This window comes from Arthrobacter sp. zg-Y238 (assembly GCF_024385525.1).
GTDB lineage: Bacteria > Actinomycetota > Actinomycetes > Actinomycetales > Micrococcaceae > Arthrobacter_B > Arthrobacter_B jinronghuae.
Map to the genome: position 1 here is coordinate 169,328 of NZ_JANFLU010000004.1, position 54,757 is coordinate 224,084.

Sequence of the window (54,757 nt, forward strand, 5' to 3'; positions counted from 1 at the left end):
TCCGGAATGCGCTCCCGGTTGAACTGCGCCAGCTTCTCGACCAGGTAACGGTCGTGAAGGGCAATGGCGCCGTCGGCGCCGGTGCTCAGCGAGTGTGCGTCGCTGGCAACCGGGGTGCCGGTCTGCGTGGTGGTGAAGTTGGACATACTGGTTCTTTCTCTGGTGCTGACAAAAGGGAGGAAAGGCTTTGGGTGCGTGCTACGAGGCTGCGGCGGCGCAGTCTGTGCAGATCCCGCGGTAGAGCACATCCGCAATCTGGATGGTCATACCGTGTGTGTTTCCGGGGGTGAGGCAGGGAGCGTGGCCGACGGCGCAGTCCACGTCCTCGATCCGCCCGCATCCGGTGCAGATCGCGTGATGGTGGTTGTCATTCACGCGGGTCTCGTACCGGGCCGGAGAATCGGGGGTTTCGATCTTCCGCAGCAGGCCGGTTTCGGTGAGGTCCGCCAGGACCACATAGACGGACTGCAGGGAAATGTCCGGAAGTTCCTGACGCACGCTGGCCGCGACGTCGTCCGCTACCGAGTGCGGTGCGGTGTCAACAGCACGCAGCACGGCAAGGCGCTGCTTGGTGACGCGGCGGCCGTGGGAGCGCAGCTCGTCGGACCACCTGGCGGTGGTTTCCTCTGCAGCTGCGTTTGTGGTCATGTCCAACATCCTAGCCTTATTTTGAATTATTCATAATAAGGATCGCCTAACCTGCTTCGGCGCCGGTACGCTGGCCTTAAAGCGTCCCGACAAGCGTCTCGACGAAACAGGAAGCAGAGGCACAGTGCCTGCAGCAGAAGCTCGAACGGGATTCCAGCGCGTCACGGTAGGGGACACGCACGTGGATATCCGCACCTACCGCCGCTTTGACGACGCCGGAACACCAGACTGGACCGAAACCCGCGCCGAGGTGGTCCTGGTGCACGGGATCGGCGCCTCGGAGCGGTACTACCGCCCGCTGATCTGGGAACTGGCCCGCACCTCCATCGTCCATACCCTCGAGCTGCCCGGTTTCGGCTCCACCCCGAAGCCGCGCCGGCAGCTGCAGATGGAAGAGTTCGGACGCATCGCCGCAGAGGCGCTCGATACCGCCGGCATCCGCGGCGCCCAGTGGGTGGGCCATTCCATGGGTTGCCAGGTAGTGGTGGAGATGGCGCTCGCCGCCCCGGACGCGGCCTCGTCAGTGGTCCTGCTGGGGCCGACCATCAACGACGCCGAGCGCTCCGCCCCGCTGCAGGCACTGCGGCTGATGCAGGACTGCATGGGCGAACCTCCGGCCGTCAATTACATCCTGGTCACCGACTACCTGCGTGCCGGACTCCGCTGGTACTTGTCCACGCTGCCCGTGATGATCCGCCACCGCCTCGAGGAGCGGATCGGCGAGGTAAAGCCTCCGGTCCTGCTGGTGCGCGGCGGGAAGGACCCCGTGGTGCGCGCCGACTGGCTGGCCCGGCTGGCCCTTGCCCGGCCGGGTGCGGTGACGGCGGAAATCCCCGGCCAGCCGCACGTGGTGATGTACACCCGCCCGAAGGAAACCGCCGAGCTGATGCGCACGGCGGCCGCCGTCCAGTGACGTCTCCACGCCCAGGTGTCCGTCCGCGCCGGCAGGGACGGATCTTCCGGTGGGCGCGGCAGGCGCGGGGCTGGGCCTCGGATTATCTATACGTGGCGTACTGGCAGGCGCACGGCTTCATCTTCCGCCGGGACCCGGCGGCGTATCTGCATCCGGAGGGTGCGGTGCGGGCTCCGGTGGTGCTGATCCCCGGCGTCTACGAGAACTGGCAGTTCCTGCGCCCGCTGGCCGACTACCTCTATGAGCGGGGCCATCCGGTGCACACCGTGGCGCCGCTGGGCTACAACCGCGGCTCCATCGAGGACATGGCGGTGCTGGTGGAACGCTACCTGGCGGAGGCGAACCTGCAGGGCGTCCTGGTGCTGGCACACAGCAAGGGCGGGCTGATCGGCAAGCACCTGATGACCCTCCCCGACGGCGGCGCGCGGGTGGACCGCATGATCGCCGTCAACACGCCCTTCTCCGGCTCGGTCTATGCCAACCTGTTTCCCCTCGCGGCGATCCGCGCCTTCTCGCCCCGGGACCCGTTCCTGCAGAAGCTCCTGCGCAACGAGGACGTAAACGCCCGGATCACTTCGGTGTACAGCAGCTTTGATCCGCATATTCCGGCCGGGAGCCACCTAACCGGGGCGCGGAACATCCAACTGGAAACCATGGGGCATTTCCGCCCCATCGGGGATTCCCGGCTGCTGGAGGTCCTGGCGCAGGACCTGGACGACGCCGCGTCCCGGAGCGGCGAACAGGGCTAGGACGCGCCGCGGGCCAGAGCCTGTTCCACGGCCGCCGCTGAGCCGTCCCGCCACGGCTCCCCGTGCCCGGTGAGCAGCAGGGGAGCATCGGCCTCCGCCAGCAGGGAGAGGGAGGCGAGTGCCTGGGCGCTGTCTGCGGTGGCGGCACCCGAAACGATCTGCGGCCCCTTGGCGCCGGTGTAGGGATCGAGGGTGACCAGCGAATCGCCGCTGATCAGGGCCCCGCGGTCCGGATAGTGCAGGGCCACGTGGCCGGCGGTGTGCCCGGGCGTGTACAGGATCCGTGGCCTGCCCGGCAGTGCGTCGCCGGATTTCGGGGTAAGGCTGTGCAGGTCGGTCACGCCGCGCACGTTCAGTGCCCCGGCGAGGGTCATCGCGCCCAGGACGGGAACCGACTTGGGATAGCGCAGCGGATACAGGAACCGGTTGGTCTCGTGCCGGTAGCGGTAGGGGTGCGCGGCAATGTACCGGTCGGCGTCGTGCACCAGGATGGGTGTGCGGTACTCCTGCCGCAGCCGTGCGGCAGTGCCCACGTGGTCGAAATGCGCGTGTGTCAGCACCAGCGCCCGGACATCGCCGGCGCCGTAGCCCAACTCGTCCAGCGCGCCGGTAAGGTGCGGCCACATTCCCGGCAGGCCGGCGTCGATCACCGCCACGCCGTCGTCGTCCTCGACCAGGTAGACATTCACATGGGCATGCTCAATGCGGTGGATTCCTTCGGCAACGTTGCGGGTAAACACAGCGGTTACTCCTTCGGCAGGGTGCGGGGAAATCGGTTTCGTCCCATCCTAAGCATGCTTTCTATTAGGGTGCGCGTGTGGTGCGCCGGAACCGGCCCGGCAGGCCCCTAGACTGCTCTGGTGCCAAGACTGCTCGCTGACCTCACGCCCCTGCGCGAAAGCCCCGAATTCCGCCGGCTCTGGACCGGAACCGCGCTCTCCGCCGTCGGGACCCAGCTCACCCTCGTGGCGGTCAGCCTGGAGGTCTACGAGCTGACGAAATCCAGCTTCAACGTCGGGCTGCTCGGGCTGGTGGGCCTGGTGCCCCTGGTCCTGGCCGGGCTGTACGGCGGATCGGTGGTGGACGCGTATGACCGGCGCAAGGTTGCCCTGTTCTCGTCGGGCCTGCTCTGGCTCAGCACCATCGGGATAGCAGCCCAGGCCTGGGCCGGGGTCGGCAACGTCTGGCTGCTGTACTTCCTCGTGGCCGTCAATGCAGGGGCGGGCGGGCTGAACCAGCCGGCGCGCAGCGCCATCATCCCCCGCCTGGTCCGTCCCGAACTGCTGCCCGCCGCCAATGCGCTGAGCATGATGACCTTCGGCCTGGCCATGACTGCCGGGCCCCTGCTGGCCGGAGTACTGGTGGCCCGGGTGGGTTACGGCTGGACCTACACCATCGACGTCGTCACCTTCACCGCCGCCATGTGGGCGCTGTACCGGCTGGCGCCCATGCTGCCGGTGGGCAAGGTGCAGAAGGCGGGGCTGGGCTCCGTGCTGGAGGGGTTCCGGTTCCTGGGCACCCGTCCCAACATCCGCATGACTTTCGTGGTGGACCTGTGCGCCATGGTGTTTGCCCAGCCCCGTGCGCTGCTCCCGGCGATCGGGGCGCTGATGCTCGGCGGCGGCGCCACCACCGTGGGGGTGCTGCTGGCGGCCACCGCCGTGGGCGCCTTCCTCGCCGGCTTGTTTTCCGGGCCGCTCGGGCTGGTGCGCCGGCAGGGCCTGGCCGTGCTCTGGTCCGTAGCGGCCTGGGGTCTGTCGGTGACGGCGTTCGGCGTCGTGGTGGTGCTGGCCGGCTCCAACGACGGCGCGGTCCCCTCCCGGTGGCTCATTCCCGCGGCGCTCGCGATGGCCTGTGCCGGGATAGCCGATTCCATCAGCGGTGTCTTCCGGTCCACGATCCTGCAGTCCGCCACCCCGGACGCCATGCGCGGCAGGCTGCAGGGTGTGTTCGTGGTGGTGGTGGCCGGCGGACCGCGGCTGGGCGACCTGGTGGCAGGCGTGGACGCCTCCCTGGTCGGGGAGGGCTGGGCGGCAGTGCTGGGCGGACTGATCTGTCTGGCCCTGGTGGCGGTGCTGGCGCGCAGCCAGCCCCGGTTTGCACGGTACGACGCACAGCATCCGGAGCCCTGAACCCTCGTCGGAGCAGGAACAGTCCGGCCCGGTTAAACGTTGAAGTATATGCATTTACCGGACGCTGCGGGCCTGAAAGGGCCTGCCTGAAAGGACTTTGTACCCGTGCACCGACATTTCAACGGCCTCAAGACGGCAGCCCTGTTCGGCGTGCTTTTCGCCGTGCTGCTGGGAATCGGGGCCCTGCTTTCAAGTGGAACCGGAAGCCCGGCGTTTATCTGGGTTTTCCTCGTCATCGGCCTGGCCACCACCGCGTACAGCTACTGGAACAGTGACAAGCTCGCCATCCGGGCAATGCGTGCCGTGCCCGTCACCGAGGCGCAGGCCCCGGAGATGTACCGGATTGTCCGTGAGCTTTCCCTGCAGGCCGGGGAGCCCATGCCCCGGCTCTACATTTCGCCCACCATGGCGCCCAACGCCTTCGCCACCGGCCGCAACCCACAGCACGCTGCGGTGTGCTGCACGCAGGGCATCCTGGCGCTGCTGAACGAGCGTGAGCTGCGCGGCGTGCTCGGCCACGAGCTGATGCATGTCTACAACCGGGACATCCTCACCTCCTCCGTGGCGGCTGCCATTGCCGGCGTCATCACCTCGCTGGGGCAGTTCCTGCTCTTCTTCGGGGGCGGGGACCGGCGCAATGCCAATCCGCTGGCCATGATTGCCATGGCCGTCCTGGCGCCGATGGCCGCGTCGCTGATCCAGATGGCTATCGGCAGGACCCGCGAGTACGACGCCGACGAAGACGGTGCGAAGCTCACCAACGATCCGCTGGCGCTCGCCTCGGCCCTGCGCAAGCTGGAGAGCGGAACCCAGCGCGCTCCGCTGCCGAGCAATGACCAGAAGCTGGCCAACACCTCGCACCTGATGATCGCCAACCCGTTCCGTGCGGGTGTGCGCGGCCTGCTGGCCACCCATCCGCCGATGGCGGACCGCATCCAGCGGCTGGAACGGATGGCCGGCCGCACCCTGGGCGCCTGACGCGGTGCTGATCCGTCATCCGCTGACGAAGTAGGCTTCGAGCATGCGACTGATACTTGTCCGTCACGGTCAGACCCCCTCCAACGTGGAGCATTACCTCGACACCGCAGTCCCCGGACCGGGGCTGACGGAGCTGGGGAGGGAGCAGGCGGCGGCGCTGCCCGAAGCGCTCGGGCACGAACCCATCGACGGGATCTTTGCCTCCAACCTGGTCCGCACCCAGCTCACCGCCGAGCCCCTGGCAGCCGCCCTGGGCCTGCCCGTCCAGATCCGCGACGGGCTGCGGGAGGTCTTCGCCGGAGACCTGGAAATGCGCAATGACCGGGACGCGATCATCACTTACCTGAAAACCGTTTACCGCTGGGTCTCCGGTGACACTGCAGTCCGGATGCCCGGCGGCCCGGACGGAGCCGAGACGCTGGGGCGCTTTGACTCCGTGGTGGAGGAACTGGCTGCCGCAGGGTTGAAATCCCCGGCAATCTTCAGCCACGGGGCGATCATCCGGGCCTGGGCCACCGCGCGGGCCGAGAATGTGGGGCCGGACTTTATTGTGGCGAACGCCCTGAGCAACACCGGCGTTGCCGTGCTCGAAGCGGAAGAGCTGCCCGGCGGCGGCTTCGGCCCGTGGCAGCTGCTCACCTGGATGGGCGAAGCCGTGGGCGGGGAAGCACTGGAGGACTACGGCGACGACGGCCCTGCTGCCGACGACGTCGCGCTCTAAGCCGACGTGCTGCTGTAAACACCGACGGCGCCGTCCCCGCTGCGGGGGAGGCGCCGTCGTAAGTGTTGTGCTGTGACTTAGCGGAAGTTGATGAACTGCAGGTCGACCTCGAGGTCCGCACCCTTGAGCAGGGCCATGGTGGCCTGCAGATCATCGCGGGACTTGGAGCTGACCCGCAGCTCGTCACCCTGGATCTGGGACTTGACGCCCTTGGGGCCTTCGTCGCGGATCAGCTTGTTGATCTTCTTGGCCTGGTCCTGGGCGATGCCCTCCTTCATGGAGGCCTCAATCCGGTATTCCTTGCCGGAAGCGTACGGCTCGCCGGCATCCAGGGACTTCAGGGAGATGCCGCGCTTGACCAGCTTGGACTGGAGCACGTCCAGTACGGCCTTCACCCGGTCTTCCGAGTTGGCCTTCATCAGGATCTTCTCGCCGCTGAAGTCCACCTCCGCGCCGACGCCCTTGAAATCGTAGCGCTGGACGATTTCCTTCTGCGCCTGGTTCAGCGCGTTGGCCACTTCCTGCTTATCGATCTTGCTAACGACGTCGAACGTGGACTCGCTGGCCATTTCGGGACTCCTCTAAGTTGGTGACTTTTCCTGCTACTTAGCGTAGTAGGTCCGCGCCCCGATGGCGCCCCGTTCCCAGCCGGTACACAGCAAACGCCCGGCGTCGTCCCATCGGGGCGGGGAAGGGTGAGGGGGTGGAAAACAATCCCAATGCCGCTTCCCGTCCTTCAGTCCGCCGCCCTGCAGCTGTCAGGATCCGCACCGCGGCCGCCGGGTCCTTCCTGGCGGCAGCGTCAGCAGCGGGGCTTGGAGTCGTCGGTGCGGCGCCGGCTCGGGCCGCGGTCTGCCCCGTGTCGTCTCCGGTATCGTCCGCCGTGGACAGCGCGGCAGAGGCCGCCGGCGTCGACCGCGGACGCGAGGAACGCCTGGCAGGGATCCGTACGGACCTGGGGAACGCCGTCGCCTGGGGATCGGTGACCCAGACCCAGGCCGACCGGTTCTATGCCCAGCTCGAAGATCGAATCACACGGGGGCTGTAGGGGCTCCGATAAGCGGCCCGGGGGCGGTTTACACCCCGCCGGCAACGGCCGGAAACGGACCGGCAGGACTCTGTTTCGGGCTCGATTCGTAACTTCGGAGAATCTTCGGTAAAGTTGTCTTGTCCGCAGCTGCTGCGGACAACGTCTTCGCTTGAAGACGCTCGGCAGATTACCCGAGCGGCCAAAGGGGGCTGACTGTAAATCAGCTGGCAACGCCTTCACTGGTTCGAATCCAGTATCTGCCACCGACAAACCCGTCCTCACTTCGGTGAGGGCGGGTTTTTCCGGTTTCCGGGCCCTTGCGCCCCAGCCCACTAGATATTAGGGTCCCTAAATATGAGTAGCGATTCCGCCCTGGACGAGCTCGCCGAGGAATTCCGCGAGTCCCTCCGGCTGGCACTGTACATTGCGCGCAACATGGACGCGGATACGGACTTCAGCGCCACGCAGGTCAGCATCATGAAGATGGCCGCCGGCGAGGGGATGCGAGTGAGCGAGATCGCTCGGAACCTCGGAGTGAAGGTCCCCAGCGCCACGGAGCAGATCATCCGCCTTGAGGGTGCGGGCCTGCTGAAGCGCAGCCCGGATCCCCATGATTCCCGCGGTGTCCGGGTGACTCTCACCTCGCAGGGAGGGGAATCGCTTCAGGAAGCCAACGGCAGCAGGACGGCACTGATGGCGGCCCTGCTGGAGCAGCTGAGCAGCGAGGAGCGGAGCGCCCTCTCAGCGGCACTGCCCGTCATCCGCCGGTTGACGAAGCTGCCGCGGGCCTAGGGGCGCTTCACCGGACAGCGAACAGCTAGAGACAATGCAGCCGGCCGCGGCTAGCGTTGGACCATGGCTACTATCGACATCACCGAAGCAACGTTCCCCGAGACCATCGAGGAAAATGACATCGTCTTCGTGGACTTCTGGGCGGACTGGTGCGGTCCCTGCAAGCAGTTCGCACCCGTGTACGATTCCGTTTCGCAGCAGCACGACGACATTACCTTTGCCAAGGTGGACACCGAGGCTGAACAGGGTCTGGCAGCTGCCGCCGGCATCACCTCCATCCCCACCCTCATGGCCTTCCGCGAGAAGGTGCTGGTGTTCTCGCAGCCCGGCGCCCTGAACGCCAGCCAGTTCAGCGAACTGGTGGAAGCAGTCAAGGGCCTGGACATGAAGGCCGTACACGAGCAGATTGCCGCGCAGGAGCGCGAGGCAGCAGCAGGCTCCAACGGACAGGCCAAGCAGGCTTAGCCCCACCCGCTCTTTCTTCAGGGAAGCATCCGCTCCAGGATGCTTCCCTGACTGCGTTAAGGGTGCCGACAGGCCTGCACGGATCCGATAACACCACGTCTACCGTCGCCGCAGCGGCCGTTGTACGCTCGCTTCCACAGGGCGCACCGCCTGGGGAGCGCATGGGGAGCGCACGGGGGAGCGAGCAGCGCGGACGTCAACGACGACGAGACGACAGCGAGGAAGACATGAGTTCCAACCGAGGAATTGCTTACCTGGAACCGGGCGTAGTGGAAGTCCAGGACATCGACTACCCCAGCTTCGAACTGAAGGACGGGCCGGGCGTGAACCCGGCCAACATCGGGCGCAAACTTCCGCACGGAGCGATCCTGAAGGTGGTCACCACCAACATCTGCGGATCGGACCAGCACATGGTCCGCGGGCGGACGACGGCGCCGCCCAACCTGATCCTGGGTCATGAAATTACCGGGGAAGTGGTGGAAACCGGATCGGACGTGGAGTTCATCAAGGTTGGGGACCTGGTCTCCGTGCCGTTCAATATTTCCTGCGGCCGCTGCCGCAACTGCAAGGAACGCAAAACCGGGATATGCCTGAACGTGAACCCCGAACGTCCCGGCAGCGCTTACGGATACGTGGACATGGGCGGCTGGGTGGGCGGCCAGGCCGAATACGCCATGGTGCCCTACGCAGACTGGAACCTGCTGCGGTTCCCGGACAAGGACCAGGCCATGGAGAAGATCCTGGATCTCACCATGCTTTCGGATATCTTCCCCACTGGCTATCACGGCGCTGTCACCTCCGGGGTGGGGGTCGGCTCCACCGTCTACATTGCCGGGGCAGGGCCCGTCGGCCTGGCGGCAGCAGTCTCGGCACAATTGCTGGGTGCCGCCGTTGTGATCGTCGGCGACCTGAACGAGGAGCGGCTGGCCCAGGCACGCAGCTTCGGCTGCGAAACCGTGGATGTATCGCTGGGTGCTCCGCAGGACCAGATCCAAATGATCCTTGGGGTGCCGGAAGTGGACTGCGCAGTCGACGCCGTCGGATTCGAGGCCCGCGGCCACGGTGCCGGGTCAAGCAGCGAGGCACCGGCGACTGTGCTGAACTCGCTGATGGACGTCACGGCTGCCGGTGGGGCACTGGGCATCCCAGGACTGTACGTCACCGGCGATCCGGGCGGCGTGGACGAGGCTGCACAGCAGGGTTCGCTGAGCCTGAATCTGGGTACCGGCTGGGCCAAGTCGCTGTCCTTCACCACCGGGCAGTGTCCGGTGATGAAGTACAACCGGGAGCTCATGATGGCGATCCTGCATGACAAGGTGCAGATCGCCAAGGCGGTCAGCGCCACTCCGATCAGCCTGGACCAGGCACCGGAGGCCTATCGCGAGTTCGATTCGGGCGTGGCGAAGAAGTACGTTATTGACCCCAACGGAATGCTGGGCTCACACTGACGCGTCCTCTCGCCGGGTAAGCGCGCCCGGAGAACAGGAGAGCCGGCGGGACCGAAACCAATTCGGCCCCGCCGGCTTCGCTCTGTGCCCGTTCCCTTCTGATGCCCTGCGGCCCGGCGGTAAGCTCGACGTGTCCGGGCGCCGGCACCGGGTTTCCGGGCCCCGCCACTCGAATGCCAACGGCCCCTCTAAAGGGGTTGGAAGCGGGGACCACATGTACGGCAGCAGCGGGACGATAAGCACCGAAAGAACCGGTACCGGTACAGCCATATCCATGCGGGGCCCGGCATGAACGGGGCGGACACGGCATGGGTGTTGGTCTGTGCGGGGCTCGTACTGTTTATGACACCGGGCCTGGCCCTCTTTTACGGCGGGATGGTGCCGGTACGCAACGTCCTGACCATGATGATGCAGAACATCATTCCGCTGGGGATCATTTCCCTGACCTGGGTGCTGGTGGGGTACACGCTGGCGTTCAGCAATAAGGGCAATTCCGTGGTCGGCGACTTCGACGCCTTTGCGCTGCTCGAGCTCGACACCCCGCAGTTCCATTCGGTGGCCGCGGGTGTGACCATACCGACGCTCGCCTTCGTGGCCTACCAGATGATGTTCGCCGTAATTACGCCTGCGCTGCTTACGGGAGCGACGGCGGGCCGGCTCCGGTTCGGCGGATGGGTGGTGTTCCTGGCCGCATTTTCCATTCTGGTGTACCCGCAGGTGGCGCGCTGGCTCTGGCATCCCAAAGGATGGCTGTTTCAACTTGGTGCCCAGGATTGGGCCGGCGGCATGGTGGTCCATGCCTCTGCAGGCGCAGCAACGGTGGCGGTGCTGCTGGTGGTTGGCCGGCGGCGCGGCTGGCCCAACCTCCGGACCTCACCGAACAACCTTCCGCTGATGCTGGTTGGCGGCGGCATCCTTTGGTTCGGGTGGTTTGGCTTTAACGCGGGAGACGGGCTTCAGGCCAACGGCATTGCCGCGCAGGCCCTGATCAATACCCACGTGGCAGGGGCGGCCGCGATGCTTACCTGGCTGCTCGTGGAACGGATAGGCAATGGGCGCTGCACCTTGGTGGGTGCCGTCTCCGGTGCCGTGGCCGGACTGGCGACGATTACCCCCTGCGCCGGGTACGTGGGCACCGGCGCAGCCCTCCTGATCGGACTGATCGCCGGCTGCCTCTGTGCGGTGGCTGTCCGGCTCAAGCATGTGCTGCGCTACGACGACGCACTGGACGTGATCGCCGTCCATTTTGTGGGCGGCGTGCTGGGTTCCTTCCTGCTGGGTTTCTTCGCCGACAGCTCGGTAAACCCCGTCAGCGACGACGGCATCTTCTCCGGCGGCGGCGGAGTGCTCCTGTGGCACCAGACGGTGGCCATAGTCTCCGTGGTGCTCTTTTCCTTCGTGCTGAGCTGGATTGTGGCCGTCATTATTTCCCGCACCATTGGGCTGAAAGAGGCCGGGCCCGACCAGGAGGACCAGGACCGGGTCCAGCAGGGTGCCTCCGCATACTCCCTGAGCGGCATTAGCGCCCGCCCCGCAACGGCGGGCCGGGCGGCCAGCGAGGGCGCCGAAGATGCCCGGCGGGGGCGTTCCAGCCGGCTGGTCAGCGCCGTGGTCAATACGGATCGGGTTGACGGCCTGCGGGACGCGTTGCTGATGGCCGGCGCGCGATCCCTGGAGATGTCCGACGCCGCGGCCTACACCGGAACCGTCCGTACCGAGGCTTTCCGCAGCGAAAAGCGGAGAATCGACTTTGAGGACCGGCTGCGGGTGCAGGCCGCGGTGGACGAAGAGCACGAGGAAGCAGTGGTGGCCGTCCTGAAGCGCTTCGGGGCGGAACCGGATTCGATTTACCGGCTCTCTGTCATTCCGTACTGAGCCATCCCGTACTGATGAACGGTTAGACCTGTTCCACCTTCAGCGGTTCGGCCAGCAGGGCGCTGAGGGATTCCTGCAGGTCCTGGAGGGCGGCACCGCGTGCGTGGCGCTCCAGGTCCTCGCGGGAGGCCCACTGTTCCGCCAGCACAATTGCCGACTCCGAGTCCTCAATGATTTCGTAGCGCAGGCAGCCCGGTTCCATCCGTACCTGCTCAATGGCGATGTCCAGGGCCAGCTTCACCCGCGTGTGTTCACCGGCGTTCGGGACCATAGTGGCGCGGAGATTGATGGGGGTATTGGTTTCTTCAGTCATTTCCCCACCATAGGACTTTCTCAAGACCGCCGTCGCGGGGCGCGCTCGGCAAGATCAGGCGCTCCCTTCGCAGGGAAGCAAAGTGTTGGTAGCGTTGCCGCCACCTGTCCCGCAGCCAAAGGAGCCTGCCTTGTCCTCATACGCCGCTTCCCCGTCGCAGATTCCCTTGTTGGCGGAAACCATCGGGGAAAATTTTGAGCGGACCGTCCGCCGCTTTCCCGATGCCACCGCGCTGATCGATGCCCCCACCGGCCGGTCCTGGACCTATGCCGAACTGGACCGGCAGGTCAACGACGTCGCGGCCGGCCTGATGGCCCGAGGGATCCAAGCAGGGGACCGGGTGGGCATCTGGTCACCCAACTGTGCGGAATGAACCATTGCCCAGTACGCCACTGCCAAGGCCGGTGCCATCCTGGTAAACGTCAACCCGGCCTATCGGCAGGCGGAACTGGACTTCGTGGTGAAACAGAGTGGAATGCGGATGCTGCTCACCGCCCCGAGCGACCAGCGCAACGACTACGAGGCCATGGCTCGGAGCGCCCTCGAAACCGGGGCCGGCTTGGAGACGCTGGTATTCCTATCCGGGGTCGGTGCCGACAGCTTCGAGGTGCTGGCTGCGGAGGGAAGGGATTCAGGTGAGCCGGGGGCAGCTGCCCTGGCGGAACGGATGGCTGGACTGCAGCCCGGGGACCCCATCAACATCCAGTACACCTCCGGAACCACCGGCTTCCCCAAGGGTGCAACGCTGACCCATTCGAACATCCTGAACAACGGCTACTTCATCGGCGAACTGCTGGGCTACACCGAAGCGGACCGCGTGGTGCTTCCGGTGCCGTTCTACCACTGCTTCGGGATGGTCATCGGTAACCTTGCAGCCCTTTCGCACGGCGCCGCCACCATCATTCCGTCCCGGACCTTCGACGCCGGCCGGGCGCTCGCCGCCGTCGAAACGTACAGGGGCACGTCCCTGTACGGGGTGCCGACCATGTTCATTGCCGAACTGGGGCTGCCGGAGTTCGGCCGGTACGACCTTTCCTCGCTCCGGACCGGCGTGATGGCCGGTTCGCCCTGCCCCGAGGAGATCATGAAACGGGTGATCGGCGAGATGAATATGGCCGAAGTGGCTATTTGCTACGGGATGACCGAAACCTCCCCGGTTTCCACCATGACCCGGCGCGGGGACTCGCTGGTGCGCCGCACCCGCACCGTGGGACGCACCATGCCCCATTTGGAAAGCCAAGTGGTGGATCCCGGAACAGGGGAGCAGGTGCCCTACGGAGAAATCGGTGAACTGTGCACCCGCGGCTACAGCGTGATGGCCGGGTACTGGAACCAGCCGGAGGCAACCGCCCAGGCCATCGACGCCGACGGCTGGATGCATACCGGGGACCTGGCCCGGATGGACGAAGAGGGCTACGTCAGCGTGGAGGGACGCATCAAGGACATGGTCATCCGCGGCGGGGAGAACATTTATCCGCGGGAGATCGAGGAGTTCCTCTACACGCACCCTTCGATCTCCGATGTCCAGGTGATCGGCGTTCCGGATGAGCGGTACGGAGAGGAGCTCATGGCCTGCATCATTCCGGTCCCCGGTGCACCTGAACCGGATGCGGCGGCCATTGCCGAGTTCTGCCGTGACCGGCTGGCCCACTACAAGATTCCCCGGTACGTGCAGATCCGCGGCAGCTTCCCCATGACGGTCTCAGGCAAAATCCGCAAGGTGGCCATGCGTGAGGAAGCGGTCAGCGGGCTGGCAGCCAGCGGGGAACCAGCAACCTCCTAGCGTGCATTCGCTGGAGAGGGGTCCGGATGAGGCGGCTTTAATATTTCCTGTGAGCTCTGCGAGCGGGGAATTTCGTTGCCGCCGACCCGGGCCCCGACCCGGCCAGGCACCCTGCCTCAGCGGCGGCGGTGGTCCATCGGGGCGAGCTTCGGTCCGTAGGTGGGCTTGCGGTAACCGCTGAGCATGATCATCCGCACCACCCGCTGCCGGTGTCCCTGCCAGGGTGCGAGCAGCTCCAGCATGCCGGCGTCGTCGGTCCGCTTCCCGGTGAGCGCCGCGCCCACGTAGGCGGCCAGATGATAGTCGCCAACGGAGACCGAATCCGGAGCACCGTGTGTCCGCTGGGTGATTTCCGCAGCGCTCCACACTCCGATTCCCGGAACCGAGCAGAGCTTGGCGGTCAGGTCCTCGCCAAGCGGATCCTCTGCCAGCCGCTCCAGCCCCGAGGCGAGCGCACAGGCCCGCATGATGGTGGTGGAACGGGAAAGGTCCACCCGTGCCTGGTGCCAGTCCCAGCTGGGGATCTTCCGCCAGGTTTCCGGGGCCGGGGCGGCTTTCATGCCCGACGGCGCCGGGCCGGGTGCCTCAACGCCGTAGCGGGTCACAAGGTAGCGCCATGCGTAGTAGGCCTCCAGCACGGTGACTTTCTGCTCCAGCACCACAGGGATCAGGCTGTCCATGATCCGGCCCGTGCTCGGCAGCCGCAGGGAGGGGTTTCGGCGCCGGGCTTCGGTGACCATCCGGGGCAGGGTGGCGAGGAACGCGTCGTCGTCAAAACCGGACCAGTCGTCGTGTTCGCCCAGCAGGGAGGGTACCGAGTCCAGCGCGCACCGGGCACCCGGTCCCCAGGCCTGTGCGCGGACCCGTGCGCCGGGGGCAGGGACGGGTTCCTCCCGAAGGTTCAGGGTGGCCGGGCCCTCCGGGGTGAGGAAAGCCAGCCAGGCAACGCCCGGACCGAGGCGGATGGTCGGATCCTGCTTACCGCGCACCAGGATGCGCAGCGAAGTCTGCAGGCAGTACGGGGCGGGGGACTCCCAGTAGCGCACCAGACCGGAGGGAGCCTGCTGCAGCGCTGGAACAGCGGCAGTGAAGGACATGCAACTATCGTTGCACGGACCACCCCCGCTTCTGCCCGCACTCATGGCCGCTCGAATGTGGCTTTTGCTACGCCGCGTTCCGTCCCCCATGCCACAGCGGAGACAAAGAAGTACCGTGGGTCACATGAAGTATGCCAATACCGTCCTGGACCTGATCGGCAACACTCCCTTGGTGAAGCTCCACCACGTGACCGAGGGCATCAGTGCCACCGTCCTGGTGAAGCTGGAGTACCTGAACCCGGGCGGATCCGTGAAGGACCGCATTGCCGTGAAGATGATCGACACGGCCGAGCGTGAGGGGAAGCTGCTGCCCGGCGGCACGGTGGTTGAGCCCACCAGCGGCAACACCGGCGTCGGGCTGGCGCTGGTGGCCCAGCAGAAGGGCTATAAGTGCATCTTCGTTACCCCGGACAAGGTGGGGGTGGAGAAGCGGGACGTGCTGCGTGCGTACGGTGCCGAAGTGGTGGTCACCCCGACGGCGGTCGCTCCGGACAGCCCCGACTCCTACTACGGAGTCTCCGACCGGTTGGTGCGTGAGATCGACGGCGCGTACAAGCCGGACCAGTTCTCCAACCCGTCGGCCCCGGCCAGCCACTACGAATCCACGGGACCTGAAATCTGGGCAGATACAGACGGCCGGGTGACCCACTTCGTGGCAGGCGCCGGTACGGGCGGCACCATCACCGGCACCGGACGCTACCTGAAGGAAGTCTCCGCGGACCGTGCCAGCGGGCCGGTGCGCGTGATTGCCGCGGACCCGGACGGTTCCGTGTATTCCGGCGGTGCCGGGCGCCCCTATTTCGTGGAAGGCGTGGGGGAGGACATGTGGCCGGACAACTATGACCCGTCCGTGCCCGATCAGGTGATTGCCGTGAAGGACGCAGAGTCCTTCGCGATGACCCGCCGGCTGGCCCGGGAGGAAGGCCTGCTGGTAGGCGGATCCTCGGGCATGGCTGTGACGGCGGCCCTTGAGGTAGCGCGCTCGCTGGGGCCCGACGACGTCGTCGTGGTCCTGCTGCCGGACAGCGGCCGCGGGTATATGGGCAAGATCTTCAACGACGACTGGATGCGCTCCTACGGTTTCCTGCAGGACGGCGGGGAGCAGGCCACCGTCCGCGACGTGCTGGCCACCAAGGACGGTTCGCTGCCTGAACTGGTCCACACCCATCCGAACGAAACCGTGCGGGACGTCATTGCCATCCTGAATGAATACGGGGTCTCCTACCTGCCTGTCCTCTCGCAGGAACCGCCGGTGGTCCTGGGCGAAGTCCTCGGCTCGGTGGATGAGCGCTCGCTGACGGAGAAGCTTTTCCGCGGCGAGGCCAAGCCTACGGATCGGATCAGCGAGCACATGGGGCCGCGTCCGGTCTTCGTCGGAACGGGGGACACCGTGGCCGCTGCCCGTTCGAAGCTGCAGGAGGACGACGCCGTCATGGTTACGTCCGATGGCACGGCCGTTGGCATGCTGACCCGGCACGACCTACTTTCGTACCTGAGCCTCTAACCCGGCACACCTTCGCAGGTGCGTTGTTTTGTACCAACCTGCCGGCTCCGGCCGGCGCAAGGAGAACACCATGACCAGCTTCAGCACCCGCGCCATCCATGCGGGGCAGGAACCGGATCCCACCACCGGCGCAGTCATTCCGCCCCTGTACCAGAGCACCACCTACGCCCAGGACGGCATCGGCGGCCTGCGCAACGGCTATGAGTACGGCCGCGGCACCAACCCCACCCGCGATTCGCTGCAGCAGCAGCTCGCTGCCCTGGAAGGCGGAAAGCATGCCTTCTCCTTCAGCTCCGGGCTTGCCGCCGAGGATGCCCTGATCCGCGGGCTGCTTGCCCCCGGAGACCACATCGTCCTGGGCAACGATGCCTACGGCGGAACCTACCGCCTCATCAACAAGGTGCTGGGCAAGTGGGGGATTACCAATACGGCGGTGGATATGTCCGACGCCGCAGCTGTCGCGGCTGCCGTTGCGGCCGGGAACACGAAGCTGGTGTGGCTGGAAACGCCGTCGAACCCGATGATGAAAATCAGCGATATTGCCGCAACGGCGCAGGCAGCGCACGACGCCGGTGCTCTCCTGGTGGTCGACAACACCTTTGCGTCGCCGTACCTGCAGCAGCCGCTGGCCCTGGGCGCCGACGTCGTTGTGCACTCGACCACCAAGTACATCGGCGGGCATTCCGACGCCGTGGGAGGTGCCGTAATCCTGAACGACGACGCCATGGCGGAGGAGGTCGGGTTCATTCAGTTTGCCGTCGGTGCGGTGTCGGCGCCGATGGAGGCCTGGCTGACCACCCGCGGGCTGAAGACCCTCGCGGTGCGGATGGACCGGCATTCGGCTACTGCCATGACCGTGGCGAAGTGGCTCAAGGAACAGCCCGCCGTGGAGCAGGTGTTGTATCCGGGGCTGGAAGAGCATCCGGGGCATGACCTGGCCAAGGCCCAGATGAAGGACTTCGGCGGCATGGTTTCGGTGTCCTTCAAGGGCGGCGAGGCTGCGGCCCGGAAGGTGGCGGAATCCACGCGGCTGTTCCTGCTGGCTGAGTCGCTGGGCGGGGTGGAGTCCCTGATGAACTACCCCTCGGAAATGACCCATGCCTCGGTCAAGGGCACCGAGCTGGCCGTACCGGAGAACCTCCTGCGGCTGTCGGTTGGCCTGGAGGACGTCGAGGACCTTATTGCGGACCTCGACCAGGCGCTGGGGCAGCTCTAGCCTCGGCGGCGGGCCTTGCGGCCCGGCGGGGGAGGGGCCGGTGGGAGGTTTGGCAGGAACTGCCCGCAGGATTTCCCACCCGGCGGTCGCCCAGGACCTCAGCAGCATCAACCGCCCCCACTGGTGGGGCTGTGGCCGCACAGGCAGGGAGCATCAGCACCTGACCGTCGGAATCCCTGCGGTTTGTCCGATTCCCCGCGGGATGTCCGGATCCCTGCGCCGCGCCCAGCAGGATTTGTCACAAACCGCAGGGATCTCCCCAAAGCGAGGGGACCTCGGGAGCACCAAGCAGCATTGGGTGGAAGTTGTGCCGGCAGCGGTGCAGGGAGGCAACCCGAAAACGCCTAACGGGGCCTGCGGCCCTTAGCGGCACGCTTCTTCGGGTCCCGGATCTGGAAATACCTGCTGCTCTGCGGTAGCCAGAGCAGCGCCGTGCAGGCCAGCAGCACCAGGCCTACGGCCACTAACGCCGGGCCGCGGAAAAGCAGGGGGAACCCGGCAATCACACCGATACTGCTGAGTGTTTCCCGGGCGCTGCGCTTACCGGCCCGCAGCCGCAGCACGCTGTAGGCGCTCAGTGCAGCGAGGACCAGGGCAAGGGCCCCCATCATCGTCAGTGCAGCGCTGTCCTGATGCTGCGTCCGGGCCGAGACGATAAACGAAATGCCCGCAACGGCGACCAGGACGGCCGCCACGAGCCAGGCGGCAGCCGCCGCCCGGATGATGCCGGGAGGGCGGGTGTGAGGCGGGGGAGTGCGCGGCGCGGGGGTGCCGGAACCGAGTCCCATCAGCGGGGCGCCACGATCTGTTCGCGGGCGTCAAGGTCGTAGCGGTAGACCTCCCGGCCGCCGATCCACACCTTCAGCGCACGCTGCATCACGTCCAGCGGATTCCCGCTCCACAGGACAAGATCGGCATCCTTGCCGGGTTCCAGGGAACCGAGTCGGTCCGCGAGGCCCAGCACCCGGGCGGGATTGATCGTCACGGCGCGCAGCGCCTCGTCGGGGTCCAGCCCCTCCTTCACCGCCAGTGCGGCTTGATAGATCAGGAAATTGATGGGGACCACCGGATGGTCGGTGATGATGGAGATCTCCACTCCGGCAGCGGCAAGCTTCCCCGGATTGGCCATGCTGCGGCCGCGCAGCTCCACCTTCGAGCGGGTGGTGAAGAGCGGTCCGATGAGCACCGGAACGCCGCGTTCGGCCAGGACATCGGCCAGCAGATGGGCCTCGGTGCCGTGGTCGAGCACCAGCTCGTAGCCGAACTCGTCCGCCAGCCGCAGGGCGGTGCCGATGTCGTCCGCCCGGTGGGCGTGCTGCCGCCAGGGGATTTCCTGCTTCAGCACCATGGCAAGGGCTTCAAGGTGCGGGTCGCGGGCGTTCGGGTCCGCCTTGCCCAGGTAGTTCTGCGCATCCATAAAGGCCTGCCGGATCACCATCGCCGTGCCCAGACGGGTGGAGGGGGTCTGCTTCTTGTCGCTGTAGATCCGCTTCGGGTTCTCTCCGAGCGCGGACTTCAGGCCGCTGGGTGCACGCAGCACCATTTCCTCCAGATAACGCCCGTGCGTGTGCAGCGCCACTGCCTGCCCGCCGATCGGGTTGCCGGAGCCGGGGTTGATGTTCGCCGTGGTCACTCCGCCGGCCAGGGCGTCGTCGAAGCCCGTATCGAAGGGGTTTACAGCGTCCAGGGCGCGGACGCCCGCCATCACCGGATCCGTCATCTCGTTGGAATCGTTGCCGGCCCAGCCTTCACCTTCTTCATGCACGCCAAGGTGGGTATGCGCATCCACCAGCCCGGGCAGCAGCCACTGCCCGCCGGCGTCCAGCACCTCCGCGCCGTCGGGCACAACGACGTCGGGCCCCAGTTCCCGGATCCGTCCGCCCTCGACGAGGACGGTGCCGTCGAAGGGCCTGCCGGTGACGGGAACCACATGGGCATTGGTGATGGCTTGAAGCGCGGGGGACATGGGGGACCTTTCGCTTACTTGATCTGGTCCGGCCAGCCTATCGCCTGCCTCCGGGCAGGGGAGGAGGAGCAGCCTGCCCGGTAGACTTGCGGGTGTCAAGATCGACACGAAAAACGCTATGTAGCGCCACGAGCGCGGCCGGCAGTCTTACAGGGAGAACAATGGGCCAGATCCACCGATCCGCTTTTGTGCGGACCGTTGCGACCCTGGGAGCGCTGGCATTAGCCGGGCTGCTCGTATGGACAGCTTTCGACTTATCGCCGCGTCACGGCCTCGACTTCAGTGTTTACCTGTCCGGCGGGCAGAGCGTCATTGACGCCGCCGGTGAACTGTATACGAAGGCCGTCCAGTACGACGCCGACAGCAGCCTGCTCTTCACCTACCCGCCTTTTGCCGCGCTGGTTTTTGCAGTGCTGGCTCCGTTCGGCCAGAGCGTGGGGCTGAACATCTTCACCGGCATTTCCATCGCCATTGCCGCAGCCACCGCCGTCTGGGCAGTCCGCTATGTCTTCCGCCGCGAGGGAGCCATGGACGTACTCCGCCACCCCTGGCTCCGTCCGCTGGCCATCGCCGGCACCGGCTTGATCGTGCTGCTAGGACCATGGCGCGAAACGCAGGCCTTCGGGCAGATCAACATCCTGCTCTTTGGGCTGATCATGGCCGACTTCGTGATCAAGAAGGAAGGCTGGCCCACCGGTCTGCTGACAGGTGTGGCTGCCGGACTGAAACTCACCCCGCTGGTCTTCGGCCTGTACTTCCTGGCGCGGGGCGACTGGCGCGGACTGCGCAACATGGCCTACGGCTTCCTCTCGACCTTCGCCCTTGGCTTCCTGATCCTCCCGCGGGAATCACGTACCTACTGGCTGGACCTGCTGCCGGACACCTCGAGGATCGGCGGCGCCGGCTACGTGGACAACCTCTCGATCAAGGGGGCCATCCTGCACTTCGGCGGCCCGGATTTCCCCGTCGACCTTCCGTGGCTTCTCCTTTCGCTGCTGGCTGTCGCGGCTACCGCCGTCGTCATCCGCCTGGCCGGCAACCGCGGAGAGACCTTCACCGCCCTGGCAGCCACCGCGCTGCTGATGCTCCTGATTTCCCCCGTCTCCTGGTCACACCACTGGGTCTGGGTGGCACTCTTCATCCCGGTCCTGGCCCGGAACCTGATGGACTTGGAGCCGCAGCGCCGGAAACTCCGGATCACCGGATTCCTCCTGCTGGCCTCCTCGCTGGTGATCTTCATTTACTCGCCCAAGACCATCGGCGAACTGTTCAATGCACCCAACCTGGATTCCCAGCTGCCCGAGCCGTGGCTGATGGCCTCCAGCGCCGGAGTCTTCTGGGGCATCGGGCTCCTGGCCTGGTGGTCCGTCAACTATTGGGGCAGCCGCCCGCGCCACTGGTGGCGCAACAATCCGCCCGGGTTGCAGCGGGCCACGGAGCCGCAGCCCTAGACTGCTGGCATGAGAACCGGTTCGCTGCTCGCTGTTTGCCTGTTGCACGGCCTTCTGCCCACCAAGGACGCCACCGGCGTCACTGCCATCGACAAACGCGCCGTGGCAGGACCGGTGAAGGTCCATCCCCTGGGATTGACCGGAGACCTGCAGGCCAGCCGCAAACATCACGGCGGGGAATCCAAGGCCATCTACGCCTATTCCCAGGCCGACGCCGACTACTGGGCCCGGGAACTGGGACGCGCGGTCCCGCCCGGCCTGTTCGGTGAAAACCTGCGGCTGGACGGTTTGGACGCCACTGCCGCCCTGATCGGTGAGCGGTGGCGGATCGGCGACGACGTCGAGGTGGAAGTGACCTGTCCCCGCACCCCCTGCCGCAACTTCCAGCGGCGGATGGAGGTGCCGAACTGGCAGCGCCGCTTTGCGGAGGCCGGACGCGTGGGCACCTATCTCCGGGTCCGCCGCCGCGGCAGCATCGCTGCGGGGGACCCCGTGGAGGTGTTGACCGAACCCAGCCACGGCGTGAGCGTCCGTGACGTCTTCCGCGGCCTTGACGCCGAACAGGCCGCGGCGCTGCAGGCATCCCGCAGCGCCGGTGAGATCACGTTGTCACCGGAAATACTCAAGGTCCTGCGCACGATGTCGGCCAAAACCGCGCGGTCCACGGCCGCAGTGCCGGCCCGGGGTTAGCCCTGCCCGGGGCCGCTGTGCGCAAGCTCACCGGCCCCGACCACGCACCGGACGCAGGGATGCCGTACACTGGAAAACATCCCCCACTCCGGTATTCCCTTATTTTCCTACGGTTCATCGAGATTTTCACTGAAAATCACCACCGAAACCCGTACGGTACGTTGTGTTGGGGCCCGCATTTCTAATGCGGGCAGATTCATCTTTTGGGGAGCGCCGGCAAAGAAATCGTCACACCGGTCGTAGACACAATCCAGTGAAATCGGCCCACAGCTGTGACGGAAAGTCCTGCCTGGGATTGCAACAGCGCCGGACTTACGTCCTGCAGCCTCTTGGTTGCCTGCTCCCCGATTGAATGAGGATCACCTCTTGTCTGAAGCCACGCTGGAAAACACCAACGTCGAAAACGCCGCTCCCGAAACCGAAGAGAACACTGTGCTGTTCAGCGACTTCGGATTGGACGAGCGCGTCCTGGCAGCCCTGAAGGATGTCGGCTACGTAACGCCGTCTCCAATCCAGGCAGCTACCATCCCCCTGCTGCTCGAAGGCCGCGACGTCGTCGGCCTGGCCCAGACGGGAACCGGCAAGACCGCGGCATTCGCCGTTCCTGCCCTGTCCCTGCTCGCCGGCCGCCCGGCCACCAAGGACACCCAGGTGCTGGTGCTTGCACCCACCCGTGAACTGGCCCTGCAGTCTGCAGAAGCCTTCACCTCCTACGCAGTCCACATGGATGGCATCACCGTGCTTCCCGTGTACGGCGGTTCCGCCTACGGCCCCCAGCTCAACGGCCTCCGCCGCGGCGCCCAGGTTGTTGTGGGCACCCCCGGCCGTGTGATTGACCACATCGCCAAGGGTTCCCTGGACCTGTCCAACCTCGAGTACCTGGTGCTCGATGAGGCTGACGAAATGCTGCGCATGGGCTTCGCCGAAGACGTGGAGCAGATCCTTTCCTCCACTCCGGCGAGCAAGCAGGTTGCCCTGTTCTCCGCCACCATGCCGCCGGCCATCCGCAAGATTGCCAAGAAGTACCTGAACAACGCTGCGGAAATCACGGTCAAGTCCAAGACCACCACCGGTGCGAACACCCGCCAGCGCTACGTGCAGGTCATGGGCCCGCACAAGCTGGATGCAATGACCCGCATCCTGGAAACCGAAGAGTTCGACGGCGTTATCGCGTTCGTCCGGACCAAGGCGGCCACCGAAGACCTGGCTGACAAGCTCAAGGACCGCGGCTACAACGCCGCCGCCATCAATGGCGACATCCCGCAGCAGCAGCGTGAGCGCACGGTCGAGGCCCTCCGCGACGGCAAGATCGACATCCTGGTTGCCACGGATGTTGCCGCCCGCGGCCTCGACGTCGAGCGCATCAGCCACGTCGTCAACTACGACATCCCGCATGACACCGAGTCCTACGTCCACCGCATCGGCCGCACCGGCCGTGCAGGACGCACCGGCGACGCCATCCTGTTCATGACCCCGCGTGAGAAGTACCTGCTGCGGGCCATTGAAAAGGCCACGCGCCAGCCGGTTGAGCACATGCAGCTGCCGAGCGTCGACGTCGTCAACGAGAAGCGCCTGGCCAAGTTCTCCGAGAAGATCACGGAAACCCTCGGTTCCGAGGACATCGCGGTGTTCCGGGACCTGGTGACCAAGTACCTGGCCGAGCACGAAGTTCCCGCCGAAGACGTTGCAGCAGCCCTGGCCGTCATGGCCCAGGGTGGCCGCGACCTGCTGCTGCGGGAAATCCCGCAGGCTCCTGCCCGCCAGCGCGAGCGTTCCGAAGGCCGCAACGACGGCGTCGGCTCCCGCGGCCCGACGCGTCCGCTGACCGAAGGCAATGCAACGTACCGCATCGCCGTCGGCCGCCGCCAGCGCGTGCTGCCCGGTTCGATTGTCGGCGCCATTGCCAACGAGGGCGGCCTGTCCTCCGCGCAGATCGGCGGCATCGACATCCGTGCAGACCACACCCTGGTGGAACTGCCTGCAGACCTGTCCAAGGACCAGCTGCGCGCCCTGTCCCGCACCCGGATCGGCGGCGAGCTGATTCACCTCGAGCTGGACAAGGGCCGCAAGCCGGCCCGCGAGCGTGAAGGCGGCGGCAGCTTCAACGACCGCGCCGACCGCGGCGGCTTCAAGAAGGATTTCAAGAAGCGCGACGGCGAGCGTTCCTTCGGCGACCGCGGCAGTGACCGCCCGTTCAAGAAGCGTGAAGGCGGCTTCCGCGACAGCGCAGCTGCCGGTGCCCGCAAGCCCCGCTTCCGCGACTAGGAAGCAGCGGCGCCCGTAACCTAGGGCGCCGCACCGCGGTTCCGTATAAACAAGAAGGACGCCTCCCGCAGCGGGAGGCGTCCTTTTTGTTATGCCCTGTGGTGCCGAGGCGCTGTCCTGCTACTGCACGGACCCGCCTGCGCGGCGGCTCTCAAGGCGCATTTCCAGGTCATTCATGACAATCGCAGCAAGGTCCGAGAGTGTTGCCTCGTCTTCGGGGGAGAAAGTCCGGGGCTTCCTGTCCAGGATGCAGAACGTGCCCAGATTGAACCCGTCGCTGGTCTGGAGCGGAACGCCGGCGTAGAACTGCAGGCCGAAGTCTCCGGCCACCAACGGGTTGGCCAGCGTCCTCGGGTCATGCCGGGCGTCGTCGACCACGTACACGCCGTCCTGCAGGATGGCGGAGGCACACAGGCCGGGGTCGCGGCCGATCTCGACGGCTTCGGTGCCGTGATGGGACTTGAACCAGATCCGGTCGGTGTCCACCACGCTGACGATTGCCACCGGGACGTCAAAGAGACGGGACGCGAGGGCCGTGACACGGTCGAAGGCACCGTCCGGGGGAGTATCCAGGAGGTCATAGCGGCGCACCGCGTCCATCCGCCGGGCTTCGTCCGCGGGCAGGATTTCCGGGTCGACCCGGTGCCGGCCGCGTGCGGCGACGATCATGTCGTAGAGGACCTGGGAGACGTCGTGGGCGCTGGGGCGCTCCGCAGCGTCCTGGGCGGTCATGGCGCGGAGCAGCTGCACCCAGTCCGCTCCCAGCTCCGCGGGGATCTCCGGGTCCCTCAGGAGCCGTGCGAGGGCACTTTCCAGGGCGGGACCGGGGAAGGCCGGCTTTCCCGTGAGGCACTGCAGCAGCACCAGGCCGAGGGAATACACATCGCTAGACACCCCGGCATTTTCCCCGCGTGCCTGCTCGGGACTCATGAACGCCGCGGTGCCTGAGAAGGTGCCGTGCTGGGACTGCGGGTCGCTGGCCACGAAGGCAACGCCGAAGTCAGTGAGTTTGGCTCGGATCCGGGCATCCGCGCTGCTGTAGTCGAACAGCATGATGTTTGCGGGCTTCACGTCCCGGTGCACTACGCCGTTGTCGTGGATGTACTCCAGGCCGATGGCGAGGTCGTAGCCGAGCAGTGCGGTCTGGCGGCGGGGCAGAGTGCCCTGCTTCAGCCGTTCGCGCAGATCGAGGCCCTCGACAAGTTCCATAACGAGGTAGATCAGCGGCGACGCCGGGTCGGACGTGTCCGATCCTGCATCCAGCAGGGTGACCAGGCTGTGGTGGTTCAGGCGCGCCAGGATCTTGGCCTCGGCGTCGCTGCGCCGGAGGTCCATCTCACTGGTGGCCGACGGGCGGATGATTTTCACCGCTACGTCCCGGTCCAGGAACTCATCCTTGGCCCGGTGGACGGTGCCCATGGCACCTGCCCCGATCTTATTCAGGAGTCGGTATCTTCCACCCAGGAAGAGGCCCTCCGAAACGTGGTTCGGCACTATGCTCACGTGCCCTCGCTTTCTCGTAGCATAAGCATACTGACAAAAAGGGCAGAAAGTTCACCATTTTGGAGCCTGGAACCGTGTCCCGGACCGGTTCAAAAGTGTCCCTCGTCACCTTTCGGGCAAATGGCCCATTTCGATTTCATGTTCCCGAAAAGTGCTGGTAGAGTTTTATGTCGTTGCCCCGATAGCTCAGTGGTAGAGCGCCATCTTGGTAAGATGGAGGTCCCGGGATCGATTCCCGGTCGGGGCTCTCAATGGGAGGGCCCGCGTTGCAAAGGCTGTATGTTCTGCAGAGGCCTGTGTAGGGCGGGCTTCACTCATTTTTGGCGGTGTAGCTCAGTTGGTTAGAGCGCACGACTCATAATCGTGAGGTCGGGAGATCGAGCCTCCCCACCGCTACAAACAGGGCAGGTCCTGAAGATTTCATTCTTCCGGTACCTGCCCTTTTTGTTTGCCTTGAACCGCATGCCGCAGCGGCTCGCAAGCTCCCTAAGGTTGCTTATCATTGCCGGTTCTCCATAGGGTGTGCATAGCGGGAACCGAAACGTATCCCGATCCAGCACCACCACCGTAGAAGCATCGCTGCGGCCCGCAGGTTTCCGGCCGCAGCTGAAACGAACGGAGTCACCATGGCAGAGCACGATATTTCCGGCAAGAAGGTAGCTTTCCTCCTCACCGACGGCGTGGAGCAGATTGAGCTGACCAGCCCCTGGGAAGCCGTCAAGAACGCCGGCGGCGAGCCGGTCCTCGTGTCCCCGAAGAAGGGCACCATTCAGGGCTTTGACGGCATGGACAAGGGTGAGACCTTCACCGTTGACCTCGACGTAGCCGACGCCGACGCAAGCGACTTCGACGCCCTGGTCCTGCCGGGCGGCGTCGTCAATGCAGACTTCCTCCGCGTGGACAAGAACGCCCAGCAGTTTGCCCGTGCCTTCTTCGAGGCGCACAAGCCCGTGGCTTCCATCTGCCATGGTCCGTGGCTGCTGATTGAGGCCGGCGTCGTCAAGGGCCGCGACCTGACGTCCTACCACACGCTGGCAACGGACCTGAAGAACGCCGGCGCGAACTGGACCGACGAGGAAGTGGTGGTGGACCAGGGGTTCGTGACCAGCCGCAACCCGGGCGATCTGCCGGCTTTCAACGACAAGCTCGTTGAGGAAATCGCCGAAGGGGAACACGCGGGCCAGCACGCCTGACACCTCCCAAAACAGCACCGAAGGGTGGGGTAGCGTGAAAACGTTACCCCACCCTTTTGGCGTTCACCGGGAGGTCCACCATGCCTGCAGCCGGAGGCACCGCAGCATCCGCCGACGCCGGCAGGTTCCTCTGCTCGGGGACCTCCTGGGACACCGCCGGCCCGAACCTGTCACTGCACCTTCCCAGCGGGCGGGCCGAAAAGCAGCCGCTCGTTCCGGGCACCGAACTTCGGTTCCGTGTCCTGGCGGACAACAACGGGAACGAGAAGTTCTGCCTTGGCTCCTGGCAGGTGAACGACGACGGCGTCCAGTCCCACACTCCCTGTCCAGGCCAGGCTCCTGCCGAGCGCGGTTATCAGTGCAGCAGTTGCTTCATCCGGGACGAGGTGCGGGGCATCCACAACAGCCACCGTGCGGACAGCATCCCGGATGCGCTCCGGCGCTACCTGGACCAGCCGCACTGGCTGTACGTGGCCACGTTCGCCGACGGTTCCACCAAGGTCGGCACGGCCGCGGACGGGCGCAAGCAGCTCCGCCTGATCGAACAGGGGGCCGTCCACGCCAGGTATGTTGCCCGTGCCGGCGACGGGTTGGTGGTGCGGATACTCGAAGACGCCGTGACGGCCGTGGTCGGCCTGCAGCAGGCTGTCCGGGCAGGAACCAAAACAGCGGCGCTGGCCCGGCCCCTGGCCGCCGCGGAACTGGACGCCCGCAATGCCGAGGCCGCAGAGTCGGTGCGTTCCATGCTGGCGGACCTGGCGATCGCCGGTTTCCGGACGGCCGACGAAGTCTGGGAACCTCCCGCCCAGTTCCGTACGGTGCTGGAGACGCCGTGCGAACTGTATCCGTGCGACCCCGGTTCGGGTGAGCACGGCATGGTCATCCAGGCGGTCTTGGGCGCAACGGCCCTGGTCCGGGTGGACGGCGAAGAAACCCTGTTCGCAGCGGACCTGTCCCGCCTGAAGGGACGCCGGCTGCAGTACGGTTCGTTCCGTACGGCCGTGCCTGCACTCCAGGCCGCACTGTTCTAGCGGGAGCTTCACTGTTCTAGCGGGAGCTTCGCGGACACCGTTTCGGGCCCTTCCCGCCCGCCCCTGTATTCTGAAGACATGCTAAATACCCCCTGGGAAACCGGCTCGCCCCTGTACCGGAAACTTGTCGTGAGCGCACTGGCGCTCAGTGGCCTCGGGGTGCTGCTGGTGCTTCTGGGAGCTGTCCTGGATAACCAGGTCCTGATGTACATCGCCCTTCCCCTGATCGTGGTGGGCCTGAGCACGCACCTGAGCGGGATGGTGGTCCGCGCCAGGGACACCCGACGCCGCATCAAAGGCACGGAGGGCAAAAAATGAGCATCAACCCCCAACTCCAGGGACGCACCTACCCGGCAGTGGCTGCGTACTCCGTGGGCCGTGAAAAGATCCGCGAATTCGCTGCAGCCGTCAAGGCCACCAATCCGGCCCACTTCGACGTCGCCAGGGCCCAGGAACTGGGCTATGCAGACCTCGTTGCCCCGCCTACCTTCGCCATCATCGTTGCCCAGCGTGCCGACGCGCTGCTGGTTGCCGATCCCGATGCCGGCATCGACTTTTCCCGGGTGGTCCATGCCGACCAGCGCTTCACCCATCACCGTCCCATCGTGGCCGGAGACGAACTCGTGGCCGAGCTGTACGTGGACTCGGTGCGGGCAATGGGCGACGGCGCCCTGATCACCACCCGCGCGGAAATTTCCACAACCGAGGGCGAGCAGGTAGCCACCACCCTTTCATCCATCCTCGTCCGCGGAGAGGGGCAGTAACCGCTATGTCCATTGCACTAAGTGAACTGTCCAAGGGCACCGAGATCGGTTCCGCCGCGCTGGAAATTTCCCGTGCCGACCTCGTCCGCTACGCCGGTGCCTCCGGCGATTTCAACCCCATCCACTGGAACGAACGCTTCGCCCGCGAGGTGGAGCTGCCCGGCGTTATTGCGCACGGCATGTTCACCATGGGCACCGCTGTCCAGCTGGTGAGTGACTGGATCGGCGATCCGGGAGCGGTGATTGACTACCAGACGCGTTTCACCCGGCCCGTCCTGGTGGAAGATATCGACGGCGCTCCAGGAGCGGTTGTGGAGGTCGCCGGTGTTATCGGCGCCATCGACGCGGACAACTCAACGGCACGCGTGGATCTCACCGTGACCTTCAACGGGCAGAAGGTGCTGGTCAAGGCACAGGCAGTGGTGCGGGTCTGGTGACTGCTTTGACCCGGATGCCGCTGGCATCCCTGACCACCGCACGCGTGGGTGGCCCGGCCCGCCGCTACCTTGAAGCAGAAACCGAAGACGAACTGATCATTGCCGTCCGTGCCGCGGATGAGGCGGGGGAGCCGCTGCTGATCATCGGCGGCGGTTCCAACCTGTTGATCTCGGACGAAGGTTTCGACGGCGCCGTCATCCACATTGCCAGCCGCGGGCTGGACATCCGGGAGGCCGGGGACGGAACCGCCGTCCTGCGCGCCGAGGCCGGGCACCCGTGGGACGAACTGGTGGCGTACACCCTGTCGGAGGGCTACTCCGGCCTGGAAGCGCTGTCCGGTATCCCGGGGCTGGCCGGTGCGACGCCGGTGCAGAACGTGGGTGCCTACGGCGCCGATGTCTCGCAGTCCATCACTTCGGTGCGCGCCTGGGACCGCTCCGAGCGCACGGTGGTGGAATTCGCGAACACGGATCTCGGGTTTGGCTACCGGGATTCGGTGCTCAAGCGCAGCACGAAGAACGGTTCTCCCCGCTACGTGGTGCTGACCGTGGAGTTTGCCTTGTCCAAGGGGTCCACCAGCGCCCCGGTCCGCTACGCCGAGCTCGCCCAGGCTCTGGGAGTGGACATCGGCGAGCAGGCCGACGCCGCGGACGTGCGCCGCGAGGTCCTTCGGCTGCGGGCGGGTAAGGGCATGGTCCTGGACGCCTCGGACCCGGACACCTACAGCACCGGTTCCTTCTTCACCAACCCCATCGTTGATGAGGCAACCGCAGCAGCGCTGCCGGCAGACGCTCCCCGCTATCCGGTGGCGGAGCCCGGAAGGGTGAAGCTGAGCGCCGCGTGGCTGATCAGCCACGCCGGTTTCCGCAAGGGCTTCGGGCTGGCACCAGAGGATGGCACGGGCGGGCGGGCCTCACTGTCCACCAAGCACACCCTGGCCGTCACCAACCGCGGCGACGCCACTGCCGAGGACCTGCTGGTGGTGGCCCGCGCGGTCGCTGCCGGCGTGGAGAAGGCTTTCGGCATCCGGCTCCACCCCGAGCCCCTGCTGGTCAACTGCACGCTGTAGCCGCCACCGGCACGGCAGGAATCAGCCGCCGGCACTGTCGCCGGGGTCGGGTCCCGGCCGCTCCGGTCCCTTCTCCGCCGGTCCCTTCTCCGGCGGCCCTTTCCGTGCAGGTCCTTTCCGCGCCTCGGCGGCTGCTGCCTGCGCACTCCGGATAGCCGGGCGGTCTCGGCGCGGGTCCAGCAGGCAGCTGTTGCACAGCCATTGGATCAGCCGGGGCGTCAGGGCCACCTGGGTACGCCGGTCCTGCAGGTCCGGCAGCAGCCACTCCGGCGCCAGGAAGCCGCTGAGGGCGTAGGCGAGCTCGTGGGCGCCGAACAGCCGGGCGAAGGCCGCCTCCGGCTCCAGCGTCCGCTCAAGCGCCAGCAGCGCTTTGTCCTGGGCACAGAGGATCCCTGCGCCCTCGGCCTCCAGATACCGGCGCAGTTGCAGGGCCACACGGAGATAACGGGCCCGGGTGGGGGTCTGCTTGCCGGCACAGCTGAAGGCGAAGAAGGTGCTAAGGATCGAATCCACGCTTTGCTGCTCCATGCGGACAACATGCCACCCGGCACTGACAGTTTTTGAGCGCCCCGGTTTTGGCCGCCATGTCTTAGGCGCTCCCGCCCGGCGGCCCCAGCTAGGCAGCCCCCGCCAGGGAAGCGTCCGCCAGGCGCCACCCCCGTTAACGCAGCACGGGTCCGCTCCACAGGGGAGCGGACCCGGAACGGGAACGGAAAATCAGAGGTTGCCGGTGGCGATGCGCAGCATCCGGCGCAGCGGTTCGGCGGCGCCCCAGAGCAACTGGTCCCCGATGGTGAAGGCGCTGATGTACTCCGGACCCATTTCCAGCTTGCGGATGCGGCCCACCGGGATGTCCAGCGTGCCGGTGACCGCCACCGGAGTCAGTTCGGCCATGGTGGCTTCCTTGGTGTTGGGCACCACCTTGGACCATTCATTGTCCGCATCGATGATCTTCTCGATCTCGGCCACGGAGAGGTCCTCGGTCAGCTTCAGCGTCAGGGCCTGGGAGTGGGAACGCATGGCACCGATCCGAACGCACAGCCCGTCAAACGGAATCCGCCCGTCGGCCCCGCGGCCGAGGATCTTGTTGGTCTCCGCGCCGCCCTTCCACTCTTCCTTGGACATGCCGTTGCCCAGGTCCGCATCGATCCAGGGGATCACTGAGCCGGCCAGCGGCACACCGAACTGGGAGGAGTCCATGGACGGGTTCTTCTGCTGGGCCAGGACGGCACGGTCAATCTCCAGGATGGCCGACGCGGGATCGGCGAGGTTCGGCGCCACCGCAGCGTTCAGCGCCCCGAACTGGTTGAGCAGTTCGCGCATGTGCCGGGCACCGCCGCCGGAGGCTGCCTGGTAGGTCATGGACGTGCCCCACTCGACCAGGCCGTTGCGGAACAGCCCGCCGAGGCCCATCAGCATGCAGGACACGGTGCAGTTGCCGCCCACGAAGTTTTTTACGCCGCGGGCCAGACCGGCGTCAATAACGTCCCGGTTGACCGGATCCAGCACGATGATCGCGTCATCGTCCATGCGCAGCGTGGAAGCGGCGTCAATCCAGATGCCGTCCCAGCCGGCGGCACGCAGCTTCGGGAAGATTTCCGCCGTGTAGTCGCCGCCCTGGGCGGTGACGATGATCGGCAGCTTGGCCAACGCGTCGACGTCGTACGCATCCTGCAGCGGTCCGGCTCCGGCAGCGAAGGACGGCGCGTTGCCCCCGGCGTTGGAGGTCGAGAAGAACACCGGGTTGACCAGGTCGAAGTCGCCCTCGTCCTGCATGCGCTGCATCAGGACGGAGCCGACCATGCCGCGCCAGCCGACGAAACCTGCAGTGGGGAAAGCGGGAATGGAGGAAGAAGTCATGGTTTCCACCTTAGGCCAGCGGTGCGGCTGCGTCTTGGTTGGCTGCGTCACGGTCGGCTGTCTCACGGTCCCGGGTCCAGAGGGCAATCCGGTACCGGGTGCCGTTGGAAGACGTGTACCAATCGGCGGCAGGACTGACGGCACTGAAGGTCCAGTCCTGGCCCAGCGCGGGGGCGAATGTGTCGCCTTCGGTCTCCATGTCGATGACCGTCACCACAGCGGTATTGGCCACCGGGACGGCTGCTTCATACAGCTGTGCACCCCCGATGATCCAGATTTCCCCGTTGCCGGGACTGGTTCGGGCCACGCTCAGGGCATCCTCGAGGGAGCCGACGACGACGGCGCCGGAGTCCGCGGCTTCGGCATGCAGCGCGGCACTGGAGGACACAATGATGTTCGTCCTTCCGGGCAGCGGCCGGTAGGCGGCCGGGAAGGACTCCCAGGTGCGGCGGCCCATGATGACCGGGTGCCCCGCCGTCGTCGCCTTGAAGTGCGCCATGTCCTCGGGCAGGTGCCACGGCATGCCGCCGTCACGCCCGATGACGCCGTCTAGGGTCTGCGCCCACACCATGCCGATGACGGGGCCGCCGTGGGGTACCGTGCCGCGCTCCCGGAGGACCTGACCCAGGTCCGCGCCCTCATGGGAGCCGCCGCCCACCGGGAAGTAGCGGGTGGGGCCGGCCGGGGCGGCAGCAGTTGTTACGGGAAGGGACTCGGTCATGGTTGTCCTCTCAAACGGCGATAGGCGCTTTGATACCGGGGTGGTGCCGGTAGTCGAGGACCTCGAAGTCCTCAAGGGTGTAGTCGAAGATGCTTTCCGGAGTGCGGCGGATCCGCAGCTTCGGGTAGGGGTAGGGCTCCCGGCTGAGCTGTTCACGGACCTGGTCCACATGGTTGTCGTAAATGTGGACGTCCCCGCCGCTCCAGACGAATTCGCCGGGCTCCAGCCCGGTCTGCTGGGCCACCATCAGGGTGAGGAGGGCGTAGGAGGCGATGTTGAACGGGACCCCCAGGAAGGTGTCCGCCGAACGCTGGTACAGCTGGCAGGACAGTTTCCCGTCCGCGACGTAGAACTGGAACAGGGCGTGGCACGGCGGCAGGGCCATGTTCTCGACCTCCGCCGGGTTCCAGGCCGTGACGATGTGGCGGCGGGAATCCGGGTTCTTCCGAATGCCTTCGACCAGCTTCGCGATCTGGTCGATGTGCCCGCCGTCGGGAGTGGGCCAGGAGCGCCACTGGACGCCGTAGACCGGGCCGAGTTCGCCGTCCTCATCCGCCCACTCGTCCCAGATACTCACTCCCTGTTCCTGCAGCCAGCGGACGTTGGAGTCGCCGCGCAGGAACCAGAGCAGCTCGAGGGCAACGGACTTGAAATGCACCCGCTTGGTGGTGATCAGCGGAAAGGATTCGCTCAGGTCAAAGCGCATCTGGCGGCCGAACACGCTGCGCGTGCCGGTGCCGGTGCGGTCCGACTTCTGCGTGCCGTTGGCCATGACGTCGCGCAGCAGGTCTTCATACGGGGTAGGAATGCTCACCCGGCCAGTCTAGTTCAGGTAGACGCGCAGGCAGGGGGAATGCGAGGCGTGCCACAACGGCACCGGGCGGCCGGAGCTAGTCGTCGAAGGCCCGGTATTTTTCCAGCGAAACGATCCGGCCCTCATCCGCGCTGCTCACCTGGCAGATCACGGACTCGCCGGGTGCCAGGTACGGGTCCTTGGCCGGCAGGCCTGCGGCCATGTCCACGGGCATGTGTCCCGCCAGCACGTCAAAGACCAGGGGCAGCACCGGCCGATGCGTGCACACCGCCACGGGTTTGGCCTTGTCGAACAAGCCCTCAACGGCGTTCCGGGCCTTGCCTGGCTTGCGCTTGGCACTGTGCTCGGTAAGCGCGTCAACCGTCTTGAACTTGGTGCCTTCCGCCTTCACGTACGGGCGGACGGTCTGCACGCAGCGCACCCAGGGACTGGAAACCACCCGTTTCGGCCGCCAGGCCACCAGCAGCCGCGAGACCGCCATGGCCTGCCGCAGGCCCGTGGCTACCAACGGACGTTCGCCCTCTGCCCGGGTCCACGCGGACCGGGGCTTGGCCTTGGCATGCCGGACAACGATCAGCGGCCAGGTCCTCAGCCGCTGCTCGTTCCAGGCCGCCACCAGTTCCATCAGCGGCAGTTTGTCCGTGGGGTTGGTAAGTGCTTCGGCGGCTTCCTCCGGAGTGCACCAGCGTGTGCCGTCCACTTCCTTGCCGTCCGGCCGTGCCTTGTCCGAGTCCACATGGGAGGCCCAGTAATGCACCATCTTCATGCCCGAAGCCACCGGGTAAAGCGTGGAGGGCAGCGGAATGCCCAGGCTGATCCTCAGGCCCACTTCCTCACGGACTTCCCGCACGGCGCATTCCGGGGTGGTTTCGCCGACGTCGAGCTTGCCCTTGGGCCAGGACCAGTCGTCATACCGGGGGCGGTGGATCATGAGGACCTGCAGTTTGCCCTCCCGCTCGCGCCAGCACAGGGCGCCCGCCGCCACTACTTTGACCGGGGTGTCCTGGACTGGAGCGGCGGCGGGGGACTGAATTGCTTCCATCAGCGCCGGGCCACGGAACGCTGGCGGGAACGGGAGGCCAGCAGCCAGGACTGCACGTCCTGCAGTGCGTTGCCTTCCTCGTCCTTGCTGTGGCGGATCCAGGTGCCTTCCGGGTCCAGATGCCAACTCGCCGTGCCGGGGTCCATGTACCGGTCCATCAGGGCGATCAGATCGGCGACGTCGTCGCGGGCCACCAGCTGGACCAGGGCCTCCACCCGGCGGTCCAGGTTGCGGTGCATCATGTCCGCGGATCCGATGAAGACCACCGGGTCTCCGCCGTTGGCGAAGGCGAACACCCGGGAGTGTTCCAGGAAGCGGCCCAGCACCGAGCGTACGGTGATGTTCTCGCTCAGGCCGGGTACGCCCGGACGGACCGAGCAGATACCGCGGACAATGACGTCCACCTGGACCCCCGCCTGGGAGGCACGGTAGAGGGAGTCGATGATCGCCTCGTCCACCATGGAGTTGACCTTGATGATCACCCTTGCGGCGAGGCCGGCCTTCTTGTTCGCAATCTCGCGCTCAATCCGGTCAATCAGTCCGGACCGGACCGAGCGCGGAGCCACGAGCAGCCGCTTGAAAGTGGACTTCGGCGCGTAGCCGGAGAGCTGGTTGAACAGCTTCGTCAGGTCCTCGCCCACCTGCTCATTGGCGGTGAGCAGGCCCAGATCCTCGTAGTAGCGGGCGGTGCGCGGATGGTAGTTGCCCGTGCCGATGTGGCAGTAGCGGCGCAGCCCGTCCACTTCCTGCCGGACCACCAGGGACAGCTTGCAGTGCGTCTTCAGGCCCACGATGCCGTACACCACGTGCACGCCGGCCTGCTCGAGCTTGCGTGCCCAGGAAATGTTGGCCTGTTCGTCGAACCGGGCCTTGATTTCCACCAGTGCCAGGACCTGCTTGCCGGCCTCGGCGGCGTCGATCAGGGCGTCAACGATGGGCGAATCGCCGGAGGTGCGGTACAGCGTCTGCTTGATCGCCTGCACCCGGGGATCGGCGGCGGCCTGCTCCAGGAACGCCTGCACGGATGTCGAGAAGGAATCGTACGGATGGTGCAGGAGGATGTCCCGACGGCGCATGGCCGCGAACACGTTTGCCGGCTTGGAAGTCTCGGACTCCTTCAGGTGGCGGTTGGTGTGCGGCACCTGCTTGGGGTAGTGCAGGTCCGGCCGGTCGATCCGGCTGATCGGGGAAAGGCCGCGGAGGTCCAGCGGCGCGGGAAGGACGTAGACCTCGTCCGATTCCACGCCCAGCTCGCGTTCGAGCAGTTCCCGGATATTCGGGTTCATCTCCGGGGTGACTTCCAGGCGCACGGGAGGACCGAAGCGGCGGCGCAGCAGCTCCTTTTCCAGGGCCTGCAGGAGGTTCTCGGCGTCGTCCTCTTCCACCTCGAGGTCTTCGTTGCGGGTGACGCGGAAGGTGTAGTGCTCAATAACGTCCATGCCCGGGAAGAGCTGGTCCAGGTGCTGGGCAATGATGTCTTCCAGCGCGATGAACCGGGCCGTGCGCCCCGCCACGTTGCCCGCGCGGGGGCCGTCCACGGAGATGAGGCGGGGGAGCTGGTCCGGAACCTTTACGCGTGCAAAGAATTCCTTGCCGCTGACCGGGTTGCGGACCACCACTGCCAGATTCAGGGAGAGGCCGGAAATGTAAGGGAAGGGGTGTGCCGGGTCCACGGCAAGGGGGGTCAGGATGGGGAAGACCTTCGCCGCGAACTGCTTGTGCAGGCTCGCCTTGGCGGCGTCGTCCAGCTCGTCCCAGCTGACCAGGTAGATATGCTCTTCCGCCAGGGCCGGCCGGATCTGGCTGGCAAAGACGTCCGCATGGCGCTGCTGCAGCCGGTAGCCCGCTGCCACGATTTCCTCGAGCTGTTCGATCGGGCTCTGGCCTGCAGCGGAGGGGACCGCCAAACCGGTGGCAATGCGGCGCTTGAGGCCGGCAACCCGGACCATGAAGAACTCGTCGAGGTTGGAGGCGAAGATGGACAGGAAGTTCACCCGTTCCAACAGGTACAGCTCAGGGTCTTCGGCGAGTTCCAGGACCCTGGCGTTGAAATGCAGCCAGCTGATCTCCCGGTCCAGGAACCGTTCCGGCGTGATATCTCCGCTCGGAACAAGGGCAGGGCCGAAGTCCGGGATGTCGATGCGGTCCTGGGTGGCCCGCGGTGCCGACATCGCCTCTGCGGACCCGAAGGTCGAGCGGGGCTCTGCGTCGGTATCGAAACTCATAGTGTCTCCCTGAGGTGCTGGCGGCGGATCAGGGCAGGCGTTACGGGCGGACCGCCTGGCCCTGCAAACAACATTACAAGCTGCGCAGCCCTATGCGGGTGCGTACATCACGTCCTGGTCCCAGCGGACGAAGCCGAGCCGGCGGTACAGGGCGACGGCGGCGGTGTTGTCGGCGTCGACGTACAGCATGACGGCATCCAGTCCCGCGGCGTGGAGATGCTGGATTCCGGCTACCGTCAGGGCTTTGCCCAGTCCCCGGCCCTGCGCCTCGGGGCTGACGCCGACCACATACACCTCGCCGATGGGCGGGTGCCCGCCGGTGCCGGGGTGGACCTTGGTCCAGTGGAAACCGAGGATCGTGCCTTCGTCGTCCACGGCCAGGAGGAAACCGGCCGGGTCAAACCAGTCCTCGTCCATGCGGGCCTGCAGATCGGCAAGGCTCATGGACCCCTGCTCCGGGTGGTGGGCAAAGGCGGCGGCGTTGACGTCCAGCCAGGCCTGCTCATCCTGGCCGGGTTCAAAGGGACGCACCGATACCCCGGCAGGGAACCGGGTTTCGGGCAGCGAGGCATTGGACCGGCTCAGGCGCATCTTCCACAGGTCACGGACGGGACGGTAGCCGAAGCGGGCGGCAAGCTCCACTGCCGCCTCATGGTTTCCATGCGACCAGGCAGCGGGCCGGGGATCGCCGTCGCCCTCGGAGGAGTTGGCCCGCACTGCATCCTGCACTGCCGCGGCAAGGGCCGTGCCGACGCCCTGGTTTCGGTAGTTCGGGTGTACCACCAGTTCCAGCACTCCCGGATCCTGCGGGGTTTCGGATACCAGGACGGCGACGCCGGCCAGCCATTGCCCGCTGCCGGTGTCGGAACCGGAGTCATTGGCGTAGGTGGTGAAGACGGAGAGAGTGTCCGGATCGGCGTCGGGGGAGCGCAGGTCCACGAGTGTCTGCTCGGACAGCGGCGGATTGCCGTCCGAGTCCTGCGCGGCGGACGCCAGCTGCAGGATATCGGCGAGGGCGGCGGGCTCGGGCGTGCCACGGGTCTCGACTACGGGCCAGGCTGTCTGCGGTTCTTCACTCATGCCGAAAGCCTAGCGCGGCTGGTGCCCCTGCGCAGGGCGCGGCGCCGCGGGAAGTACGCCGGTCAGGCGTCCTGGCTGGCGGCTGCCGTGGTTTCCGCCCGCGAGCGGGTGAACCGGTAACCGACATTCCGCACCGTACCGATCAGCGTCTCGTGGTCCGGCCCCAGCTTGGCCCGCAGCCGCCGTACATGGACATCCACGGTCCGGGTGCCGCCGTAGTAGTCGTAGCCCCACACCTCGTGGAGCAGCTGGTCGCGGGTGAAGACGCGGCCGGGATGCTGCGCCAGGTATTTAAGGAGTTCGAACTCCTTATAAGTGAGGTTCAGGGCCGTGCCGTTCACGCGGGCCGTGTAGCTGGCCTCGTCAATAACGACGCCGGAGGCGCGGATCTCGGTTGAAGGAGCCTCGACTGCGCCGGCGCCGCGGGCCGACGCCAGGCGGAGCCGCGCTTCGAGCTCGGCCGGGCCGGCGGAATCGAGGATGACATCGTCAGCGAGCCAGTTGGGGGAGACGGCAGCCATCCCGCCTTCCGTGAGGATAAGGATAAGCGGGGTGCCCAGGCCCGTGGCCTTCAGCAGCTGGGTCAGGGACCGCGCGCCGACGAGATCCCTGCGGGCATCCACCAGGATGACGTCACTGGGATCGGTGTCCAGAAGGGCCGTAGGTTCCGCCGGCACAACGTGGACCTTGTGGTTCAGGAGTTCCAGGGCGGGCAGGACGTTGACCGAGGAACCCGAGCTGTTGGTAAGAAGCAAAATGTGCGACATAGGTCCTCCGAATGTTGGGCGCACACCATCGGGCATTTTCCTTCGCCGATCCGCTTGGCTTGAAGTGATCGAAAGTATACCCATCGAGCTGACGGGCCTGTCGTTTTTCTTCTGGACGCCGTAATAAGGCAGGATAACTAGGGTGAAACTTTGGAGCTTAGCGGTGCCGGCGGCGCTTGCCATTATCGGTATCGTGAGCGCTTCCTACCTGTCCGTGCCCGCGGTGGCCGTGATCAGCGGTCTGGCCGCCGTCCTCACCGGCGTCTGCTGGCCGCACCTGATAGGGGTGCCTGCCCGCAAAACGCAGGGCGCAACCCTGGGCCTGGTAGGCGCAGGCGCAGTGGCGGCAGCGTACTTCGCGCCCGCCGCGGCCATGCTGACCTGGTTGCCGGCCGCCGTCGCCGTAGGCGTCGGAGCGGTCTTCCTGATCCAGCTGCTCCGCGGCACCGGACAGGCGCACCGGCTCGAATCCATCGTCGGCATTATCTCCGGCGTGCTGGTTACTGCCATGGGCTCCGGCTGGGTGGCCGCTGACCGTTTGGCCGGTACCGACGGGAATCCCGGACTCTTAAGCGTGACAGGCAGTGCCGCATTGGCGGCCGCTGCCGTGTCGCTTATTCCGCTCCCGGACCGGATGGCCGCACCGCTGGGCCTGCTGGCCGGCGGCCTGACCTCAGCCCTGGTGGCCCTGGTCGTGGCGGGCGTTTCCTGGCAGGCGGCAGCGTTCAGCGGCGTGGTGATAGCCGCCGTCGTGATGGCCTTCCGCCGGCTGGCGCTTTCCCGCAACGATGCTTCCAATGCTGCGGGACGCCTGGCGCTCGGGCTGGCTCCGGTGGTTACCCTCGGATCCGTGGTCTACTTCCTCGGCCGGCTGCTGATTTCCTAACAGCTGCAAACCGGGGCGTAGGGCGGAGCGTTTGATGTCCTGCCGGGGTTTGGCCCGCAGGTCCCTGTCATGATCGAATGGCGGGAAGGAAACTGTTCCTCCCGCGCGTTAGGATGTAGCCATGGTTGCTCTCGAAATTTTCTTTATTGCCCTGCTGGGCATCACCGGCCTCGCGATGGCCGGATTCGCTGCACTGGTTATCTCCCGCCTGTACAAAGGCCAGAAGTAAACACCGGCCAGAAGTAAACACCCGGAAGAACACCGGCTCCGCCCGCCGGCACCAGCCACCCGTTACACCGAAGGACAGGTTCCACCATGCCAATGGAGATCCCCACCGATCTGACTCCGGAACTGGTACCGCTGTCCTGGCTCCTCGGCACTTGGGAAGGCTCCGGACGGCTGGGTGAGGGTGAAGCTGATTCGGAGCACTTCGCACAGAAGGTCACGTTCACCCAGAACGGCCTGCCGTACCTGCAGTACACCGCGGAAAGCTGGCTCACCGACGAGCAGGGCACCCGCCTGCGGCCGCTGGCCGTCGAGACGGGGTTCTGGGCCCTGGACCGCCCACTGAACGACGCCGACGGCGGCCCCGGCCTGGTTCCGGCGGATATCGTGCCGGCGCTCCGCAGCGCTGACGAGGTCGAAGATCTGCGCAATGACGCCGGTGGTTTCGATATCACCGCCACCATCGTGCACCCCGGAGGCATCGCCGAGCTGTATTACGGGCAGATCAAGGGGCCGCAGATCCAGCTGAGCACCGATGTGGTGATGCGCGGCGTGAACTCCAAGGAGTACTCAGCAGCCACCCGGATCTACGGCCTGGTCAACGGCGACCTTTACTGGCGCTGGGATGTTGCCTCCGAGGGTGAAGCCTTGAAGGCCCATGCCTCGGCAATCCTGAACAAGACCTCCTAAACATCCTCCGGTAAAGCCGGCCGGAGGAATAGGCCCGAGCCGCTAGGACGTTGCACCTGTTATGACGTATTCCAGCCCCCTGCTTTCCCGCCACGGCGCCGTTGAAGCCGGCGGCCTCGACGCCGGTACGGCCTCGCACTACGGCGATCCGCTCCGTGAACAGCGCGATCTTGCACGCGGCAGCGCCGTCGTCGACCTGTCCTTCCGCGGCGTGGTTACCGTTTCGGGCCCCGACCGCCTCAGCTGGCTGAACACGCTGTCCTCCCAGCAGGTGGCGGATCTTCAGCCCGGCGTGAGCTCGGAGCTGCTGCTGCTCAGCGTGCAGGGCCGCATTGACTATGACGCGCGGATCATCGACGACGGCGCCACTTCCTGGCTGCTGGTCGAATCCGCCGAAGCACCGGGCCTGACCGAGTGGCTGCAGCGCATGAAATTTATGCTCCGGGTCGAAATCGCAGACGTCACGGACCAGTGGGCCGTGGCCGGTGCGACGGTCGAGGTGCCGCAGTGGGAGCAGTACCTGCGGTGGACCGATCCCTGGCCGCACATTGGTGCCGGCGGGTTTGCCTACACTGCCGTGCCGGAAGATGCCCACCCCGGGCTTGAGCGGCCCTGGTACGAATACCTGATTCCGCGGGCCGGGTTCGAGGCTGCAATGGACGCCTCCGGGCGCACCCTGGCCGGCTCCATGGCTTCCGAGGCGCTGCGCATTGCCGCCTGGCGGCCGCGGCTGGGAGCGGAGACCGACGAGAAGACCATCCCGCACGAGCTGGACCTGATCCGCACCGCCGTCCATCTGGCCAAGGGCTGCTACAAGGGCCAGGAAACCGTTGCACGGGTCCACAACCTGGGGCACCCGCCCCGCCGGCTGGTGTTCCTGCAGCTGGACGGTTCGCAGCACACCCTCCCGGCCGCCGGCAGCCCGGTAATGCTGGGGGAGCGGCAGGTCGGAACCCTGACCTCCGTCGGTGCCCACTATGAAATGGGCCCCGTGGGCCTGGCAGTGGTGAAGCGGTCCGTGGATCCGTCCGTGCAGCTGGTAGTGAACGACGACGGGGAGCTCTACGCCGCCGCGCAGGAACCCATCGTGGCGCCGGATGCGGGAGCCGTGGTGGGACGTGCCTCGGGCTTCCTGAAGGCACCGCGGCGCTGACCGCAAGCTTCTTTTCCCGATTGACAGCCAGAAGAATCAATACCTCCAGGAGCGCCATGAGCACCCCCGAATCCCGCCCCCAGATCGATGATGACGTTATTGAACTCGCAGGCATGGTTTTTGATGCTGCGCGTGCAGGCGACACCGAAGGGATCCGCCGCTACCTCGACGCCGGCGTGCCCGTGAACCTGACGAACAGCTCGGGAGACAACCTGCTGATGCTGGCCTCGTACCACGGCCACGCGGAGCTGACCGCGCTGCTGGTGGAACGCGGTGCGGACGTCAATACGCAGAATGACCGCGGCCAGACCCCGCTTGCCGGTGCCGCGTTCAAGGGGTACGTAGAGATTTTCCGGATTCTGGCGGAAGCGGGTGCGGATCCCGACGCCGGATCCCCCACCGGGCGGGATACCGCCGGCTTCTTCAAGCGGCAGGAAATGCTGGACCTGCTCGGCTAGGGCGGGTGCGTCGCGCCTAGGCGTTCAGGGCGACGGAGGTGCGGCTTCCGGCGGGGATGAAACCGGACCCGACTGCGGTCCTGGCGGCGCCCACGTTGTCCAGCCGGGCCCGCCACTGGGGGATTAAGCCGCCTGCCATGGCGTCCTCGAGGGCCACCGAACTGATGTAGCTGCCCAGGCCGCGCAGCCGGTGGCCCGGGGCGGTCAGCACGCTCATGTCCGCCAGGATTCCGTCGGTGATGCTGTATCCCGCACCTGCCACAGGGCGCGGTTCGTCCTGGGAATCGTCCACCAGGACAAAGACTTCTTCCTTCTCCGCCAGGCCGGCCTCCGCGACGTCATCCGGAGGACACAGGCGCTCCAGGGCGACCGCGAGAGCGGGTTCGTTGCTGACGGCAAGCTCGTCGAGTGGAATGACGCTCGGGAAAGCGTCAGCGAAAAACAGCTGCTCGGCGCCCAGGACCCGTCCGCCGTGTTCCATGGACATCTGGATAAGCCCTGAATGACGGGTGAGCTGCGCGGCGCTTTGGGTCCTGGCGCGGTCGGCAGCCCATTCGGGGCCGCTGAACACCTCGGCACCGAAAAGGCGCAGGAAGCATGCTGTGTCAGCCTGTTCCTGAACGCTGTAGATGCGTTCGCCGGTGTCCGTTTCCGCCAGGGCATTATCCGCCAGGCCCAGATGGCGGGACCAGGCCAGCTGGATGATCGCGATGGTTCCCGAGTCCAGATTCATGGTTTTCAACCTACACCGCGGCATGCACACGCATGCAAACGCCCTGCCGAAGCATACGGAATCCTCAGCAAATACACAGCATGCCTGACGGAATCGGTACGCCGACGGCAGGGCGCGGCAGACGGCGGGCGGGCAGAACCCGGCCCCGCCTAGCCGAAGAGGATGGCGGCCTCGTCGTAGCGGTGCTCGGGAACGGTCTTCAGATTGCCGAGGGCCTTTTCGAAGCCCACATGGACAATGTCCGTACCGTGCAGCGACACCATGGTTCCCCACAGGCTGTCCACCACCGAATCCACCGCGGCCATGCCCAGGCGGGTGGCAAGGACCCGGTCGTAGGCCGTTGGTACACCGCCGCGCTGGATATGGCCAAGAACCGTGGCACGGGTTTCAATGCCGGTCCGCGCCTCGATCTCGGGGGCCAGCAGTTCGCCGATGCCGCCCAGCCGCGGGCGGCCGAAACTGTCCAGGCCACGCTCCGAGTGCGGCATCTCCATATCCGTGGTGACGAAACCTTCGGCCACAACCACCAGCGGGGCACGGCCGCGGTCGCGGGCATCGCTGACCCACTGGGAAATCTGTTCGATGCTGACCGGGTGCTCGGGAATCAGGATGGCGTGGGCACCGGCTGCCATGCCGGAATGCAGGGCAATCCAGCCCACATGCCGGCCCATGACTTCGGCCACCATGCAGCGGTGGTGGGATTCACCGGTGGTCCGCAGGCGGTCACAGGCCTCCGTGGCAATCTCCACTGCGGTATCGAACCCGAAGGTGTAATCAGTGGCATCAAGATCGTTGTCCACGGTCTTGGGCACGCCGACGATTTTCAGGCCGGCGTCCGTAAGCCGCTGGGCGGCTGCGAGGGTGCCTTCACCGCCAATGGCGATAACGGCGTCGATCCCGAGGCGGTCCAGCGTGGCCTTGATCTTCTCCGGCCCGCCGTTCGGACCTTCAAACGGGTTGGTGCGGGACGTCCCGAGGATCGTCCCGCCCTGCTTGGAAATGCCGCGGACACGGGAGCGGGGCAGGTCCATGATGTCGCCGTCCACCACGCCGCGCCAGCCGTCACGGAAACCGACGAACTCGATGTCCTCGTATTCCTTGATGCCTTTGAGGACGGCACCGCGGATCACTGCGTTCAGCCCGGGGCAGTCCCCTCCGCTGGTGAGGATACCGATCTTCATGTCATTACCCCTGGATCTGCTGGCGGTTGTTAGGTCCTGGCTTTGATTCTAGCCAGCAGATCCGTGGAGGACTAAGCGCGGGGGCTCACCAGGCGCTGCAGGATGATGGTTCCGTCCGTCTTCGGCAGCAGCAGCCATGCCACGACGTATGTGCCCAGGCCTACAAACGGCAGCAGGAAACTGAGGAGGACGCCGATCCGGACCAGGGAAACATCCCACCCGTAGGTTGCGGCAAGGCCGGCGCAGACTCCGCCGACCCAGCCCCTCTGCCTTTTAACCGGGGAGGAGCGCACGATGCTGAAGAACTTTTCCATGTACTAAGCCTTATCTGATGGTGGTGAAATAGGGAAATACCAGTGCCGGTCCGCGGATACGGTGACCGGGTCCGCGTCAGCGGGAGCGGCTGCGCTGAAGGCCGGAAAGGAACCCGCCCAGCAGGAGCGCCAGCCCCGCACCAAGGGTGAGGCAGAGGACCAGCAGGACGGGATCCACCGAAAGGTTGACGGTGTTCACCAGGAGCAGGAGGACGGCCAGGACAGTCAGGACCAGGCCCCACACCACCGTGCCTACCTGCAGTGCGCTGGGCGGAACGGCGTCGGGGGAGTCATGGGTATCCGCCTCCGGTGCAGCGGCGCCGCGGGGAGTCACCGGTCCTGTTTCGGTATTGGCCGGACCCGGGTCTGCGGCTGATGCCGGCGGCACCCCCCGGTCCGGGGCTTCGTAACTTTCAGGCCCGTACTGGCGGCCCAGATAGTCCCTCTCGTTGTCCTGTTCCATGGCTAGAGATCGCTTTCTTCAGTCGTGACGAGTACGTTGCCCGCGAGTCCGCGGACGTCAATGGTGATCCGGTCTCCGTCGGCGCCGTCGTTAAGGGTGCGCTCGTCGGACGGCTGCCACAGTCCGCTGTATTCCCGCCGGTCCGACCCGTCGTTCACCTCGACATTTCCCGCAGCCATGCCGAACCGGATGGTTACCGGCGCATCGTCGGGAACGAGGATGGCGAGGTTCCCGGCGGCGACGCTGGCCGGGACCTCGAAGTTCCCCGAAGTCTCGGTTTCGCGGAGGTCAACTGTCCCGTTGGCGGCGACCACGGTGTAGCCGCCGCCTGCCTGGGCAGCGTCGCGGGGCACCCAGTCCGCATTGCTGGCCACCAACAGGTTGTCGTTGACCATGCTGCCCTGGGTTAGGAGGGAGGCGACGAGTGCTACCACGGCCGCCGTGCCGATCCCGCTGGAGTGCCTGCCGACCACGCCCAGGATCACGATGCCGAGGCCCAGGACGGCCGCGGACGCCGCCAAGGCAACGGAAAGCGGTGCGGCCAGGGCAAGGACGTTGACGTAATCCAGGGCGAGGACCGTTCCACCTGCGAGCAGGGCGGCACCGAACAGGGCCGCGGCGAAGGACCCGGGGGCTCCCGGGACACGCTTTGCCTTAGCGGCGCATTCCGCGTTCTGCTTCGAATCGGGTGCCGGCGACGGAGCCGGTCCGGCGGGGACGGCAAATTCGTGGGGTACAGCAGTGAAGGGGACCGTGCTGCCGGCAGATGGGGAACCGGCCGGGGCGGTGCCGGTGGCGGCATTGCCCGGTTTGGCAAGCGATACGGGCTTCCCGGGGGCTCCGGAAGCGTTGGTAGCCGCGGGAGGAGCGGAGGCGGTGGTTCCCGGGTCGCCGGACGCATCCGCGCCGGTTGCCTGGCCGGAAAGATGGAACCGGCCCTTGCCTGTGGAGAACCAGTACACAGAGGCCACGCCCGCGCCGATCCAGAACAGTGTCCAAACGACGGCGCCGAACCAGCCGTCCGCGCCGAGGAAGGAGGCACCGGGACCGCCCATTCCGAGGATGGCGAAAATGAGTGCTCCGGTCATGCCGGATGTCCAGTCGCCGCGGATCGCTTCTTCGAGATGGATCCGGCCGTCCGGTTCCGGGAGCAGCGCCCAGGCGACTCCGTAAACCAGTAACCCGATACCAAAAGCGCCGAGGACTATGAACAGTCCGCGGACAAGCACGGGGTCCAGCCCGGTGCGTGCCGCGATCCCGGTCGCGACGCCGCCGAACCATCGGTCCCCGCCGCGCGGGATGCCAAGGGATCGGACCCAATGAAAGAAACCGCTGTGGAATCCGCCGGATGACGGTGCGCCGGTTCCTCCCGCGGCTGAACCGGTGTTCGTGGAGCCGCTGCCTGCCGCATGGCTGCCCGCGGGGGCCGGACCATGTTCAGCGGAAGGTTGCGCTGCGGGGTCTGGGGCCCCGGAATCAGGGGATGGGGAAGGGTTCATGCCTCCAGTCTTCTCCGGCCGCAGCCATCCTGCATCAGGGACTACCCTGACCCGCCCCTGAACGGCCCCTGAAGATCGGGAATTATTGCCGTCAGGGCCGGTGTACGGCGGCTTCCCCGTGTTTGGATAGGTCCATGAGAGAACCCTTGGTGCGTCCCCGCGAACGGATCATTGCCGGCGTCTGCGCCGGGCTGGCCGCGCACTTGGGCTGGCCCGTGAAGCTGACCCGGATCGTTATGGCCGTGCTGGTGCTTGGCGCTGGAAGCGGCTTCATCCTCTACGGGTGGCTGTGGATCATGGTTCCCACTCAGGAGGAGCAGGAGAAGAAGGAACAGGTATCCGCCAACCCGCGCAGTATCGCCGAAAACTACGCGAGGCAGCTTCGGGAAGGCGCAGTCCCCACCCCGCAGCCGGGTAAGACCGGGCACCGGGAGGTTGCGGCGGGCCTTGCCCTGCTGCTGGTGGCAGCGGCCTTTATTGCCCAGCGGTTGGGTGCCAACCTGAACTGGGGGCTGTTTGTCCCCGTCGCCGCCATCGCCGGCGGGGCGGTGCTGGCATGGATGCAGCTGGACGAGAGCCGGCGGGCCGGGCTGATGAACAGTGCCGGAGCTGACCGGGCCTCAGGGCTGATCCGCCTGGCGGCGGGCCTCCTGCTGGTGGTCGCCGGTGTGCTGGTAGTGGTCTCGGGCGCGGTGAGCTGGGATGTCCTGATGTCGGGGCTGCTGGCCTCCGCCGCGGTGCTGGCCGGCGTGGCACTGGTGTTCACTCCGTGGGCGATAAAGCACTGGCGGGACCTGGAAGCCGAGCGGTCCGGACGGATTCGGCAGACGGAGCGGGCCGAAATCGCGGCCCACCTGCACGATTCTGTCCTGCAGACTCTGGCCCTGATCCAGAAGCGCGCCGGCTCCGAGCAGGACGTCATCCGCCTTGCCCGCGCCCAGGAAAGGGAGCTGAGGCAGTGGTTGTATTCCGACCGTGCCCGGGCCGAAGACCACCTCGTGGAATGCATGCGCCGGATTGCAGCAGAAATCGAGGACGCCTACGGCCACCCGATTGAGCTGGTGGCAGTCTCGGACGCCGCGCTGGATGAGCGGACTGAAGCTCTGGCCTCCGCTACGCGGGCTGCCATGCTGAATGCCGCCCAGCATGCCGGCGGCACGGTTTCGGTCTATGTTGAATGCAGGCCGGAGCAGCTTGAAGTCTTTGTGCGGGACCGCGGCTCCGGATTCGACCTGGATGCCGTGCCTGCTGACCGGATCGGCGTGCGGGGATCCATCATCGGACGGATGCAGCGTGCAGGGGGCAGTGCGGCTATCCGCAGCACTGCCGACGGCACGGAGGTCCGGCTGGTGCTGCCGCTGCCGAAAGGCACGGAAAACGGTTCCCGTGACGACGTACCCGGGGCAGCAAACAGCACGGGCAACGGCAGCACTGGCAACGGCAGCCCAGGGAACGGCAGTACGGCAGACGCCGGCGCAGCACAGAAGATCCCCTCGACGGATAACCGCGTATCAAGCAACGGAGCACAACCTCAATGACGATCCACCCCTCGCCGCCGATCGACGTCGTCGTGGTTGATGACCATGCCATCTTCCGCTCCGGGCTCCGTGCGGACCTCGACGCCCGCATCAACGTGGTGGCGGAAGCGGACAGCGTCGAAACCGCGGTTGCAGCGATCACGGCCCGGCGTCCCGCCGTCGTTCTCCTCGATGTCCACCTGCCCGGCGGCAACGGCGGCGGCGGAGCGGAAGTGCTGGCGGGGTGCGCCGGGCTGCTGGGAGTGACCCGGTTCCTGGCGCTGAGCGTCTCCGATGCCGCCGAAGACGTGGTCACGGTCATCCGGGCCGGTGCCCGTGGCTACGTCACCAAGACCATTTCGGGTCCGGAGATTTCCGACGCCGTCCTGCGGGTGGCCGGCGGTGACGCGGTGTTCTCGCCGCGCCTGGCGGGATTCGTGCTGGACGCCTTCGGCACGGCGAGCGTGGCTGCAGTGGATGACGAGCTGGACCGCCTCTCGGCCCGTGAGCTCGAGGTCATGCGGCTGATCGCCCGCGGCTACAGCTACAAAGAGGTGGCCCGCGAGCTGTTCATTTCCGTGAAGACGGTGGAAACCCACGTTTCCTCGGTGCTGCGCAAGCTCCAACTCTCCTCACGCCACGAGCTCACCCGCTGGGCCGCGGACCGCCGGCTGCTCTAGCAGTCCTTACCGGCCCTTGCCGAGGAAGTCCTGCAGCCGCTCCATCCCGGTGGCGAGGTCTTCGTCGCCCAGGGCGTAGGAGAGGCGCAGGTAGCCCGAAGGGCCGAAGGCTTCACCCGGAACCACTGCAACCTCAACGGTGTCGAGGATCAGTGCCGCCAGCTCGGCCGAAGTCTGCGGCCGGACGGGGCCTTCCTTGCCCGGGAACTCGCGCCCAAGCAGGCCGCGGACATCCGCATAGGCGTAGAACGCGCCTTCGGGCATGGGGCATTCGACGCCGTCGATCGAGTTCAGGGCCGCCACCATGGCGCGCCGGCGCCGGTCAAAGGCCTGCTTCATTTCGTCCACGGCCGTCAGCGGTCCCGACACAGCGGCCAGTGCGGCCATCTGCGACACGTTGGACACGTTGGAGGACAGGTGGGACTGCAGGTTGGTGGCGGCCTTGATGACGTCAGCCGCAGCAATCATCCAGCCGACCCGCCAGCCGGTCATGGCGTAGGTCTTGGCCACGCCGTTCAGCACCACAACCTTGTCGCCCAGCTCCGGTGCCGCAGTGGCGATCGAGGTGAAGGGCACGCCGTCGTACGTCAGGTGCTCATAGATTTCATCGGTGATGACCCACAGCCCGTTCTCCGCCGCCCAGCGGCCGATTTCGGCCACCTGTTCCGCGGGGTACACGGCACCTGTGGGGTTGGAGGGGGAAACGAAGAGCAGGACCTTGGTGGCTGTGGTGCGGGCGGCCTCAAGCTGCTCGACGCTCACCAGGTAACCCTGATCCGGGCCGGCGAAAACCTCTACCGGAACGCCGCCGGCCAGCCGGATGGCCTCCGGGTACGTGGTCCAGTAGGGGGTGGGAACCAGGACTTCGTCGCCCGGGTTCAGCAGCGTGGCGAAGGATTCGTAGACGGCCTGCTTGCCGCCGTTGGTCACCAGGACCTGGGTCGGGTCGACGGCGTAGCCGGAGTCCCGCAGGGTCTTGGCGGCAATGGCCTTCTTGAGCTCAGGGAGCCCGCCGGCGGGGGAGTAGCGGTGGAAACGCGGCTGGCGCGCGGCGTCGACGGCGGCGTCGACGATGTAGTCCGGGGTGGGGAAATCCGGTTCACCCGCGCCGAAACCGATCACCGGGCGCCCGGCGGCCTTTAATGCCTTGGCCTTGGCATCCACTGCGAGGGTTGCGGACTCGGCAATGGATGAGATGCGCTCTGAAATACGGCCGGTGGAAGACATGGGATTCCCGTCTGGTGTGTGGCGGCGGCTTACGTTGGCCGCGTCGGTCCTGCCGGACGACGGCGGCGTCCCCCCAGTTTAGGCGCTCGGAATCCCCGCCGCAGGTCAGCGCGGCACTCCGTGGACAGGGCCGGTTCGACGGGACGGCAAAGTTTGCGTAGACTGGTTCTTCGGTGGTTGAGCACACCACGCTGCTTTGTGCCTTTCGGTCGGGGAAATAGTCTCCGGTTCGTTGCGGCTACAATGGTGGCGGTAGGGTGAGTTTTCCTCCATAGGGTAGTGGCGCAATTGGTAGCGCAGCGGTCTCCAAAACCGCAGGTTGCAGGTTCGAGTCCTGTCTGCCCTGCGCAGAACTGTCATTTCCGGCAGCTCAGCAGTCCTTCATGGAATGAGCAGTCCCAGCACTTGCTGCGATTGTGAACCGACACAGATGAGTGAGGCGAAGGTGACCGAGACAGCTGCCAGCAGCTCCAAGGGACACCCCTCCAGCGGGCCCAAGAAGCGCGGGTTCTTCGCCGGTATAGCTCTCTTCCTGCGCCAGGTGATTGCCGAGCTGAAAAAGGTGGTCACCCCCACCCGCAAGGAACTGCTGAGGTACACCCTCGTTGTCCTCGCGTTCGTGATGGTGATGATGCTTATCGTTACGGCTCTCGACTTTGCCTTTGGCAAGGGCGCACTGTGGATCTTCGGCTCGGGCGGCGGCGAAAGCTAGCCAGAGACCTAAGGTTCCGTCCGCTGGACGTTGAACCGGAGACCATGAGCTAGTGACAAACCCGATAGTGCTCTGAAGAAGAAAGCAGGAATCTACGTGTCCGAGCAAGAACTCGAATCACAGATCAATGACAACGCTGATCTGGATACCGAGGATCAGATGGCCGCAGCCGACGTCGACGAGGCGCCCGCTGCTGTTGATGCTTCGGCAGACGAAGAAATCGCATCCGAAGAGGCTGCCGATTCCGCAGAAGACGCTGAGCCCGAGGAAGATCCGGCTGTTGCCTTCAAGGCAAAGCTGCGCCGCCAGGAGGGTGACTGGTACGTCATCCACTCCTACGCCGGCTACGAAAACCGCGTGAAGTCCAACCTTGAGACCCGCATCCAGACCCTGGACATGGAAGAGGATATCTTCGAAATCCAGGTCCCGATGGAAGAAGTCGTCGAGATCAAGAACACCACGCGGAAGATCGTCAACCGCGTCCGCATTCCCGGCTACGTCCTGGTGCGCATGAACCTCACCGACGAGTCCTGGGGCGTTGTCCGGCACACTCCCGGCGTCACCGGCTTCGTGGGCAACGCCCACAACCCGACTCCGCTGAGCCTTTCCGAGGTGTACTCGATGCTCGAGCACACCATCGTTTCCCCGAAGACCGAGGCCGGCAAGCCCGCACAGCAGCAGTCCTCCAACATTGCCGTTGACTTCGAGATCGGCGAGCCCGTAACGGTCAACGAAGGCCCGTTCGAAACGCTCCAGGCCACGATCTCCGAGATCAAGCCCGAATCCCAGCAGCTGGTGGTCCTCGTGACCATCTTCGAGCGTGAAACGCCGGTAACCCTCGGCTTCGGCCAGGTCACCAAGCTCCAGTAGCTTATAGATTTCGCTGTCCGCAGGTCCGCTTTAACCTGCAGGCAGCGTCCGGCCGCCAAGCCATGGCGGCCACCACCCCGGACGGACGCTCCTGTCCTTCGGGAACATAATTTAGAGAAGGACCCTTTCATGGCCCCCAAGAAAAAGGTCACCGGCCTCATCAAGCTGCAGATCAACGCAGGTGCCGCCAACCCGGCTCCTCCGATTGGTCCGGCACTTGGCCAGCACGGTGTCAACATCATGGAATTCTGCAAGCAGTACAACGCTGCAACGGAATCCCAGCGCGGCAACGTTATCCCGGTGGAAATCACCGTCTACGAAGACCGTTCCTTCACCTTCATCACGAAGACTCCTCCGGCTGCACAGCTGATCAAGAAGGCTGCCGGTGTTGCCAAGGGTTCCGCGACCCCGCACACCTCCAAGGTTGCCAACCTGACCCAGGCTCAGGTCGAAGAGATCGCCACCATGAAGATGGAAGACCTCAACGCCAACGATGTTCAGGCAGCTGCCAAGATCATCGCCGGCACCGCCCGTTCGATGGGCATCACGGTACAGGGCTAAGTCCCCGTACTCGTTTCACAATTCACATAACTGCCGCCGCCCCTGACGGGCGACGGCGCGTGGCAGGGCCCGGCGCGGTCCGACAGACCACAACTGCACAAGGAGAAAAAGCAGATGGCAAAGCGCAGCAAAGCATATGAAGCAGCTGCAGCCAAGATCGATGCGGACAAGCTGTACGCACCGGTCGAGGCTGTAGAGCTGGCGAAGGACACCAATCCTTCCAAGTTCGACGCAACCGTTGAGGTGGCTTTCCGCCTGGGCGTTGACCCCCGTAAGGCTGACCAGATGGTCCGCGGCACGGTCAACCTGCCCCACGGCACCGGCAAGACGGCCCGCGTCCTCGTTTTCGCAACCGGCGAGAAGGCTGAAGCAGCAATCGCTGCCGGCGCCGACTTCGTTGGTTCCGATGACATGATCGAAAAGGTTGCAGCAGGCTGGACCGACTTCGACGCCGCAGTGGCTACCCCGGACATGATGGGCAAGGTCGGCCGCCTGGGCCGCGTGCTCGGCCCGCGTAACCTCATGCCGAACCCGAAGACCGGTACGGTTACCCCGAACGTGGCGAAGGCTGTCACGGACATCAAGGGTGGCAAGATCGACTTCCGCGTCGACAAGCACTCCAACCTGCACTTCATCATCGGCAAGGTGTCCTTCGACGCCCAGAAGCTGGCTGAGAACTACGCAGCAGCACTGGAAGAGGTCCTTCGCCTCAAGCCGTCGGCAGCCAAGGGCCGCTACATCTCCAAGGCGACCGTGTCCACCACGTTCGGCCCGAGCATCAGCGTTGACCCGAACGTCACCAAGGTTCTCGCCGACGCATAGTCAGCAGTAGTACCTGGGGATTCTTCCCCAAAGAGCGGTCGCAGCCTTAGGCTGGGGCCGCTCTTTTTGTTTCCGGGCGTCAGCTTTTGGTCCCGGGGAGTCCGTACGGCAGGATGTGGTCCATGACACAAACTCCGGTCTCCACTGACCAGATTGCCGTTCCGGACAGCCTGGACGCACCGGGGGCGGAGGATTTTCTCACCGTTGCCGAGCTGCTGAATGCCCAGCTGCGCGAGTTCTGGGGCAATGACGACTTCTACGGCCCGCCGCAGGCCCAGCTGGCGGGCCGGCGCAGCACGGAAACCCGTCGGCGCGAGATCCTGGCTGCCCGTACCGGGAGGGGGCCCGGGGGACCGATCGTGGGTGTGGCCCTGGTCAACCTGCCGCTTACGGACAACCTCCATACCGGGACCGTCAACGTGGTCGTGGCTCCTTCGGCCCGCCGCCAAGGGGTCGGGACACAGCTCTATGCCGCAGCCGAAAAGCTGGCAGCGGCGGATAACCGCCGGATGCTGATGGCGGAGACGGACCATCTCCTATCCAGTGACACGGCTGGACCGGTCACCGGCGCGGTGCCAACGATCCCGCAGGACGCCGCAGCCGCATTTGCCACAGGGCTCGGATTCCGGCTGGAGTTGGTGGACCGGATCAGCCGGCTCGAGCTGGGAAGCACTGCCGCCGGTGCAGCTGTGCTGCAGCAGGCCGGGGCGGCCGCGGGTGCAGGGTACGAACTCGAGTTCTGGAGCGGCGCCTGTCCGGAGGACCTCGTGGAGGCCTACGCGCGGCTGCGGCAGAAGATGAGCACCGATGCACCAATGGGCGGGCTGGACCTTGCGGAAGAAGCCTGGGATGAAGCCCGGGTGCGGGAAGCCGAGGGCCTGGCCCGCGACATGGACGCCGAGGTGCTGGTCAGCGCCGTCCGGCATGTTGCCACCGGTGAACTTGCCGGCCACACCGTCCTGGAGGTTTTCCGCAACAACCCCGCCGTGGTTTACCAGGACGACACCCTGGTTCTGGAAAGCCACCGGGGGAACCGGCTGGGCATGCTGCTCAAGGCAGCGAACCTGGTCCGCCTCCGGGAAGTGGTTCCCGAAGCCCTCCGGGTCTACACCTGGAACGCCGAGGAAAACCGCCACATGCTCTCCATTAACGAGCAGCTGGGGTTCCGGGCCATCGGGTACTCCGGGGAGTGGCAAAAGGAGCTGTCCGCCCGCTGACATCCGGGTGCGGCTGCAGACCGTCCAGACCCCGGCAGGGGATTTGTTCCCTGCCGGATTCTCCCGTACTCTGGAACTACCAAAGACCGTCGGTCGATGTGCATTCAATCCCACCGTAAGGCTGAACCTTCAGCCCTCCACGTGTGGAACCCGGTTGGAGAAACATCCGAAAGTCCCTTGATAGGGCGGCCTGCGCAGGTGAACGAACTGAACTCCGGAACCCAGTGTGTCCGTAGAGTGAAGCCCCGTGCATCTGCCCGGGGCGTTTTTTATGTTCGGGACCCGATCCACCGGCACTATTTCCCCGGAAGGAGGGTTATGGCAACGCCAACAAAGGTGTCAGCAGTCGAGGAAATCACCACCGATTTCAAGGAATCGACCGCTGCTGTCCTAACCGAATACCGCGGGCTCACCGTTGCACAGCTCAAGGAGCTGCGTCGTTCGCTCGGCCAGGACACCAAGTACTCGGTCGTAAAGAACACCCTGACTGGCATTGCAGCCAAGGAAGCCGGCATCGACGCGTTCGAAGGCCAGCTTGCCGGACCTACTGCAATTGCCTTCATCAAGGGTGACGCAGTTGCAGCTGCAAAGAGCCTGACGGATTTTGCAAAGACCAACCCGCAGCTCATCATCAAGACCGGTGTCTTCGAGGGCAATGCCCTGGATGCCTCCGGCGTAGCCGCACTGGCTGCCCTTGAGTCCCGTGAGTTCCAGCTTGCACGCGTCGCCGGTGTCCTCAAGGCACCGATGTCCATGCTCGCCCGCACGGCTGATGCACTGCGCATGAAGCTTGAAGAGGAAAGCGGCGCCCCCGCTGCCTCCGCTGCAGAAGAGGCTCCGGCCGCTGCAGAAGAAGCTCCGGCAGCAGAAGCAGCCACCGAAGAGTAAATCCTCTTCTCCATCAATCTCCGGTGCCTGCGTGCACCAACTATAGGAAGGACGCCACACCATGGCGAAGCTCACCAACGAAGAGCTCATTGAAGCTTTCAAGGAACTGTCCATCATC

At 65.9% G+C, this 54,757-nt stretch carries 57 protein-coding genes, 4 tRNA genes and 1 pseudogene (2 of these 62 cut by a window edge); 39 read left to right on the top strand and 23 right to left on the bottom strand.

The annotated features are described in order from the left end of the window. Both NNX38_RS04460 and NNX38_RS04465 read right to left on the bottom strand, forming a co-directional pair. Positions 1-146 carry the 5' portion of a catalase gene (locus NNX38_RS04460; RefSeq protein ID WP_255796936.1) on the bottom strand. 1,345 nt of this gene lie to the left of the window's left edge, so the window shows 146 of its 1,491 coding nt (coding positions 1-146); its start codon is at positions 144-146; the stop codon falls past the left edge of the window. Between the two features lie 52 nt (positions 147-198). After that, positions 199-648, bottom strand: coding sequence for a Fur family transcriptional regulator (locus NNX38_RS04465; RefSeq protein WP_229950122.1), 450 nt, complete (start codon positions 646-648; stop codon positions 199-201). Between the two features lie 124 nt (positions 649-772). On the opposite strand from NNX38_RS04465, the gene NNX38_RS04470 reads away from it, so the two are divergent. Together NNX38_RS04470 and NNX38_RS04475 are read left to right on the top strand one after the other, a co-directional pair. Then, positions 773-1,561 carry an alpha/beta fold hydrolase gene (locus tag NNX38_RS04470; protein ID WP_255796937.1) on the top strand — a complete coding sequence of 263 codons (789 nt, stop codon included), beginning with the start codon at positions 773-775 and terminating at the stop codon, positions 1,559-1,561. Continuing rightward, entirely contained in the window at positions 1,558-2,310 is a 753-nt protein-coding gene (locus NNX38_RS04475) for a triacylglycerol lipase (protein ID WP_255796938.1), read from the top strand. Before NNX38_RS04470 ends, NNX38_RS04475 begins: the two co-directional genes overlap by 4 nt. On the opposite strand, the gene NNX38_RS04480 is transcribed toward NNX38_RS04475, so the two are convergent. Further along, a complete protein-coding gene (locus tag NNX38_RS04480) occupies positions 2,307-3,050 on the bottom strand; it encodes an MBL fold metallo-hydrolase (RefSeq protein WP_255796939.1) in 744 nt (247 codons plus the stop codon). The two genes, NNX38_RS04475 and NNX38_RS04480, sit on opposite strands and share 4 nt — an antisense overlap. Positions 3,051-3,170: 120 nt before the next feature. Here NNX38_RS04480 and NNX38_RS04485 point away from each other — a divergent pair, with 120 nt between their 5' ends. The 3 genes from NNX38_RS04485 (at position 3,171) to NNX38_RS04495 (ending at position 6,141) form a co-directional block, all read left to right on the top strand. Next, positions 3,171-4,442 (top strand): MFS transporter, encoded by a 1,272-nt coding sequence (locus NNX38_RS04485; protein ID WP_255796940.1) that lies wholly within the window; start codon positions 3,171-3,173, stop codon positions 4,440-4,442. Positions 4,443-4,547: 105 nt separating this feature from the next. After that, positions 4,548-5,420: a zinc metalloprotease HtpX gene (gene htpX / locus NNX38_RS04490; protein WP_255796941.1), complete on the top strand. Its 873-nt coding sequence runs from the start codon at positions 4,548-4,550 to the stop codon at positions 5,418-5,420. Positions 5,421-5,463: 43 nt separating this feature from the next. After that, entirely contained in the window at positions 5,464-6,141 is a 678-nt protein-coding gene (locus NNX38_RS04495) for a histidine phosphatase family protein (RefSeq protein WP_255796942.1), read from the top strand. A 77-nt stretch (positions 6,142-6,218) separates the two neighbouring features. On the opposite strand, the gene NNX38_RS04500 is transcribed toward NNX38_RS04495, so the two are convergent. After that, complete coding sequence (locus NNX38_RS04500) at positions 6,219-6,710, bottom strand: YajQ family cyclic di-GMP-binding protein (protein WP_227933012.1); 492 nt, start codon at positions 6,708-6,710, stop codon at positions 6,219-6,221. Positions 6,711-6,844: 134 nt separating this feature from the next. Between NNX38_RS04500 and NNX38_RS04505 the strand changes: the two genes are divergently transcribed. From NNX38_RS04505 to amt, 6 genes are all read left to right on the top strand, one after another. Then, positions 6,845-7,189 (top strand): hypothetical protein, encoded by a 345-nt coding sequence (locus NNX38_RS04505; RefSeq protein ID WP_255796943.1) that lies wholly within the window; start codon positions 6,845-6,847, stop codon positions 7,187-7,189. A 163-nt stretch (positions 7,190-7,352) separates the two neighbouring features. After that, positions 7,353-7,434, top strand: a tRNA-Tyr gene (locus NNX38_RS04510). A 91-nt stretch (positions 7,435-7,525) separates the two neighbouring features. Continuing rightward, positions 7,526-7,963 carry a MarR family winged helix-turn-helix transcriptional regulator gene (locus tag NNX38_RS04515; protein ID WP_255796944.1) on the top strand — a complete coding sequence of 146 codons (438 nt, stop codon included), beginning with the start codon at positions 7,526-7,528 and terminating at the stop codon, positions 7,961-7,963. 63 nt (positions 7,964-8,026) lie between these two features. Beyond that, the gene (gene trxA, locus NNX38_RS04520; protein WP_146360930.1) at positions 8,027-8,428 is read left to right on the top strand and encodes a thioredoxin; all 402 of its coding nucleotides are present in this window, start codon (positions 8,027-8,029) and stop codon (positions 8,426-8,428) included. 227 nt (positions 8,429-8,655) lie between these two features. Next, a complete protein-coding gene (gene fdhA, locus NNX38_RS04525; RefSeq protein ID WP_255796945.1) occupies positions 8,656-9,876 on the top strand; it encodes a formaldehyde dehydrogenase, glutathione-independent in 1,221 nt (406 codons plus the stop codon). Positions 9,877-10,164: 288 nt separating this feature from the next. Further along, entirely contained in the window at positions 10,165-11,751 is a 1,587-nt protein-coding gene (gene amt, locus NNX38_RS04530) for an ammonium transporter (RefSeq protein ID WP_255796946.1), read from the top strand. A gap of 22 nt (positions 11,752-11,773) precedes the next feature. On the opposite strand, the gene NNX38_RS04535 is transcribed toward amt, so the two are convergent. Next, a complete protein-coding gene (locus NNX38_RS04535) occupies positions 11,774-12,064 on the bottom strand; it encodes a putative quinol monooxygenase (protein ID WP_255796947.1) in 291 nt (96 codons plus the stop codon). A gap of 130 nt (positions 12,065-12,194) precedes the next feature. On the opposite strand from NNX38_RS04535, the pseudogene NNX38_RS04540 reads away from it, so the two are divergent. Next, positions 12,195-13,847 (top strand): annotated as a pseudogene (locus NNX38_RS04540) (AMP-binding protein). Between the two features lie 116 nt (positions 13,848-13,963). On the opposite strand, the gene NNX38_RS04545 reads toward NNX38_RS04540, so the two are convergent. After that, positions 13,964-14,944: a DNA-3-methyladenine glycosylase gene (locus NNX38_RS04545; RefSeq protein ID WP_255796948.1), complete on the bottom strand. Its 981-nt coding sequence runs from the start codon at positions 14,942-14,944 to the stop codon at positions 13,964-13,966. A 124-nt stretch (positions 14,945-15,068) separates the two neighbouring features. Between NNX38_RS04545 and NNX38_RS04550 the strand changes: the two genes are divergently transcribed. Both NNX38_RS04550 and NNX38_RS04555 read left to right on the top strand, forming a co-directional pair. Beyond that, the gene (locus NNX38_RS04550; protein ID WP_255796949.1) at positions 15,069-16,448 is read left to right on the top strand and encodes a cystathionine beta-synthase; all 1,380 of its coding nucleotides are present in this window, start codon (positions 15,069-15,071) and stop codon (positions 16,446-16,448) included. A gap of 70 nt (positions 16,449-16,518) precedes the next feature. Further along, a complete protein-coding gene (locus tag NNX38_RS04555; protein WP_255796950.1) occupies positions 16,519-17,664 on the top strand; it encodes a cystathionine gamma-synthase in 1,146 nt (381 codons plus the stop codon). Between the two features lie 344 nt (positions 17,665-18,008). On the opposite strand, the gene NNX38_RS04560 is transcribed toward NNX38_RS04555, so the two are convergent. Beyond that, the gene (locus NNX38_RS04560) at positions 18,009-18,452 is read right to left on the bottom strand and encodes a hypothetical protein (protein WP_255796951.1); all 444 of its coding nucleotides are present in this window, start codon (positions 18,450-18,452) and stop codon (positions 18,009-18,011) included. After that, positions 18,452-19,630 (bottom strand): amidohydrolase, encoded by a 1,179-nt coding sequence (locus NNX38_RS04565; protein WP_255796952.1) that lies wholly within the window; start codon positions 19,628-19,630, stop codon positions 18,452-18,454. The genes NNX38_RS04560 and NNX38_RS04565 overlap by 1 nt, the downstream gene beginning before the upstream one ends. 161 nt (positions 19,631-19,791) lie before the next feature. Between NNX38_RS04565 and NNX38_RS04570 the strand changes: the two genes are divergently transcribed. The 3 genes from NNX38_RS04570 (at position 19,792) to NNX38_RS04580 (ending at position 24,036) form a co-directional block, all read left to right on the top strand. After that, on the top strand, positions 19,792-21,081 hold the full coding sequence (locus NNX38_RS04570; RefSeq protein WP_255796953.1) for a glycosyltransferase 87 family protein: 1,290 nt from the start codon (positions 19,792-19,794) through the stop codon (positions 21,079-21,081). A gap of 9 nt (positions 21,082-21,090) precedes the next feature. Continuing rightward, positions 21,091-21,771, top strand: a complete 681-nt coding sequence (locus NNX38_RS04575) for an MOSC domain-containing protein (protein ID WP_255796954.1) — start codon at positions 21,091-21,093, stop codon at positions 21,769-21,771. A 333-nt stretch (positions 21,772-22,104) separates the two neighbouring features. Next, complete coding sequence (locus NNX38_RS04580; protein ID WP_370646366.1) at positions 22,105-24,036, top strand: DEAD/DEAH box helicase; 1,932 nt, start codon at positions 22,105-22,107, stop codon at positions 24,034-24,036. 120 nt (positions 24,037-24,156) lie between these two features. On the opposite strand, the gene NNX38_RS04585 is transcribed toward NNX38_RS04580, so the two are convergent. Continuing rightward, positions 24,157-25,539 (bottom strand): protein kinase, encoded by a 1,383-nt coding sequence (locus tag NNX38_RS04585; RefSeq protein ID WP_255796955.1) that lies wholly within the window; start codon positions 25,537-25,539, stop codon positions 24,157-24,159. Positions 25,540-25,714: 175 nt separating this feature from the next. On the opposite strand from NNX38_RS04585, the gene NNX38_RS04590 reads away from it, so the two are divergent. From NNX38_RS04590 to NNX38_RS04625, 8 genes are all read left to right on the top strand, one after another. Further along, positions 25,715-25,786, top strand: a tRNA-Thr gene (locus NNX38_RS04590). 75 nt (positions 25,787-25,861) lie between these two features. Beyond that, positions 25,862-25,935: transfer RNA gene (locus NNX38_RS04595), tRNA-Met, on the top strand. Positions 25,936-26,165: 230 nt separating this feature from the next. Next, on the top strand, positions 26,166-26,732 hold the full coding sequence (locus NNX38_RS04600; RefSeq protein ID WP_229950082.1) for a type 1 glutamine amidotransferase domain-containing protein: 567 nt from the start codon (positions 26,166-26,168) through the stop codon (positions 26,730-26,732). 80 nt (positions 26,733-26,812) lie between these two features. Beyond that, on the top strand, positions 26,813-27,763 hold the full coding sequence (locus tag NNX38_RS04605; RefSeq protein ID WP_255796956.1) for a DUF2797 domain-containing protein: 951 nt from the start codon (positions 26,813-26,815) through the stop codon (positions 27,761-27,763). A gap of 78 nt (positions 27,764-27,841) precedes the next feature. Beyond that, entirely contained in the window at positions 27,842-28,081 is a 240-nt protein-coding gene (locus NNX38_RS04610; RefSeq protein WP_255796957.1) for a hypothetical protein, read from the top strand. Further along, positions 28,078-28,527 (top strand): MaoC family dehydratase N-terminal domain-containing protein, encoded by a 450-nt coding sequence (locus tag NNX38_RS04615; protein ID WP_255796958.1) that lies wholly within the window; start codon positions 28,078-28,080, stop codon positions 28,525-28,527. The genes NNX38_RS04610 and NNX38_RS04615 overlap by 4 nt, the downstream gene beginning before the upstream one ends. A 5-nt stretch (positions 28,528-28,532) precedes the next feature. Next, entirely contained in the window at positions 28,533-28,964 is a 432-nt protein-coding gene (locus NNX38_RS04620) for a MaoC family dehydratase (RefSeq protein ID WP_227918830.1), read from the top strand. A gap of 5 nt (positions 28,965-28,969) precedes the next feature. Then, a complete protein-coding gene (locus NNX38_RS04625; protein WP_255797016.1) occupies positions 28,970-30,034 on the top strand; it encodes a UDP-N-acetylmuramate dehydrogenase in 1,065 nt (354 codons plus the stop codon). A 21-nt stretch (positions 30,035-30,055) separates the two neighbouring features. On the opposite strand, the gene NNX38_RS04630 is transcribed toward NNX38_RS04625, so the two are convergent. The 8 genes from NNX38_RS04630 to NNX38_RS04665 all read right to left on the bottom strand — a co-directional run bounded on the left by NNX38_RS04630 (position 30,056) and on the right by NNX38_RS04665 (position 38,543). Next, on the bottom strand, positions 30,056-30,562 hold the full coding sequence (locus NNX38_RS04630; RefSeq protein ID WP_255796959.1) for a hypothetical protein: 507 nt from the start codon (positions 30,560-30,562) through the stop codon (positions 30,056-30,058). Positions 30,563-30,751: 189 nt separating this feature from the next. Continuing rightward, positions 30,752-31,894 (bottom strand): aspartate-semialdehyde dehydrogenase, encoded by a 1,143-nt coding sequence (asd, locus tag NNX38_RS04635; RefSeq protein ID WP_255796960.1) that lies wholly within the window; start codon positions 31,892-31,894, stop codon positions 30,752-30,754. A gap of 10 nt (positions 31,895-31,904) precedes the next feature. Next, positions 31,905-32,615, bottom strand: a complete 711-nt coding sequence (locus NNX38_RS04640) for a dihydrofolate reductase (protein WP_255796961.1) — start codon at positions 32,613-32,615, stop codon at positions 31,905-31,907. Positions 32,616-32,625: 10 nt separating this feature from the next. Next, positions 32,626-33,429 (bottom strand): thymidylate synthase, encoded by an 804-nt coding sequence (locus tag NNX38_RS04645; RefSeq protein WP_255796962.1) that lies wholly within the window; start codon positions 33,427-33,429, stop codon positions 32,626-32,628. A gap of 76 nt (positions 33,430-33,505) precedes the next feature. After that, positions 33,506-34,471: an NUDIX hydrolase gene (locus NNX38_RS04650; protein WP_255796963.1), complete on the bottom strand. Its 966-nt coding sequence runs from the start codon at positions 34,469-34,471 to the stop codon at positions 33,506-33,508. Then, on the bottom strand, positions 34,471-36,696 hold the full coding sequence (locus tag NNX38_RS04655; RefSeq protein ID WP_255796964.1) for an RNA degradosome polyphosphate kinase: 2,226 nt from the start codon (positions 36,694-36,696) through the stop codon (positions 34,471-34,473). Before NNX38_RS04655 ends, NNX38_RS04650 begins: the two co-directional genes overlap by 1 nt. 90 nt (positions 36,697-36,786) lie before the next feature. Beyond that, positions 36,787-37,776, bottom strand: coding sequence for a mycothiol synthase (gene mshD, locus NNX38_RS04660; RefSeq protein ID WP_255796965.1), 990 nt, complete (start codon positions 37,774-37,776; stop codon positions 36,787-36,789). A gap of 62 nt (positions 37,777-37,838) precedes the next feature. Further along, positions 37,839-38,543 carry a response regulator transcription factor gene (locus NNX38_RS04665; RefSeq protein WP_255796966.1) on the bottom strand — a complete coding sequence of 235 codons (705 nt, stop codon included), beginning with the start codon at positions 38,541-38,543 and terminating at the stop codon, positions 37,839-37,841. Positions 38,544-38,736: 193 nt separating this feature from the next. Between NNX38_RS04665 and NNX38_RS04670 the strand changes: the two genes are divergently transcribed. The 4 genes from NNX38_RS04670 to NNX38_RS04685 all read left to right on the top strand — a co-directional run bounded on the left by NNX38_RS04670 (position 38,737) and on the right by NNX38_RS04685 (position 41,955). After that, a complete protein-coding gene (locus tag NNX38_RS04670) occupies positions 38,737-39,429 on the top strand; it encodes a hypothetical protein (RefSeq protein ID WP_255796967.1) in 693 nt (230 codons plus the stop codon). A 315-nt stretch (positions 39,430-39,744) separates the two neighbouring features. Beyond that, positions 39,745-40,344, top strand: coding sequence for an FABP family protein (locus NNX38_RS04675; RefSeq protein ID WP_255796968.1), 600 nt, complete (start codon positions 39,745-39,747; stop codon positions 40,342-40,344). Between the two features lie 61 nt (positions 40,345-40,405). Beyond that, a complete protein-coding gene (locus NNX38_RS04680; protein ID WP_255796969.1) occupies positions 40,406-41,497 on the top strand; it encodes a folate-binding protein YgfZ in 1,092 nt (363 codons plus the stop codon). A gap of 56 nt (positions 41,498-41,553) precedes the next feature. After that, complete coding sequence (locus tag NNX38_RS04685; protein ID WP_255796970.1) at positions 41,554-41,955, top strand: ankyrin repeat domain-containing protein; 402 nt, start codon at positions 41,554-41,556, stop codon at positions 41,953-41,955. A 16-nt stretch (positions 41,956-41,971) separates the two neighbouring features. On the opposite strand, the gene NNX38_RS04690 is transcribed toward NNX38_RS04685, so the two are convergent. From NNX38_RS04690 to NNX38_RS04710, 5 genes are all read right to left on the bottom strand, one after another. After that, entirely contained in the window at positions 41,972-42,688 is a 717-nt protein-coding gene (locus tag NNX38_RS04690) for a GNAT family N-acetyltransferase (RefSeq protein WP_255796971.1), read from the bottom strand. Between the two features lie 149 nt (positions 42,689-42,837). Continuing rightward, positions 42,838-43,869, bottom strand: coding sequence for a 6-phosphofructokinase (locus tag NNX38_RS04695; RefSeq protein ID WP_255796972.1), 1,032 nt, complete (start codon positions 43,867-43,869; stop codon positions 42,838-42,840). Positions 43,870-43,940: 71 nt separating this feature from the next. Beyond that, entirely contained in the window at positions 43,941-44,183 is a 243-nt protein-coding gene (locus tag NNX38_RS04700) for a PspC domain-containing protein (RefSeq protein WP_255796973.1), read from the bottom strand. Between the two features lie 76 nt (positions 44,184-44,259). Further along, the gene (locus tag NNX38_RS04705; protein ID WP_255796974.1) at positions 44,260-44,646 is read right to left on the bottom strand and encodes a hypothetical protein; all 387 of its coding nucleotides are present in this window, start codon (positions 44,644-44,646) and stop codon (positions 44,260-44,262) included. A 2-nt stretch (positions 44,647-44,648) separates the two neighbouring features. Next, positions 44,649-46,145 carry a PspC domain-containing protein gene (locus NNX38_RS04710; RefSeq protein WP_255796975.1) on the bottom strand — a complete coding sequence of 499 codons (1,497 nt, stop codon included), beginning with the start codon at positions 46,143-46,145 and terminating at the stop codon, positions 44,649-44,651. Positions 46,146-46,279: 134 nt separating this feature from the next. On the opposite strand from NNX38_RS04710, the gene NNX38_RS04715 reads away from it, so the two are divergent. Further along, entirely contained in the window at positions 46,280-47,683 is a 1,404-nt protein-coding gene (locus tag NNX38_RS04715) for an ATP-binding protein (protein ID WP_255796976.1), read from the top strand. Then, positions 47,680-48,342, top strand: coding sequence for a response regulator transcription factor (locus NNX38_RS04720; protein ID WP_255796977.1), 663 nt, complete (start codon positions 47,680-47,682; stop codon positions 48,340-48,342). Before NNX38_RS04715 ends, NNX38_RS04720 begins: the two co-directional genes overlap by 4 nt. A gap of 6 nt (positions 48,343-48,348) precedes the next feature. On the opposite strand, the gene NNX38_RS04725 is transcribed toward NNX38_RS04720, so the two are convergent. Then, complete coding sequence (locus tag NNX38_RS04725) at positions 48,349-49,569, bottom strand: pyridoxal phosphate-dependent aminotransferase (protein WP_255796978.1); 1,221 nt, start codon at positions 49,567-49,569, stop codon at positions 48,349-48,351. A 273-nt stretch (positions 49,570-49,842) separates the two neighbouring features. Between NNX38_RS04725 and NNX38_RS04730 the strand changes: the two genes are divergently transcribed. From NNX38_RS04730 to rplL, 8 genes are all read left to right on the top strand, one after another. Then, positions 49,843-49,915, top strand: a tRNA-Trp gene (locus NNX38_RS04730). An 84-nt stretch (positions 49,916-49,999) separates the two neighbouring features. After that, complete coding sequence (gene secE / locus NNX38_RS04735; RefSeq protein ID WP_229950040.1) at positions 50,000-50,281, top strand: preprotein translocase subunit SecE; 282 nt, start codon at positions 50,000-50,002, stop codon at positions 50,279-50,281. A gap of 96 nt (positions 50,282-50,377) precedes the next feature. After that, positions 50,378-51,151: a transcription termination/antitermination protein NusG gene (gene nusG / locus NNX38_RS04740; RefSeq protein WP_255796979.1), complete on the top strand. Its 774-nt coding sequence runs from the start codon at positions 50,378-50,380 to the stop codon at positions 51,149-51,151. 129 nt (positions 51,152-51,280) lie between these two features. Next, positions 51,281-51,712, top strand: coding sequence for a 50S ribosomal protein L11 (gene rplK / locus NNX38_RS04745; RefSeq protein ID WP_229950038.1), 432 nt, complete (start codon positions 51,281-51,283; stop codon positions 51,710-51,712). A gap of 114 nt (positions 51,713-51,826) precedes the next feature. After that, positions 51,827-52,534: a 50S ribosomal protein L1 gene (gene rplA, locus NNX38_RS04750; protein WP_227918778.1), complete on the top strand. Its 708-nt coding sequence runs from the start codon at positions 51,827-51,829 to the stop codon at positions 52,532-52,534. Positions 52,535-52,656: 122 nt separating this feature from the next. Further along, positions 52,657-53,751 (top strand): GNAT family N-acetyltransferase, encoded by a 1,095-nt coding sequence (locus tag NNX38_RS04755; protein WP_255796980.1) that lies wholly within the window; start codon positions 52,657-52,659, stop codon positions 53,749-53,751. Between the two features lie 318 nt (positions 53,752-54,069). Then, positions 54,070-54,639: a 50S ribosomal protein L10 gene (rplJ, locus tag NNX38_RS04760; RefSeq protein WP_227918774.1), complete on the top strand. Its 570-nt coding sequence runs from the start codon at positions 54,070-54,072 to the stop codon at positions 54,637-54,639. Positions 54,640-54,700: 61 nt separating this feature from the next. After that, positions 54,701-54,757, top strand: the 5' portion of a protein-coding gene (rplL, locus tag NNX38_RS04765; protein WP_227918771.1) for a 50S ribosomal protein L7/L12. Its footprint extends 318 nt past the window's final position; only the first 57 of its 375 coding nucleotides appear in the window; it begins with the start codon at positions 54,701-54,703; the stop codon falls past the right edge of the window.

What these genes read in the sequence shown, in the direction of transcription:
- NNX38_RS04465 (WP_229950122.1), bottom strand. Translation starts at nt 648, where the DNA reads ATGACCACAAACGCAGCTGCAGAGGAAACCACCGCCAGGTGGTCCGAC.
- NNX38_RS04495 (WP_255796942.1), top strand. Translation starts at nt 5,464, where the DNA reads ATGCGACTGATACTTGTCCGTCACGGTCAGACCCCCTCCAACGTGGAG.
- NNX38_RS04500 (WP_227933012.1), bottom strand. Translation starts at nt 6,710, where the DNA reads ATGGCCAGCGAGTCCACGTTCGACGTCGTTAGCAAGATCGATAAGCAG.
- NNX38_RS04515 (WP_255796944.1), top strand. Translation starts at nt 7,526, where the DNA reads ATGAGTAGCGATTCCGCCCTGGACGAGCTCGCCGAGGAATTCCGCGAG.
- trxA (WP_146360930.1), top strand. Translation starts at nt 8,027, where the DNA reads ATGGCTACTATCGACATCACCGAAGCAACGTTCCCCGAGACCATCGAG.
- fdhA (WP_255796945.1), top strand. Translation starts at nt 8,656, where the DNA reads ATGAGTTCCAACCGAGGAATTGCTTACCTGGAACCGGGCGTAGTGGAA.
- amt (WP_255796946.1), top strand. Translation starts at nt 10,165, where the DNA reads ATGAACGGGGCGGACACGGCATGGGTGTTGGTCTGTGCGGGGCTCGTA.
- NNX38_RS04535 (WP_255796947.1), bottom strand. Translation starts at nt 12,064, where the DNA reads ATGACTGAAGAAACCAATACCCCCATCAATCTCCGCGCCACTATGGTC.
- NNX38_RS04545 (WP_255796948.1), bottom strand. Translation starts at nt 14,944, where the DNA reads ATGTCCTTCACTGCCGCTGTTCCAGCGCTGCAGCAGGCTCCCTCCGGT.
- NNX38_RS04550 (WP_255796949.1), top strand. Translation starts at nt 15,069, where the DNA reads ATGAAGTATGCCAATACCGTCCTGGACCTGATCGGCAACACTCCCTTG.
- NNX38_RS04555 (WP_255796950.1), top strand. Translation starts at nt 16,519, where the DNA reads ATGACCAGCTTCAGCACCCGCGCCATCCATGCGGGGCAGGAACCGGAT.
- NNX38_RS04560 (WP_255796951.1), bottom strand. Translation starts at nt 18,452, where the DNA reads ATGGGACTCGGTTCCGGCACCCCCGCGCCGCGCACTCCCCCGCCTCAC.
- NNX38_RS04565 (WP_255796952.1), bottom strand. Translation starts at nt 19,630, where the DNA reads ATGTCCCCCGCGCTTCAAGCCATCACCAATGCCCATGTGGTTCCCGTC.
- NNX38_RS04570 (WP_255796953.1), top strand. Translation starts at nt 19,792, where the DNA reads ATGGGCCAGATCCACCGATCCGCTTTTGTGCGGACCGTTGCGACCCTG.
- NNX38_RS04575 (WP_255796954.1), top strand. Translation starts at nt 21,091, where the DNA reads ATGAGAACCGGTTCGCTGCTCGCTGTTTGCCTGTTGCACGGCCTTCTG.
- NNX38_RS04600 (WP_229950082.1), top strand. Translation starts at nt 26,166, where the DNA reads ATGGCAGAGCACGATATTTCCGGCAAGAAGGTAGCTTTCCTCCTCACC.
- NNX38_RS04605 (WP_255796956.1), top strand. Translation starts at nt 26,813, where the DNA reads ATGCCTGCAGCCGGAGGCACCGCAGCATCCGCCGACGCCGGCAGGTTC.
- NNX38_RS04610 (WP_255796957.1), top strand. Translation starts at nt 27,842, where the DNA reads ATGCTAAATACCCCCTGGGAAACCGGCTCGCCCCTGTACCGGAAACTT.
- NNX38_RS04615 (WP_255796958.1), top strand. Translation starts at nt 28,078, where the DNA reads ATGAGCATCAACCCCCAACTCCAGGGACGCACCTACCCGGCAGTGGCT.
- NNX38_RS04620 (WP_227918830.1), top strand. Translation starts at nt 28,533, where the DNA reads ATGTCCATTGCACTAAGTGAACTGTCCAAGGGCACCGAGATCGGTTCC.
- NNX38_RS04630 (WP_255796959.1), bottom strand. Translation starts at nt 30,562, where the DNA reads ATGGAGCAGCAAAGCGTGGATTCGATCCTTAGCACCTTCTTCGCCTTC.
- asd (WP_255796960.1), bottom strand. Translation starts at nt 31,894, where the DNA reads ATGACTTCTTCCTCCATTCCCGCTTTCCCCACTGCAGGTTTCGTCGGC.
- NNX38_RS04640 (WP_255796961.1), bottom strand. Translation starts at nt 32,615, where the DNA reads ATGACCGAGTCCCTTCCCGTAACAACTGCTGCCGCCCCGGCCGGCCCC.
- NNX38_RS04650 (WP_255796963.1), bottom strand. Translation starts at nt 34,471, where the DNA reads ATGGAAGCAATTCAGTCCCCCGCCGCCGCTCCAGTCCAGGACACCCCG.
- NNX38_RS04655 (WP_255796964.1), bottom strand. Translation starts at nt 36,696, where the DNA reads ATGAGTTTCGATACCGACGCAGAGCCCCGCTCGACCTTCGGGTCCGCA.
- mshD (WP_255796965.1), bottom strand. Translation starts at nt 37,776, where the DNA reads ATGAGTGAAGAACCGCAGACAGCCTGGCCCGTAGTCGAGACCCGTGGC.
- NNX38_RS04665 (WP_255796966.1), bottom strand. Translation starts at nt 38,543, where the DNA reads ATGTCGCACATTTTGCTTCTTACCAACAGCTCGGGTTCCTCGGTCAAC.
- NNX38_RS04675 (WP_255796968.1), top strand. Translation starts at nt 39,745, where the DNA reads ATGCCAATGGAGATCCCCACCGATCTGACTCCGGAACTGGTACCGCTG.
- NNX38_RS04680 (WP_255796969.1), top strand. Translation starts at nt 40,406, where the DNA reads ATGACGTATTCCAGCCCCCTGCTTTCCCGCCACGGCGCCGTTGAAGCC.
- NNX38_RS04685 (WP_255796970.1), top strand. Translation starts at nt 41,554, where the DNA reads ATGAGCACCCCCGAATCCCGCCCCCAGATCGATGATGACGTTATTGAA.
- NNX38_RS04690 (WP_255796971.1), bottom strand. Translation starts at nt 42,688, where the DNA reads ATGAATCTGGACTCGGGAACCATCGCGATCATCCAGCTGGCCTGGTCC.
- NNX38_RS04695 (WP_255796972.1), bottom strand. Translation starts at nt 43,869, where the DNA reads ATGAAGATCGGTATCCTCACCAGCGGAGGGGACTGCCCCGGGCTGAAC.
- NNX38_RS04700 (WP_255796973.1), bottom strand. Translation starts at nt 44,183, where the DNA reads ATGGAAAAGTTCTTCAGCATCGTGCGCTCCTCCCCGGTTAAAAGGCAG.
- NNX38_RS04705 (WP_255796974.1), bottom strand. Translation starts at nt 44,646, where the DNA reads ATGGAACAGGACAACGAGAGGGACTATCTGGGCCGCCAGTACGGGCCT.
- NNX38_RS04710 (WP_255796975.1), bottom strand. Translation starts at nt 46,145, where the DNA reads ATGAACCCTTCCCCATCCCCTGATTCCGGGGCCCCAGACCCCGCAGCG.
- NNX38_RS04715 (WP_255796976.1), top strand. Translation starts at nt 46,280, where the DNA reads ATGAGAGAACCCTTGGTGCGTCCCCGCGAACGGATCATTGCCGGCGTC.
- NNX38_RS04720 (WP_255796977.1), top strand. Translation starts at nt 47,680, where the DNA reads ATGACGATCCACCCCTCGCCGCCGATCGACGTCGTCGTGGTTGATGAC.
- NNX38_RS04725 (WP_255796978.1), bottom strand. Translation starts at nt 49,569, where the DNA reads ATGTCTTCCACCGGCCGTATTTCAGAGCGCATCTCATCCATTGCCGAG.
- secE (WP_229950040.1), top strand. Translation starts at nt 50,000, where the DNA reads ATGAGTGAGGCGAAGGTGACCGAGACAGCTGCCAGCAGCTCCAAGGGA.
- rplK (WP_229950038.1), top strand. Translation starts at nt 51,281, where the DNA reads ATGGCCCCCAAGAAAAAGGTCACCGGCCTCATCAAGCTGCAGATCAAC.
- rplA (WP_227918778.1), top strand. Translation starts at nt 51,827, where the DNA reads ATGGCAAAGCGCAGCAAAGCATATGAAGCAGCTGCAGCCAAGATCGAT.
- NNX38_RS04755 (WP_255796980.1), top strand. Translation starts at nt 52,657, where the DNA reads ATGACACAAACTCCGGTCTCCACTGACCAGATTGCCGTTCCGGACAGC.
- rplJ (WP_227918774.1), top strand. Translation starts at nt 54,070, where the DNA reads ATGGCAACGCCAACAAAGGTGTCAGCAGTCGAGGAAATCACCACCGAT.